General features: G+C 64.9%; 65 protein-coding genes and 4 tRNA genes (2 of these 69 cut by a window edge). 53 read left to right on the top strand and 16 right to left on the bottom strand.

Going from position 1 to position 52,925, the window contains the following annotated elements; all coding sequences use genetic code 11:
* Window positions 1–1,065, top strand: the 3' portion of a protein-coding gene (locus tag XaplCFBP3123_RS04680; RefSeq protein WP_104532947.1) for an NAD(P) transhydrogenase subunit alpha. Its footprint begins 27 nt before the window's first position; 1,065 of the gene's 1,092 nt are visible here — the last part of the coding sequence; its start codon lies off the left edge, out of view; it ends in the stop codon at window positions 1,063–1,065.
* 178 nt (window positions 1,066–1,243) lie between these two features.
* On the opposite strand, the gene XaplCFBP3123_RS04675 is transcribed toward XaplCFBP3123_RS04680, so the two are convergent.
* The 3 genes from XaplCFBP3123_RS04675 to XaplCFBP3123_RS04665 are packed head-to-tail and all read right to left on the bottom strand — an operon-like array spanning window position 1,244 to window position 2,630.
* Entirely contained in the window at window positions 1,244–1,720 is a 477-nt protein-coding gene (locus XaplCFBP3123_RS04675) for a DUF3106 domain-containing protein (RefSeq protein ID WP_104532946.1), read from the bottom strand.
* A gap of 5 nt (window positions 1,721–1,725) precedes the next feature.
* A complete protein-coding gene (locus tag XaplCFBP3123_RS04670; protein WP_104532945.1) occupies window positions 1,726–2,070 on the bottom strand; it encodes a hypothetical protein in 345 nt (114 codons plus the stop codon).
* Window positions 2,067–2,630 carry an RNA polymerase sigma factor gene (locus tag XaplCFBP3123_RS04665; RefSeq protein ID WP_104532944.1) on the bottom strand — a complete coding sequence of 188 codons (564 nt, stop codon included), beginning with the start codon at window positions 2,628–2,630 and terminating at the stop codon, window positions 2,067–2,069. The genes XaplCFBP3123_RS04670 and XaplCFBP3123_RS04665 overlap by 4 nt, the downstream gene beginning before the upstream one ends.
* A 123-nt stretch (window positions 2,631–2,753) precedes the next feature.
* Here XaplCFBP3123_RS04665 and XaplCFBP3123_RS04660 point away from each other — a divergent pair, with 123 nt between their 5' ends.
* Both XaplCFBP3123_RS04660 and XaplCFBP3123_RS04655 read left to right on the top strand, forming a co-directional pair.
* The gene (locus XaplCFBP3123_RS04660) at window positions 2,754–3,059 is read left to right on the top strand and encodes an NAD(P) transhydrogenase subunit alpha (RefSeq protein WP_104532943.1); all 306 of its coding nucleotides are present in this window, start codon (window positions 2,754–2,756) and stop codon (window positions 3,057–3,059) included.
* Complete coding sequence (locus XaplCFBP3123_RS04655; RefSeq protein ID WP_104532942.1) at window positions 3,056–4,513, top strand: NAD(P)(+) transhydrogenase (Re/Si-specific) subunit beta; 1,458 nt, start codon at window positions 3,056–3,058, stop codon at window positions 4,511–4,513. Before XaplCFBP3123_RS04660 ends, XaplCFBP3123_RS04655 begins: the two co-directional genes overlap by 4 nt.
* A 723-nt stretch (window positions 4,514–5,236) precedes the next feature.
* Here XaplCFBP3123_RS04655 and XaplCFBP3123_RS04645 read toward each other — a convergent pair.
* Complete coding sequence (locus XaplCFBP3123_RS04645; protein ID WP_104532941.1) at window positions 5,237–5,656, bottom strand: hypothetical protein; 420 nt, start codon at window positions 5,654–5,656, stop codon at window positions 5,237–5,239.
* Between the two features lie 174 nt (window positions 5,657–5,830).
* Here XaplCFBP3123_RS04645 and sufT point away from each other — a divergent pair, with 174 nt between their 5' ends.
* The 4 genes from sufT (at window position 5,831) to XaplCFBP3123_RS04625 (ending at window position 11,267) form a co-directional block, all read left to right on the top strand.
* On the top strand, window positions 5,831–6,385 hold the full coding sequence (sufT, locus tag XaplCFBP3123_RS04640; protein ID WP_017156958.1) for a putative Fe-S cluster assembly protein SufT: 555 nt from the start codon (window positions 5,831–5,833) through the stop codon (window positions 6,383–6,385).
* A 66-nt stretch (window positions 6,386–6,451) separates the two neighbouring features.
* The gene (locus tag XaplCFBP3123_RS04635; RefSeq protein ID WP_039523741.1) at window positions 6,452–7,537 is read left to right on the top strand and encodes a branched-chain amino acid aminotransferase; all 1,086 of its coding nucleotides are present in this window, start codon (window positions 6,452–6,454) and stop codon (window positions 7,535–7,537) included.
* A gap of 314 nt (window positions 7,538–7,851) precedes the next feature.
* Entirely contained in the window at window positions 7,852–9,597 is a 1,746-nt protein-coding gene (locus XaplCFBP3123_RS04630; RefSeq protein ID WP_104532940.1) for a S8 family peptidase, read from the top strand.
* Between the two features lie 260 nt (window positions 9,598–9,857).
* Window positions 9,858–11,267 carry a S8 family peptidase gene (locus XaplCFBP3123_RS04625; protein ID WP_172453078.1) on the top strand — a complete coding sequence of 470 codons (1,410 nt, stop codon included), beginning with the start codon at window positions 9,858–9,860 and terminating at the stop codon, window positions 11,265–11,267.
* A gap of 330 nt (window positions 11,268–11,597) precedes the next feature.
* On the opposite strand, the gene ybaK is transcribed toward XaplCFBP3123_RS04625, so the two are convergent.
* The 4 genes from ybaK to wrbA form a co-directional block, all read right to left on the bottom strand.
* Window positions 11,598–12,071, bottom strand: coding sequence for a Cys-tRNA(Pro) deacylase (gene ybaK / locus XaplCFBP3123_RS04620; RefSeq protein WP_104532939.1), 474 nt, complete (start codon window positions 12,069–12,071; stop codon window positions 11,598–11,600).
* Between the two features lie 4 nt (window positions 12,072–12,075).
* Entirely contained in the window at window positions 12,076–12,561 is a 486-nt protein-coding gene (locus XaplCFBP3123_RS04615) for an asparaginase domain-containing protein (protein ID WP_102583828.1), read from the bottom strand.
* Between the two features lie 85 nt (window positions 12,562–12,646).
* The gene (locus XaplCFBP3123_RS04610) at window positions 12,647–12,991 is read right to left on the bottom strand and encodes a DUF2069 domain-containing protein (RefSeq protein ID WP_104532938.1); all 345 of its coding nucleotides are present in this window, start codon (window positions 12,989–12,991) and stop codon (window positions 12,647–12,649) included.
* A complete protein-coding gene (gene wrbA, locus XaplCFBP3123_RS04605; protein ID WP_172453077.1) occupies window positions 12,988–13,644 on the bottom strand; it encodes an NAD(P)H:quinone oxidoreductase in 657 nt (218 codons plus the stop codon). Before wrbA ends, XaplCFBP3123_RS04610 begins: the two co-directional genes overlap by 4 nt.
* Before the next feature lie 51 nt (window positions 13,645–13,695).
* Here wrbA and XaplCFBP3123_RS04600 point away from each other — a divergent pair, with 51 nt between their 5' ends.
* The 4 genes from XaplCFBP3123_RS04600 (at window position 13,696) to XaplCFBP3123_RS04585 (ending at window position 17,158) form a co-directional block, all read left to right on the top strand.
* Entirely contained in the window at window positions 13,696–14,973 is a 1,278-nt protein-coding gene (locus XaplCFBP3123_RS04600; protein WP_104532936.1) for a YihY family inner membrane protein, read from the top strand.
* On the top strand, window positions 14,970–15,578 hold the full coding sequence (locus XaplCFBP3123_RS04595) for a TlpA family protein disulfide reductase (protein ID WP_104532935.1): 609 nt from the start codon (window positions 14,970–14,972) through the stop codon (window positions 15,576–15,578). Before XaplCFBP3123_RS04600 ends, XaplCFBP3123_RS04595 begins: the two co-directional genes overlap by 4 nt.
* Window positions 15,578–15,844, top strand: a complete 267-nt coding sequence (locus tag XaplCFBP3123_RS04590) for an acylphosphatase (protein ID WP_104532934.1) — start codon at window positions 15,578–15,580, stop codon at window positions 15,842–15,844. The genes XaplCFBP3123_RS04595 and XaplCFBP3123_RS04590 overlap by 1 nt, the downstream gene beginning before the upstream one ends.
* An 84-nt stretch (window positions 15,845–15,928) precedes the next feature.
* Window positions 15,929–17,158, top strand: a complete 1,230-nt coding sequence (locus XaplCFBP3123_RS04585) for a hypothetical protein (protein WP_104532933.1) — start codon at window positions 15,929–15,931, stop codon at window positions 17,156–17,158.
* Here XaplCFBP3123_RS04585 and ppk2 read toward each other — a convergent pair.
* The 5 genes from ppk2 to hemA form a co-directional block, all read right to left on the bottom strand.
* Window positions 17,140–17,922 carry a polyphosphate kinase 2 gene (gene ppk2, locus XaplCFBP3123_RS04580; RefSeq protein WP_024938581.1) on the bottom strand — a complete coding sequence of 261 codons (783 nt, stop codon included), beginning with the start codon at window positions 17,920–17,922 and terminating at the stop codon, window positions 17,140–17,142. The genes XaplCFBP3123_RS04585 and ppk2 overlap by 19 nt on opposite strands.
* Window positions 17,923–17,954: 32 nt before the next feature.
* On the bottom strand, window positions 17,955–18,473 hold the full coding sequence (gene moaB, locus XaplCFBP3123_RS04575) for a molybdenum cofactor biosynthesis protein B (protein ID WP_104532932.1): 519 nt from the start codon (window positions 18,471–18,473) through the stop codon (window positions 17,955–17,957).
* 511 nt (window positions 18,474–18,984) lie between these two features.
* Window positions 18,985–20,691 (bottom strand): tetratricopeptide repeat protein, encoded by a 1,707-nt coding sequence (locus XaplCFBP3123_RS04570; protein ID WP_104532931.1) that lies wholly within the window; start codon window positions 20,689–20,691, stop codon window positions 18,985–18,987.
* Entirely contained in the window at window positions 20,688–21,773 is a 1,086-nt protein-coding gene (gene prfA, locus XaplCFBP3123_RS04565; protein WP_039530499.1) for a peptide chain release factor 1, read from the bottom strand. Before prfA ends, XaplCFBP3123_RS04570 begins: the two co-directional genes overlap by 4 nt.
* Window positions 21,751–23,049, bottom strand: coding sequence for a glutamyl-tRNA reductase (gene hemA, locus XaplCFBP3123_RS04560; RefSeq protein ID WP_104532930.1), 1,299 nt, complete (start codon window positions 23,047–23,049; stop codon window positions 21,751–21,753). Before hemA ends, prfA begins: the two co-directional genes overlap by 23 nt.
* 65 nt (window positions 23,050–23,114) lie before the next feature.
* Here hemA and XaplCFBP3123_RS04555 point away from each other — a divergent pair, with 65 nt between their 5' ends.
* The 42 genes from XaplCFBP3123_RS04555 to XaplCFBP3123_RS04345 all read left to right on the top strand — a co-directional run bounded on the left by XaplCFBP3123_RS04555 (window position 23,115) and on the right by XaplCFBP3123_RS04345 (window position 49,959).
* On the top strand, window positions 23,115–24,803 hold the full coding sequence (locus tag XaplCFBP3123_RS04555) for a tetratricopeptide repeat protein (protein ID WP_104532929.1): 1,689 nt from the start codon (window positions 23,115–23,117) through the stop codon (window positions 24,801–24,803).
* Entirely contained in the window at window positions 24,800–25,462 is a 663-nt protein-coding gene (gene lolB, locus XaplCFBP3123_RS04550; RefSeq protein WP_104532928.1) for a lipoprotein insertase outer membrane protein LolB, read from the top strand. Before XaplCFBP3123_RS04555 ends, lolB begins: the two co-directional genes overlap by 4 nt.
* Window positions 25,444–26,331, top strand: coding sequence for a 4-(cytidine 5'-diphospho)-2-C-methyl-D-erythritol kinase (gene ispE, locus XaplCFBP3123_RS04545; RefSeq protein ID WP_104532927.1), 888 nt, complete (start codon window positions 25,444–25,446; stop codon window positions 26,329–26,331). Before lolB ends, ispE begins: the two co-directional genes overlap by 19 nt.
* A 3-nt stretch (window positions 26,332–26,334) precedes the next feature.
* A tRNA-Gln gene (locus XaplCFBP3123_RS04540) sits at window positions 26,335–26,411 on the top strand.
* Window positions 26,412–26,570: 159 nt separating this feature from the next.
* Window positions 26,571–27,530, top strand: coding sequence for a ribose-phosphate diphosphokinase (locus tag XaplCFBP3123_RS04530; RefSeq protein WP_002811729.1), 960 nt, complete (start codon window positions 26,571–26,573; stop codon window positions 27,528–27,530).
* A gap of 109 nt (window positions 27,531–27,639) precedes the next feature.
* Window positions 27,640–28,275, top strand: a complete 636-nt coding sequence (locus tag XaplCFBP3123_RS04525) for a 50S ribosomal protein L25/general stress protein Ctc (RefSeq protein ID WP_104532925.1) — start codon at window positions 27,640–27,642, stop codon at window positions 28,273–28,275.
* A 49-nt stretch (window positions 28,276–28,324) separates the two neighbouring features.
* On the top strand, window positions 28,325–28,903 hold the full coding sequence (pth, locus tag XaplCFBP3123_RS04520; RefSeq protein ID WP_104532924.1) for an aminoacyl-tRNA hydrolase: 579 nt from the start codon (window positions 28,325–28,327) through the stop codon (window positions 28,901–28,903).
* 77 nt (window positions 28,904–28,980) lie between these two features.
* Complete coding sequence (ychF, locus tag XaplCFBP3123_RS04515) at window positions 28,981–30,072, top strand: redox-regulated ATPase YchF (protein WP_104532923.1); 1,092 nt, start codon at window positions 28,981–28,983, stop codon at window positions 30,070–30,072.
* A gap of 154 nt (window positions 30,073–30,226) precedes the next feature.
* Window positions 30,227–30,312 (top strand) — tRNA-Tyr (locus XaplCFBP3123_RS04510).
* Between the two features lie 29 nt (window positions 30,313–30,341).
* Window positions 30,342–30,415: transfer RNA gene (locus tag XaplCFBP3123_RS04505), tRNA-Gly, on the top strand.
* Window positions 30,416–30,448: 33 nt separating this feature from the next.
* Window positions 30,449–30,524: transfer RNA gene (locus XaplCFBP3123_RS04500), tRNA-Thr, on the top strand.
* A 46-nt stretch (window positions 30,525–30,570) separates the two neighbouring features.
* The gene (gene tuf, locus XaplCFBP3123_RS04495; protein WP_024938571.1) at window positions 30,571–31,761 is read left to right on the top strand and encodes an elongation factor Tu; all 1,191 of its coding nucleotides are present in this window, start codon (window positions 30,571–30,573) and stop codon (window positions 31,759–31,761) included.
* Window positions 31,762–32,226: 465 nt separating this feature from the next.
* Window positions 32,227–32,538 (top strand): 30S ribosomal protein S10, encoded by a 312-nt coding sequence (gene rpsJ, locus XaplCFBP3123_RS04490; RefSeq protein WP_104532922.1) that lies wholly within the window; start codon window positions 32,227–32,229, stop codon window positions 32,536–32,538.
* A gap of 11 nt (window positions 32,539–32,549) precedes the next feature.
* Window positions 32,550–33,200, top strand: coding sequence for a 50S ribosomal protein L3 (rplC, locus tag XaplCFBP3123_RS04485; RefSeq protein ID WP_006450633.1), 651 nt, complete (start codon window positions 32,550–32,552; stop codon window positions 33,198–33,200).
* Window positions 33,201–33,212: 12 nt separating this feature from the next.
* Complete coding sequence (gene rplD / locus XaplCFBP3123_RS04480; RefSeq protein WP_104533285.1) at window positions 33,213–33,818, top strand: 50S ribosomal protein L4; 606 nt, start codon at window positions 33,213–33,215, stop codon at window positions 33,816–33,818.
* Complete coding sequence (rplW, locus tag XaplCFBP3123_RS04475) at window positions 33,815–34,114, top strand: 50S ribosomal protein L23 (protein WP_002811694.1); 300 nt, start codon at window positions 33,815–33,817, stop codon at window positions 34,112–34,114. The genes rplD and rplW overlap by 4 nt, the downstream gene beginning before the upstream one ends.
* A gap of 10 nt (window positions 34,115–34,124) precedes the next feature.
* Window positions 34,125–34,952: a 50S ribosomal protein L2 gene (gene rplB / locus XaplCFBP3123_RS04470; protein ID WP_003486715.1), complete on the top strand. Its 828-nt coding sequence runs from the start codon at window positions 34,125–34,127 to the stop codon at window positions 34,950–34,952.
* A gap of 6 nt (window positions 34,953–34,958) precedes the next feature.
* Entirely contained in the window at window positions 34,959–35,228 is a 270-nt protein-coding gene (rpsS, locus tag XaplCFBP3123_RS04465; protein WP_005993369.1) for a 30S ribosomal protein S19, read from the top strand.
* 13 nt (window positions 35,229–35,241) lie between these two features.
* Window positions 35,242–35,577: a 50S ribosomal protein L22 gene (gene rplV / locus XaplCFBP3123_RS04460; protein WP_002811686.1), complete on the top strand. Its 336-nt coding sequence runs from the start codon at window positions 35,242–35,244 to the stop codon at window positions 35,575–35,577.
* Window positions 35,578–35,594: 17 nt separating this feature from the next.
* Window positions 35,595–36,329 (top strand): 30S ribosomal protein S3, encoded by a 735-nt coding sequence (gene rpsC, locus XaplCFBP3123_RS04455; RefSeq protein WP_104532921.1) that lies wholly within the window; start codon window positions 35,595–35,597, stop codon window positions 36,327–36,329.
* 5 nt (window positions 36,330–36,334) lie between these two features.
* Window positions 36,335–36,748 carry a 50S ribosomal protein L16 gene (gene rplP, locus XaplCFBP3123_RS04450; RefSeq protein WP_011036127.1) on the top strand — a complete coding sequence of 138 codons (414 nt, stop codon included), beginning with the start codon at window positions 36,335–36,337 and terminating at the stop codon, window positions 36,746–36,748.
* Entirely contained in the window at window positions 36,748–36,933 is a 186-nt protein-coding gene (rpmC, locus tag XaplCFBP3123_RS04445; protein WP_006450638.1) for a 50S ribosomal protein L29, read from the top strand. The genes rplP and rpmC overlap by 1 nt, the downstream gene beginning before the upstream one ends.
* 11 nt (window positions 36,934–36,944) lie before the next feature.
* Complete coding sequence (gene rpsQ, locus XaplCFBP3123_RS04440) at window positions 36,945–37,214, top strand: 30S ribosomal protein S17 (protein ID WP_016900663.1); 270 nt, start codon at window positions 36,945–36,947, stop codon at window positions 37,212–37,214.
* A gap of 14 nt (window positions 37,215–37,228) precedes the next feature.
* On the top strand, window positions 37,229–37,597 hold the full coding sequence (gene rplN / locus XaplCFBP3123_RS04435) for a 50S ribosomal protein L14 (protein ID WP_003486699.1): 369 nt from the start codon (window positions 37,229–37,231) through the stop codon (window positions 37,595–37,597).
* Between the two features lie 15 nt (window positions 37,598–37,612).
* Window positions 37,613–37,930, top strand: coding sequence for a 50S ribosomal protein L24 (gene rplX, locus XaplCFBP3123_RS04430; protein WP_003486696.1), 318 nt, complete (start codon window positions 37,613–37,615; stop codon window positions 37,928–37,930).
* Between the two features lie 11 nt (window positions 37,931–37,941).
* Window positions 37,942–38,484 carry a 50S ribosomal protein L5 gene (gene rplE / locus XaplCFBP3123_RS04425; RefSeq protein ID WP_010371090.1) on the top strand — a complete coding sequence of 181 codons (543 nt, stop codon included), beginning with the start codon at window positions 37,942–37,944 and terminating at the stop codon, window positions 38,482–38,484.
* Between the two features lie 18 nt (window positions 38,485–38,502).
* Window positions 38,503–38,808 (top strand): 30S ribosomal protein S14, encoded by a 306-nt coding sequence (gene rpsN, locus XaplCFBP3123_RS04420; protein WP_104532920.1) that lies wholly within the window; start codon window positions 38,503–38,505, stop codon window positions 38,806–38,808.
* A 206-nt stretch (window positions 38,809–39,014) separates the two neighbouring features.
* Window positions 39,015–39,413, top strand: coding sequence for a 30S ribosomal protein S8 (rpsH, locus tag XaplCFBP3123_RS04415; protein ID WP_010371096.1), 399 nt, complete (start codon window positions 39,015–39,017; stop codon window positions 39,411–39,413).
* A gap of 15 nt (window positions 39,414–39,428) precedes the next feature.
* Entirely contained in the window at window positions 39,429–39,956 is a 528-nt protein-coding gene (gene rplF, locus XaplCFBP3123_RS04410; RefSeq protein WP_104532919.1) for a 50S ribosomal protein L6, read from the top strand.
* Window positions 39,957–40,046: 90 nt separating this feature from the next.
* Window positions 40,047–40,406 carry a 50S ribosomal protein L18 gene (gene rplR, locus XaplCFBP3123_RS04405; RefSeq protein WP_016900655.1) on the top strand — a complete coding sequence of 120 codons (360 nt, stop codon included), beginning with the start codon at window positions 40,047–40,049 and terminating at the stop codon, window positions 40,404–40,406.
* A 159-nt stretch (window positions 40,407–40,565) separates the two neighbouring features.
* Entirely contained in the window at window positions 40,566–41,108 is a 543-nt protein-coding gene (rpsE, locus tag XaplCFBP3123_RS04400; RefSeq protein WP_104532918.1) for a 30S ribosomal protein S5, read from the top strand.
* Entirely contained in the window at window positions 41,101–41,292 is a 192-nt protein-coding gene (gene rpmD / locus XaplCFBP3123_RS04395) for a 50S ribosomal protein L30 (protein ID WP_024938563.1), read from the top strand. Before rpsE ends, rpmD begins: the two co-directional genes overlap by 8 nt.
* A 4-nt stretch (window positions 41,293–41,296) precedes the next feature.
* Complete coding sequence (rplO, locus tag XaplCFBP3123_RS04390) at window positions 41,297–41,740, top strand: 50S ribosomal protein L15 (protein WP_104532917.1); 444 nt, start codon at window positions 41,297–41,299, stop codon at window positions 41,738–41,740.
* A 7-nt stretch (window positions 41,741–41,747) separates the two neighbouring features.
* Window positions 41,748–43,115: a preprotein translocase subunit SecY gene (gene secY / locus XaplCFBP3123_RS04385; protein WP_104532916.1), complete on the top strand. Its 1,368-nt coding sequence runs from the start codon at window positions 41,748–41,750 to the stop codon at window positions 43,113–43,115.
* A 332-nt stretch (window positions 43,116–43,447) separates the two neighbouring features.
* On the top strand, window positions 43,448–43,804 hold the full coding sequence (gene rpsM / locus XaplCFBP3123_RS04380) for a 30S ribosomal protein S13 (protein ID WP_003486672.1): 357 nt from the start codon (window positions 43,448–43,450) through the stop codon (window positions 43,802–43,804).
* Window positions 43,805–43,814: 10 nt separating this feature from the next.
* Entirely contained in the window at window positions 43,815–44,207 is a 393-nt protein-coding gene (gene rpsK, locus XaplCFBP3123_RS04375; RefSeq protein ID WP_003486671.1) for a 30S ribosomal protein S11, read from the top strand.
* A gap of 15 nt (window positions 44,208–44,222) precedes the next feature.
* Window positions 44,223–44,849 carry a 30S ribosomal protein S4 gene (gene rpsD, locus XaplCFBP3123_RS04370; protein ID WP_002811641.1) on the top strand — a complete coding sequence of 209 codons (627 nt, stop codon included), beginning with the start codon at window positions 44,223–44,225 and terminating at the stop codon, window positions 44,847–44,849.
* Between the two features lie 53 nt (window positions 44,850–44,902).
* The gene (locus tag XaplCFBP3123_RS04365; protein WP_002811635.1) at window positions 44,903–45,901 is read left to right on the top strand and encodes a DNA-directed RNA polymerase subunit alpha; all 999 of its coding nucleotides are present in this window, start codon (window positions 44,903–44,905) and stop codon (window positions 45,899–45,901) included.
* Between the two features lie 180 nt (window positions 45,902–46,081).
* The gene (gene rplQ / locus XaplCFBP3123_RS04360; RefSeq protein WP_003486665.1) at window positions 46,082–46,465 is read left to right on the top strand and encodes a 50S ribosomal protein L17; all 384 of its coding nucleotides are present in this window, start codon (window positions 46,082–46,084) and stop codon (window positions 46,463–46,465) included.
* Window positions 46,466–46,787: 322 nt separating this feature from the next.
* Window positions 46,788–47,306, top strand: coding sequence for a disulfide bond formation protein B (locus tag XaplCFBP3123_RS04355; RefSeq protein ID WP_104532915.1), 519 nt, complete (start codon window positions 46,788–46,790; stop codon window positions 47,304–47,306).
* Window positions 47,307–47,354: 48 nt separating this feature from the next.
* A complete protein-coding gene (locus XaplCFBP3123_RS04350; protein ID WP_104532914.1) occupies window positions 47,355–48,746 on the top strand; it encodes a class II 3-deoxy-7-phosphoheptulonate synthase in 1,392 nt (463 codons plus the stop codon).
* Window positions 48,747–48,831: 85 nt separating this feature from the next.
* Window positions 48,832–49,959 carry a mechanosensitive ion channel family protein gene (locus XaplCFBP3123_RS04345; protein WP_104532913.1) on the top strand — a complete coding sequence of 376 codons (1,128 nt, stop codon included), beginning with the start codon at window positions 48,832–48,834 and terminating at the stop codon, window positions 49,957–49,959.
* Here the strand turns inward: XaplCFBP3123_RS04345 and XaplCFBP3123_RS04340 are convergent.
* The 3 genes from XaplCFBP3123_RS04340 to typA form a co-directional block, all read right to left on the bottom strand.
* Window positions 49,949–51,553, bottom strand: a complete 1,605-nt coding sequence (locus XaplCFBP3123_RS04340) for an amidase (protein WP_172453113.1) — start codon at window positions 51,551–51,553, stop codon at window positions 49,949–49,951. The two genes, XaplCFBP3123_RS04345 and XaplCFBP3123_RS04340, sit on opposite strands and share 11 nt — an antisense overlap.
* A 106-nt stretch (window positions 51,554–51,659) precedes the next feature.
* Complete coding sequence (locus XaplCFBP3123_RS04335; RefSeq protein WP_039530481.1) at window positions 51,660–52,130, bottom strand: DUF2127 domain-containing protein; 471 nt, start codon at window positions 52,128–52,130, stop codon at window positions 51,660–51,662.
* Window positions 52,131–52,151: 21 nt separating this feature from the next.
* Window positions 52,152–52,925, bottom strand: the 3' end of a protein-coding gene (gene typA, locus XaplCFBP3123_RS04330) for a translational GTPase TypA (protein ID WP_104532911.1). Its footprint extends 1,056 nt past the window's final position; only the last 774 of its 1,830 coding nucleotides appear in the window; the start codon falls outside the window, past its right edge — the gene reads right to left on this strand; its stop codon occupies window positions 52,152–52,154.

Here is a 52,925-nt window from a genome sequence, read left to right as displayed (position 1 = left end):
GAACACGCGGCAGGCGAGCGCCGTGTCGCCGCCACGCCGGAAACGGTCAGGAAACTGGTCGCGCTCGGCGCCAGCGTGTGGATCGAGCCGGGCGCCGGCTGCGCCAGCAGCATGGCCGACGCGGCGTATCTGCAGGCCGGGGCCCGGCTTGCCACGGCACAGACGCTGGCCCAGGCCGAGGTGCTGCTGAGCGTACAGGCGCCGCCCACCGAGGCGCTGCGGCAATGCAAACCCCACACGGTGCTGATCGGCATGCTGGCGCCGGATGCCGACCCGGCACGTGCGCAGGCGATTGCCACCGGTGCGCTGGTTGCGTTTCCGCTGGAGCGCCTGCCGCGCACCACGCGTGCGCAATCGATGGACGTATTGAGTTCGCAGGCCGGCATGGCCGGCTACAAGGCGATGCTGATCGCCGCACAACTGGCGCCACGTTTCTTTCCAATGCTGACCACCGCCGCCGGCACCATGCGTCCGTGCAAGGTGCTGGTGATCGGTGCGGGCGTGGCCGGGCTGCAGGCCATCGCCACCGCCAAACGGCTGGGCGCACAGGTCGAAGGCTTCGACGTGCGCCCGGAAACGCGCGAGCAGATCGCCTCGCTGGGCGCGCGCTTCCTGGATCTGGGTGTGAGCGCGGCCGGCGAGGGCGGTTATGCGCGCCAGCTCACCGACGACGAACGCGCCGAACAGCAACACCGTCTGGCCGAGCATCTCAAGAGCGTGGACGTGGTGGTCTGCACCGCCGCCGTGCCCGGGCGGCCGGCGCCGAAGATCCTGAGCACGGAGATGCTGCACGGAATGCGCGCCGGCAGCGTGATCGTCGATCTGGCCGCGGAAACCGGCGGCAATTGCGCCGCCACGCGGCCCGGCGACACCTACGAGCGCGACGGCGTGGTGATCGCCGGCCCGCTCAATCTGGCCAGCCAGGGCGCGGTGCACGCCAGCGACATGTTCGCGCGCAACGTCTATGCGTTCGCCGCATTGCTGATCAAGGATGGCGCGCTGTCGTTCGATTGGGACGACGAGCTGCTGGCCAAGACACGCTGGTCGGCGACATCGACTGCATAGCCCCGCCGAGCCTTGAGCGTTGATGTTCTGGGATAGGAGCGCGCTGGCGCGCGATGGAGCGTTACCGATAAAGCGCCATCGCGCGCCAGCGCGCTCCGACAGTGGCCGCGCGCATGTCCGCCTGCAACCGGGATGCACCCGTGCGATGGCTGTCGGGCTCGCCGCGGCGGCGCTGCCGTCAATCGTCGGTTGGCGGATGCTCGCGCAACCAGGTGCTGCGCTCGGCCGGGCGCATCTTCTGCCAGCGTTGCTGCAGCTCGTTGCGTTGTTGCTGGTTGAGCGTGCGCATGCGGTCGAACAAGGCCTTGGCTTCGCGGCGTTGCTCCGGGCTCATGTTGCGGAAGCGGTCCATGCCGGCCTTGGCCTGTTTGCGCTGCTCCGGGGTCATGTCCAGCCAGCGGCGTGCGTGGCGGTACATGCGCGGGCGTTCTTCCGGCACCTCGTTCCAGCGCTCGCGCAGCGCATCGATCAGCACCTGCCGCTGCTGCTGGGTGAGCTTGTCCCACTCGGGCATCGGCGTGTCTGCCTCGCGCGGTCCGGGACCCTCGGGCGGTGGCGGTCCCGGCGGTTCCGGGGAATGGGCCTGGGCCAGCAAGGAGGCGCAGGGCGCCGCGCACAGCAGCAGGGTCAACAACAGGCGGGTGGTGCGGGTCATCGTGCTTATTCCATGGCCAGGGCGGTGTCGGACCCCAGCCAGACGTACAGGTCCGGATTCTGGGTCAGCATGTCGTCGGTATCGGTGGTGGCGCCGGCGACCGCCTGGGTCGGGGCGAAGTTCGGCGCGGCGGTCTCGCCTGGACGCAGTTGCAGGCCGATGCCGACCGCCAGCAGCCCGGAACACGCGGTCGCCAGCAACCAGTAACCGCGTCGGGCACGCATGGGAGCGGTCGCATGACGGGCCTGGCGCAGGCGCGCCAGGGTCTGCGGTGGCAGGCTGGTCAGGGCGGTGGCATGCAGGTGGCGCAGTTGCGCATCCAGCTGGGCCGGGTCGTGGGAGCGGTTCACAGGAAATCCTCGAACTGTTTTTGCAACGCGTCGCGCGCACGCGACAGGTGGGTTTTGACCGAGCCTTCCGAGCAGCCCATCGCCTTGGCGGTGGTGGCCACGTCCAGGTCTTCCAGTACCCGCAGCGTGAATGCTTCGCGCTGGCGCGCCGGCAGGCTGCGCAAAGCCTCGACCAGCCGCTGGTAGGCCTGTTGATGCTGTTGCTCGTCCACCGGCCCGGTGCCGGGGTCGGCCCAGTCGATGGTGCCTTCGTCGTCGGCGCGCTCGGCCGGCGCCCAGAACTTCAGGCGGAAACTGCGCCGGCGCTGCAGGTCGATGATGCGGCTGCGCAGGATGCTCCAGAACAACGGCGTCCATTCGGCGGCCGGGCGCTCGCGGTAGCCAAGCAGCTTCACCATGGCGTCCTGCACCGCGTCCAGCGCATCTTCGCGGTGACGCAGGCCGGCCTCGGCAAAACGGAACGCACGCGGGCCGATGCCGGCCAGGAAGGCGTCCAGCGAAACGGGCGCGGCGGCGGCCGCTGCGGCAGGTTGCGGATCGAAAGGGGTTCCCACCAGCACAGCGTAGCTTCCGCGGAGACGATACGACGTCAACGGGCGAGCGTCGATTCGGTTGACACGCGCCCGGGCGCGCACGGCGTGGGTATGATCGGCGGGCCGCACCGGCCAGTGGAGCGAACGACGATGAGCGACGGATTCGTAGCGCTGTACATCTTCATGCTGGCGGCCATCGCCGGCCACGTGATCATCTCGCGGGTGCCGGTGATCCTGCATACCCCGCTGATGTCCGGCTCCAACTTCATCCATGGCATCGTGCTGATCGGCGCGATGGTGGTGCTGGGGCATGCCGATACCACGCTGGAAAAAGCGCTGGGATGTGTCGCGGTGATGCTGGGTGCGGGCAATGCGGCCGGTGGTTACGTGGTGACTGAGCGGATGCTGGACATGTTCAAGTCCAGCAGGAAGCGGCCGGGTGGGGATGCGCCATGAGCGTCTCCACCGCCGAGCTGCTGGCATGGCTGGTGAAGTCCAGCTACCTGGTCGCGGCAACCTTGTTCCTGCTCGGGCTGCAGCGCATGGCCTCGCCGCTGACCGCGCGCAGCGGCATCCGCTGGGCCGGGCTGGGCATGCTGATCGCCACGGTGGCGACGTTCTTCCTGCCCGAACTGCATAACGTGCCGCTGATCCTGGTCGCGCTGGCGATCGGCACCGGGGTGGCGTGGTGGTCAGCCAGGAAGGTCGCCATCACCGACATGCCGCAGATGGTGGCGCTGTACAACGGCATGGGCGGCGGCTCGGCGGCGGCGATCGGGGCGGTGGAGTTGCTGCGCTTTGCCTTCTTCGCCAACCGCGACACCACCCACTGGAGCGCCCAGGCGATCGCCGAACTGGCGGCGCGGCGGCCGGACACCACCACCGTGGTGCTGGCGGTGGTCGGCTCGGCGATCGGCGCGGTGTCGCTGTCCGGCTCGATCGTGGCCTGGGCCAAGCTGGATGGGCGGCTCGACCGGCGGGTGAGCTTTCCGGGACAGCAGGCCTTCAATCTGCTGGTGGCACTGGCCGCGCTGGTGCTCGGCATCTGGGCGGCCAGCAGTCTGCAGCCGACGGCGATCGTCGCCTTCTTCGTGGTGGCGCTGGCGCTGGGCGTGCTGATGACGCTGCCGATCGGCGGCGCCGACATGCCGGTGGTGATCTCGCTGTACAACGCATTCACCGGTCTGGCGGTGGCTTTCGAAGGCTATGTGCTGGGCAACGAGGCGCTGATCATCGCCGGCATGATGGTCGGCGCGGCCGGCATCCTGCTGACGCGCCTGATGGCCAAGGCGATGAACCGGCCGATCAGCGGGGTGCTGTTTTCCAACTTCGGCGGCGGCGGGCAGGCGCAGGAGATCGGCGGTGCGCAGAAGCCGATCGAGGCCGGCGACGTGGCGGCGATGATGGCGTTCGCCGAGCGGGTGGTGATCGTGCCCGGCTACGGCATGGCGGTAGCACAGGCACAGCACAAGATCTGGGAGCTGGCGCAGCGGCTGATCGCGCGCGGGGTCAAGGTGAAGTTTGCGATCCACCCGGTCGCCGGACGCATGCCCGGGCACATGAACGTGCTGCTGGCCGAAGCCGGCGTGCCCTACGACCTGATCGCCGACATGGACGACATCAACCCCGAGTTTTCCAGCACCGATGTATCGCTGGTGATCGGCGCCAACGACGTGGTCAACCCGGTGGCCAGGACCGACCCGGCCAGCCCGATCTACGGCATGCCGATTCTGGACTTGGTCAATTCGAAGAACACGGTAGTGATCAAGCGCGGCAAGGGCACCGGCTTTGCCGGCATCGAGAATGCGCTGTTTTACGCCGACAACACCCGCATGCTGTACGGCGATGGCGCGGAAGCGGCCGGCGCGCTGGTCAGCGAGCTGAAGGCGCTGGACGGGGGCGGGCACTGAGGCGTCGTGCGACGGATGTGGTGGATGCGTCTGTGAAGTCATGAGTGGAAGCGGCGCCGTCCTCAGCACCTGGGCCCTTGTAGCGGAGTTACAGGACAGCCGCTCCAAGTCGATCTCTCCGCAGTGTCCAGCCAGTCCCGAGCAGGACGCGGAGCTTTAAGAAAAACACCGAGCTTTCGAGTCGCAGCGGTGTTTTTGCAGATAGTCAAAAGCCTGGTGAGTCGAGGGCGCGGTGCCCTCACCGCTTGCGGGACACGCCGTGAACCCGTCCGTGGGGGCTCGGTGGCGGCATCCATGCCGCCACACGGTCCCGCAATCGGTGAGGACACCGCACCAGACAGCCGGTCGGCGCTCCTTGGAAAAGCTGTCTGTCGTGCTGTGTGCATCAGGCGTGGAGCCGATGCTTCATGATCGAACGAGGTGCATCCAGCACTGCTCTTCCATGCACACCGACCAATTCGAAAGGTCCTTGCCCGCTCACCGTCGCGGGACCTTACGCGGCATGGATGCCGCGTAAGAGCTTACAGGGACGTACTTGCAGCGTGTCCCGCGACGGTGAGCGGGCAAGGGCCCTGCAGCCAAGTCGCACAGTTCTCCAGGCATCGCTGCGTTAGAGCAACAAAGCGCATAGCACTCAGTGGGAGTAGCGTTACCTGACGATATGCAGATGAAGCATCCAGCTTCAACGAATGCCGATGAGTAGCCGTTGGAAACGCGCTTGGCTCAGCGCGCCGCCCACCACGCCAGGACCAGTGCGGCGGCATAGCACAGCAGGTCAAAGCCGTTGTTGGCCAGTTGCAACAGGGTCCAGGCCAGCCCGGTGCCCATCTTCTGCGCCGAGGTCCACGGGTCCAGGCCCAGTGCGCCCCCCAGGTGCGCCGAGGCGATGCCCCAGTTGGCGCCGACGATGATCAATGCGGTCGCCACGACCGCGATGCCGGTGCGCAACGGGCCGGCGCCCAGCGTGCCCAGGCGCAACATCCAGACGATTTCCAGCGCCACCAGCACCGCCATCCAGCCGGCTTGATTACCGAGGGCAAGCGCGATGAGCATCCAGGCGATCAGGGCGGTGACGCATCCCAGCAGCAGGAGCGGGGGCCAGAGCCAGTGGGCGGTTCTGGCGGGCGCGGTGGTGGGCGGCATTGGAGCTCCTGACAGTGCGCACATGATAAGGCGCGCGACGTGCTTTGCGCGGTGATGGGCGCGCCGATGGAATGCAGCGTCGTCGCTGGCTCCATCCCGCAACGGCAGCGGCCTTGCCGTGGTCGGCTAGAATGGCGGACTTGCGCGCATCCGCCGCGGCCCCATATCCAGCCCATGTATTCCCGTAGCAGCGAACCCGTCCAGTTCGAACGCGATTGCGATGCCGTCATGGTGCCGCAGGGCGATTCGGTGACCCTGCCCGCAGGCAGTTACGGCTATATCACCCAGGCGCTTGGTGGCAGCTATACCGTCTTTGTCGAAGGCAACCTGTTCCGTATTGCCGGCAAGGATGGCGATGCGATCGGCAAGGAGGCCCCGCCGGGGCTGGAACTGCCCGCCAATGCCAGCGACGAAGAGGTGGAGGCACTGGTGTGGCAGCAGCTGCGCACCTGTTTCGACCCGGAGATCCCGTTCAATATCGTCGATCTGGGTCTGGTCTACGAGGCCGTGGTCAGCCATCGCGAGGAAGACGATCAGCGCCGGGTGGACGTCAAGATGACCCTCACCGCGCCCGGTTGCGGCATGGGCGAGATCCTGGTCGACGACGTGCGCAGCAAGGTGGAGATGATCCCGACCATTGCCGAAGCCGACGTCGAGCTGGTCTTCGACCCGCCGTGGGGCAGGCATATGATGTCCGAAGCGGCCCGTCTCGAGACCGGCATGCTCTGATCGTCAGGCGCCATGTCGAAGAGGTGTGGCGCCGCGTCCTTTCGCCCGCCATACAGGAATCTTCCGGTGTCCGTGTCCTTCGCTTCCACCCGTTCCCCGTCGCCGCGCAGTGCCGACGAGCTGTCCGTGATCCTGGCCGCACCCGGCTTCGGGCTGCATTTCACCGACCACATGGTCGCCATTTCCTGGACCAACGAGCTCGGTTGGCACGACGCGCAGGTACGCGCGTATGGCCCGCTGCAGCTGGATCCGGCCGCCTCGGTGCTGCATTACGGCCAGGAGATCTTCGAAGGCATCAAGGCCTACCGGCACGCCGACGGCTCCATCTGGACCTTCCGTCCGCAGGCCAATGGCGAGCGGCTGCAGCGCTCGGCGCGCCGGCTGGCGTTGCCGGAACTGCCGGTGGACCTGTTCGTCGAATCGCTGCGCCAGCTGGTGGCGGTGGATGCGAGCTGGGTGCCGTCGGCACCGGAAACCAGCCTGTATTTCCGCCCGTTCATGATTGCAGACGAGGCATTCCTGGGCGTGCGTGCGGCGCACAAGGCCTCGTACTACGTCATCGCAAGTCCCGCCGGTCCGTATTTCGCCAAGGGCGTGGCACCGGTGTCGATTTGGTTGTCCACCGAGTACGCACGTGCGGCCAAGGGCGGCACCGGTGCGGCCAAGTGCGGCGGCAACTACGCCGCCTCGCTGCTGCCGCAGCAGAAAGCCTATGCACAGGGCTGCTCGCAGGTGCTGTTCCTGGACCCGGTGGAAGGCAAGTACATCGAAGAACTGGGCGGCATGAACGTGTTCCTGGTCTACAAGGACGGCACGCTGGTGACGCCGGAACTGTCCGGCAGCATCCTGGAAGGCATCACCCGCGACAGCATCCTGCAACTGGCTCGCGATCGCGGCATGCAGGTGATCGAGCGCAAGGTCGCCATCGACGAGTGGAAGCAGGGCGTGGCGTCGGGCGAGATCACCGAGGTGTTCGCCTGCGGCACCGCTGCCGTGGTCACCCCGATCGGCGAGCTGAAGGGCGATGGCTTTGCGGTCGGCGACCTGTCCGCACCGGCCGGCGAGGTGACCATGTCGCTGCGCCAGGAGCTGACCGACATCCAGTACGGGCGCGTCCCGGACCGCCATGGTTGGCTGGTGCGTCTGTCCTGAGTCAATGCATCGCGTCAAAACAGGCCTCTGCGCGGTCGCGCAGGGGCCTTTTTTTGGGCGCAGCTCAGCAGATGTGTGGCAATGCATGTCCGAATGCGTCGTCAACTGACTGAACGGTGCCGTACGGCGTCACAAATCTGATATTTAATTTATGGAAAGTGCGAACTTCTTATTGTTCAGTTTGGTTGTAGTGCGGTAGGTTCACTGAACGGATCGATAACAGGGGATCGATCCGGGACCTCGGTGCTGACCTATGGAAGGCGGCACCGGCTACCACCGCCAAGGCGGTTCTCTTTGATCTAGAAGGGAATTCGATGTCGAACGAGTCTTTCCGCACGTGCCCCCGCGCACTGACCATCCTGAGCGCAGCTGCGCTGACCTCGTTACTGCTGGCAACCCCGGCCTTTGCCGGCGAGGTGTATCTGGATGGCCTGGCCACCGCCCAAACCCACCAGAAATTCATCGTGACCTACAAGGACGGCAGCACCGCGCTGGCCAGTCCAACCGCGTTGAGCACCTCGCTGCGCACCGCCGCGCGCGCCGTTCCGGCCAAGGCCGGCAAGGCGCTGGGCCTGAACTCGGTGCGCCGCCTGGCGCTGGGACCGGAGCTGGTCAAGACCGACCGCGCACTCGACCGCGCCGAAGCCGAAACCCTGATGCGCCAGCTGGCGTCCGACCCCAACGTGCAGAGCGTGGAAGTCGACCAGATCCTGCACGCCACGCTGACCCCGAACGACACCCGCCTGTCCGAGCAGTGGGCCTTCGGCACCACCAACGCCGGCCTCAATATCCGCCCGGCCTGGGACAAGTCCACCGGCGCCAATGTGGTGGTGGCGGTGATCGACACCGGCATCACCACCCATGCCGATCTCAACGCCAACATCCTGCCGGGTTACGACTTCATCAGCGATGCCACCACGGCGCGCGATGGCAACGGGCGCGACAGCAATCCCGCCGACGAAGGCGACTGGTACGCCGCCAATGAGTGCGGCACCGGCATTCCCGCCGCCAATTCCAGCTGGCATGGCACCCATGTAGCCGGCACGGTAGCCGCGGTGACCAACAACACCACCGGCGTGGCGGGCACGGCCTACAACGCCAAGGTCGTGCCGGTGCGCGTACTCGGCAAGTGCGGCGGCTCGCTGTCGGATATCGCCGACGCCATCATCTGGGCCTCCGGCGGCAGCGTCAGCGGCATTCCGGCCAATGCCAATCCGGCCGAAGTGATCAACATGTCGCTTGGCGGCGGCGGCACCTGCTCGACCACCATGCAGAACGCGATCAGCGGTGCGGTCTCGCGCGGCACCACGGTGGTGGTGGCGGCAGGCAACGATTCTGCCAACGTGTCCGGCTCGCTGCCGGCCAACTGCGCCAACGTGATCGCGGTGGCAGCCACCACCTCGGCCGGCGCCAAGGCCAGCTATTCCAACTTCGGCACCGGGATCGACGTGTCGGCGCCGGGCTCGGCGATCCTGTCCACGCTCAACAGCGGTACCACCACTCCGGGCAGTGCCAGCTACGCGTCCTACAACGGCACCTCGATGGCGGCGCCGCATGTGGCCGGCGTGGTCGCGCTGGTGCAGTCGGCCGCGCCGAGCGCACTCACGCCGGCAGCCGTGGAAACCCTGTTGAAGAACACCGCGCGTGCCCTGCCAGGCGCCTGCTCGGGCGGTTGCGGCGCCGGTATCGTCAATGCCGATGCAGCGGTGACCGCAGCCATCAGTGGCAGTAATGGCGGCGGCGGTGGCGGCACCGGCAACACCCTGACCAACGGCACGCCGGTCACCGATCTGGGTGCGGCCACGGGTGCGGAACTGAACTACACCATTGCGGTGCCGGCCGGTAGTGGCACGCTGACCGTGGCGATCAGCGGCGGCAGCGGCGATGCAGACCTCTACGTGCGTGCCGGCAGTGCGCCGACCGACACCACCTACACCTGCCGCCCGTACCGCAGCGGCAATGCCGAGACCTGCAGTATCAGCGCGCCATCGGGCACGTACTACGTGCGCGTCAAGGCGTACAGCACGTTCTCCGGCGTGACCTTGCGCGCCAGCTACTGAGGCAGGTCGGCACTGCCCGGCCATGGCCGGGCAGTGCCGATCCGCTGCAGCAGATCTACTTCACCCCATCAGCGATGTATCGCCCATGTCTGCCCCGTCGGCAGGCGCCGGTGATGTGTTGCCGCTCGACCGGAATGGACATCGGTCAGTCGTCTCGCCGGGCGTCCGCGCCCGTGCACTGCCGACCCGATCCGCAGCACGCGGAGACGGTTCGGCCATCTCGCCGCACCTGCGGCACCCTCTCAAATAAGGAACGATCGATGTCCAATGTGTCGCAACGTCGTGCGCCCACGCGCGCGCTGGTGGTCCTGGGTGTGTCTGCGCTGACCTCGCTGCTGGCGGTGCCGGCGTTTGCCGGTCAGGTCAATCTTTCCGGGTTGGATTCGCAGCCCACCCTGGACCGCTTCATCGTCAAGTACAGGGACGGCTCCAGCGCCGCGGTGAGCCCGACCTCGATGCGCGCATCGCTCAATTCGGTCGCCACCGCCGTGCCGGCACGCGCCGGCCGTGCGCTGGGCCTGAATCACGTGCGTCGCACCGCGCTGGGGTCGGAGGTGCTCAAGACCGACCGTGGCCTGGACCGCGCCGAGGCCGAGACGCTGATGCGCCGGATCGCTGCCGATCCGAGCGTTGAGTATGTGGAAGTCGACCAGATCATGTACCCGACGCTGACCCCCAACGACACCCGTCTGTCCGAGCAGTGGGGCTTCGGCACCACCGCCTCGAGCATCAACGTGCGTCCGGCCTGGGATACCGCCACCGGCACCGGCGTGGTCGTGGCGGTGATCGACACCGGCATCACCAGCCACCCGGACCTCAATGCCAACGTGCTGCCGGGTTACGACTTCATCAGCGACGCGGCACGCGCGCGCGACAACAATGGTCGCGACAACAATCCGGCCGACCAGGGCGACTGGAGCGCTGCCAATCAGTGCTATTCCGGTTCGCCTGCCAGCAATTCCAGCTGGCACGGCACCCACGTGGCCGGCACCATCGCCGCAGTCACCAACAACAGCACCGGCGTGGCCGGTACCGCGTTCAATGCGCGCATCGTACCGGTGCGTGCGCTGGGCCTGTGCGGCGGCACCACGTCCGACATCGCCGATGCGATTGTCTGGGCGTCCGGTGGCACCGTCTCGGGCGTGCCAGCCAATGCCAATCCGGCCGAAGTGATCAACATGTCGCTGGGCGGTAGCGGCGCCTGTTCGAGCACCTACCAGAACGCCATCAACGGCGCGGTGTCGCGCGGCACCACGGTGGTGGTGGCGGCCGGCAACAGCAATGCCAACGTGGCCAACTTCACCCCGGCCAGCTGCGCCAACGTGATCTCGGTGGCGTCGATCACCTCGGCCGGTGCGCGTTCGAGCTTCTCCAACTTCGGCAGCACCATCGACATCTCCGGCCCCGGCTCGGCGATCCTGTCCACGCTCAACAGCGGCACCACCACCCCGGGCAGCGCCAGCTACGCTTCCTATAACGGGACGTCGATGGCGGCCCCGCACGTGGCCGGCGTGGTGGCGTTGGTGCAGTCGGCGGCAAGCCGTCCGTTGACCCCGGCGGCGGTGGAAACGCTGTTGAAGAACACCGCACGTCCGCTGCCGGGCGCCTGCTCGGGCGGCTGCGGCGCCGGCATCGTCAACGCGGCCGGTGCCGTCAGCCAGACTCCGTAAGGCAGGCGCGGTGCCAGCGGCCGAGCCGTCGGCACCGCCTCGGTCTGCGTGATGCGGTGTGGTTGCAGCACGCTTGGTACTCCCATTGCCCCGCCAAAACGCGGGGCAATGGCGTTTTGGGCAGGTGCGGGAGGGCAGGTTGGCTCAATCCCGGTCGCCGCAGGCATCTGCCTTTCGGCGCGATCTTGCGTCGGCCACGTGGCGCTGGCGAACCAATCACATCGCAGCGGACGTGCGTGATCGCTGCCGCAAGCAAGAGGTACTTTCTGGATTTCCAAGTGCTGGTTGGCGCCAGCGGACACACACACGCGGCGCGGTGTGCCGCTGCGTCTAGTCGCAGACACTGCAGGGCCGCGCCTGCAATGCGGCGACGATGCCGTCGCCCGGCAATTCCAGCAGCAAACCGCGTTGCCCCGCGTTGATCCACAGCGAGGGGGCATCCAGTGCGCTGGCTTCGATCAGTACCGGCGCCTGGCGTTGTTGCCCGAGCGGGCTGATGCCGCCGACCTTGTAGCCGGTGCGGCGCTCGGCATCGGCCACCTCCATCATGCGCGCCGACTTGCCATTGCAGGCACTGGCCAGTTTCTTCAACGACACCCGGCGATCGCTCGGAATCACCACGCACACCGCCTGGTCGTCGACCCAGGCCATCAGTGTCTTCAGCACCGTGTGCGGCGCCAGCCCCAAGGCGTTTGCCGCCTGCACGCCTTTGGCGTCAGCATCGGCCCGGTAAGCGTAGGGGTGCAACACATAGGCCACGCCGGCGGCATCCAATGCCCTGGTTGCGCGGGTGGCCTTGCTCATGGCGTCAGAGCGACTCGAAGCGGTTGGCGGCGACGTTCTTGCGCACCTTTTCCGGATTCCAGATGCGTCCGTTCATGGCGATATACACGCCGGCCGGCAGCGACTGCACCGCACCGACCGCGCAGCCGATATTGAACTCGGCATCCGAGCCGCGGAAACGCGCCGGATTGAGCGCCCCGGTCATCACGATGGTCTTGTCGGCGATCGACTGCAGCACCTTGCCGGTTTCCACCATCGAATCGGTGCCGTGGGTGATCAGCACGTGACGCGTCGGCTGGGCGGCGATGGTGGCGCGCACCAGTTCGCGGTCGGCAGCGGTGATGTGCAGCGAATCCTTGCGGATGATCGGAATCACCGAGAAGCGGAAGGTCACGCCCAGCTCTTTGAGGATCTGGCCGATCTGCGGGTCGCCGATCTGGTAATCCGATTTGTCGTCGAAGTAGATCTTGTCGATCGTGCCACCGGTGGTGACGATCAGGAGGTCTTCCATTGCTGCGAGTCCTTCAAACGGGCGCGGTGCAGGCCGCGCGAGGGCCGTCATGATACGACCCCGGCGCATGCGTTGCCCAAGCGGGTCAACGTGGAGGGCGCGGGTGGCCGAAGCGCGCCGCCATGCCGGGGCCACCCACCAGTGCCACCACCAGCAGGGCCAGTACCACTTCCAGCCAGGCCAGCCCACGCGCCTGCGGCTGACTCCAGGCGGCCATCACGCCGTGACTGAACCAGCCCAACGCGAACACGCCGGCCCAGAAGCGCGCACGCGCGCTGCGCAGCGCCAGCGCAGCCATCAGCGCGGGCGGCAGCGCAAACACCAGCAGCGCCGCGGTGCGGTGGCGGTCGTCGTGAAACCAGGTCACGAACAACACCGTCAGCGCGATCAGCGCGGCAGTCAGCAGCCAATGCGTGGCGCGCAGGCTCACGGGCTGGCCAGGCGCCGGGCGATATCGGCCACCCGGCGGCCCAGCGCACGCGCCAGCAGGGCTTCGTCCTCGCTCGGTTGCGGGTCGCCGCCGGCGCCGGAGACGTGACTGGCCCCATAGGGCGTGCCGCCGCTTGTGGTATGGCTGAGCGCCGGCTCGGTGAACGGGATGCCGACGATCAGGCAGCCGTGGTGCAGCAGCGGCAGGTGCATCGACAGCAGGGTGGATTCCTGGCCGCCGTGCATCGAGGCAGTGGAAGTGAACGCCCCTGCCGGCTTGCCGGCCAGGGTACCGCTGGCCCACTCGGCGCCGAGGCTGTCGAGGAAATGCTTCACCGGCGCGGCCATGTTGCCGAAGCGGGTCGGGCTGCCCAGCAGCAGCCCGCTGCACTCGGCCAGATCGGCCTTGTCCACATACGGCGCGCCTTCGTCCGGCACCGGCGGGGCGCTGGTCTGGGTCACTGCCGCCACCGGCGGTACCGTACGCAGCCGCGCGCCCATGCCGGGTACTTCGCCGATGCCACGCGCGATCTGCCGCGCCAGCCGCGCCACCGAACCGCCACGGCTGTAATACAGCACCAGAATCTCCGCCATCGCGCATCCACCGCCTGTGTGAGTTGCCGCAGTATCGACCAAGCCGGCGTGTTGCTGCACGCCGCAGTTGCGGCAAGGCCGCGATGACGGCGCATCGGGTACCCTTGCGCGATGGCGCGTGTGAACAAACTCCATCAATGGAAAGAACGGCTGCGCGACCGCGCGCGGACGGTGAGCTTCGGGCGCTTCCTGTGGCGCCGCTTTCTCGATGACCGCCTGTTCCAGGCCGCCGCGTCGCTCGCCTACACCACGGTATTCGCGCTGGTGCCGCTGGCGATCGTGGTGTTCGGGGTGCTGTCGGCGTTTCCGGCCTTCAACGAATGGAAGGACGCCCTGACCGACTTCATCTTCAACAACTTCGTGCCCGGCGCGGCGCGTTCGGTGCAGAACTACCTCAATCGTTCGCTGGAAGATCTGGGCAAGTTCACCGTGGCCGGCATGGTCGCGCTGGTGGCCTCGCTGTTGATCACCCTGCACAGCATCGAGCAGACCTTCAACAGCATCTGGCGGGTGGCCGCCGCACGGCCGAAGGTGACCCGCTTCCTGATCTACTGGACGGTGCTGACCCTGGGCACGATGCTGGCGGCGGCTTCGATGGCGATGGCCGCCTACGTGTTCGCATTGCCGCTGTTCCGCACCACCGAAGGCCAGTGGCTGGCCGAATTCGCCTGGCGGCTGGCGCCGATGGCGGTGGAGTTCGTCTGCATCGTGCTGATCTACCGCGTGGTGCCGCAGCATGCGGTGCGCCTGCGGCACGCGCTGCCGGGCGCATTGCTGGCGGTGATCCTGATGGAGATCGTCAAATGGGGCTTCGGCTTCTATCTGGGCAATTTCCAGACCTACCAGCGCATTTACGGCGCGCTGTCGGCGCTGCCGATCCTGCTGTTGTGGATCTACCTGAGCTGGGTCTCGGTGCTGCTGGGCGCCTCGCTGGCCTCCTCGATGGCGGCATTCCGCTACCAGCCCGAAGCGATGCGGCTGCCGCCGGGCTTTGAAATCTATGGCTTGCTGCGCCTGCTCGGCCGGTTCCGCCAGGCACGCATCCACGGCAACGGGCTCGACGAAGACCGCATCCTGGCGCTGGAGCCGATGCTCACCGACACGCTGATGCAGGAGTTGCTGTGCGAACTCAAACGCATCCGCCTGCTGCGCCGCGACGAGCGCGGCCAATGGCTGCTGGCGCGCGATCTGGACGTAGTGCCGCTGGCCGAGCTCTACGAAAACTGCCAGTTGCGCGTGCCGATCGAAGACCGCCCCCTGCCGTGCCGCGACGATGCCTACGGCCAGGCCGCGGTCGCCGCGCTGGAACAACTGCGCCAACCCTTGCGCAGCGTGCTGGCGCAACCGGTCGGCGATCTCTACACCCATCTCCCCGGAGACCCCTCATGACCGTGCGCCTTGTGCGCGGCGCCTGTGCGCTGCTGTTGCCGCTGTTGTTGCTGACCGCCTGCAAGCCCACCGGCGAGGGCACGCCCGCCGCAGGCGGTGCAGCGCCGGCGACCACCGCACAGACGCCGGAAAAGCCGGTCGCCCCCGCCGACCCGGCCAGCGCGACCGATACCTCGGTGGTGCAGCAGACCGCCGAAATGCCCAAGCTGTCGCTGCCGACCGTGACCGGCGAGGCCTACGACCTGTCCACGCATCGCGGCAAGTGGGTGGTGGTCAATTTCTGGGCCACCTGGTGCGCGCCGTGCCTGAAGGAAATGCCCGAGCTGTCGGCGCTGCACACCATGCGCGACACCATCGAAGTGGTGGGCCTGGCCTATGAAGACATCAGTAGCGCCGACATGCAGGCGTTTCTGAAGGACCACCCGGTGTCGTACCCGATCGCCATCCTCGACCCCTACCAGCCGCCACAGGACTTCGCCACGCCACGCGGGTTGCCGATGACGTATCTGATCGGGCCGGACGGCAAGGTCGCCAAGCAGTTCCTCGGCCCGGTGACCGCACGCGACATCGAAACGGCGGTCGGCATCACCGGCAAGGCCGGCTGATGCAGGCAGCGCGCTTCCTCGTCACCGGCGTGGTGCAGGGCGTGTGGTTCCGCGCTTCCACCCGCGAGCGCGCGGTTGCGCTGGGCCTGTGTGGGCATGCGCGCAACCAGCCCGACGGCAGTGTGGAAGTGGTTGCTGCCGGGACAGACGCCGCACTCGAGGCGCTGGAAACCTGGTTATGGCAAGGCCCGTCGGCGGCCAGGGTCGCGGCGGTGACCCGCACGCCCTGCGCGCCGCCGCCGACTGAAGAGTTTGTAACTGGCTGAGTCGCTGCCGCCGGAGCCGGCCAACAGACTTGCGATACGTCGCCGATAACCTTGTCAGCGCGATCAGGCGTGCAGGGGGAATGTATGGCCGCTCCATCTCAAGATCACACCGACGGGCACGAACTGCCTGCACACCACCGCAATCGTCGCCTGGCGCAGCTTGCGCCATGGCTGTACCTGGGCGTCGTGTCGGGCAGCGGCTGGTTGTTGTTCCTACAACCGCAGACCCGTGTGCTGCAGCCCGGGCAGGCGAGCACCAGCTGGCTGCTGGCCTGGATCTTCGGCGGCATCGTGATCGGTGCGGTGCTATGGAGCCTGAAGCTTGCACGTCACGGCCTGGGCGCGTCCGCGGCAAGCTACCCGCTGTCGGCGCGTCTGCCCGATTCCTGGGCAGATGCCTATGCTGCCCTGTTGCGCCCGGTCACCGCCGCGCCGCTGGCGGCGCCCAAACCCGATCCTGCCGGCACCCAGCGCGGTGCAGCCTGGTACCGTTTCGGCGGCGGCATGCTCAGCGTGGAAAATTTCGATCCCAACGACGCCACCCGTGCGCCCTGGGACAACCTGGATGCCCAGGCCTGCATCGCGCGTCTGGACGATGTCCGTCCGGCCTGGCAGAACGCCACCGCCAACCGCGCGCTGCAACAGGAGCGTCGCTACTGGCTGGATGTGGTGCTGTCGCTGCTCGACCATGGCGTGATGCGGCCGCTGCAGGACGGCTACCTGCCCGATACCGCCACGCTGCGCACCGAACGTTTCCTGCTCGGCGCCGATGCCGGTCCGATCGTCCTGGCCGAGGTGCCGGCACTGTTCGCACGCCGCCTGGCGCTGGCGATCGAGGCCATGCCGGCCCCGCAACGCGAAGCCGCCGGCGTCCAATGGCGTCTGCTGCAGCAATTGCACGGCCTGGTTGCCGAAAGCCGCATGCTGGACGAGCGCTCGCAGGTCATCCAGGTGCTGGCGTGGAATCCGGACGTGGACCTGGATCAGGTCGAAGTGGCCTACATCCTGGCCGCCGAGTACCGTCAGGGCATGCGCGACTGGTTGCGCCGCGCCGCGCTGGTGCGTCTGCCGGACAGTGCGCTGCGCCTGGACGAAGTGCTGCTGTCGTCCTGCAGCCCGCTCGGCCCGCAGGCCGACGACGTGGATTACATCGAAGCGATGCGCCCGCTGCACCGCGGTTTCATCCAGCTGTTCAGTCAGCGCCTGAGCCAGCTGGTGCTGCAGGCCGAGCAGGCCGAACGCCAGGCCGGCCTGTATCCCTTGCCACGCGCCACCGCCGCCAGCGACGAGATCTCTCAGGACTGGCCGGCGTAATCGTCGATCGGTTCCAGCACGCCGTAACGTTCCTTGTGCGGCTTGCCGTCCAGCGGTGGCAGCTGCAACGTGTCATCGGGCACCGCGGTGTCCGGGAGCCGATCCAGCAGGTTGCGGATCAGGCTCAACCGGCCCCGCTTCTGGTCGTTGAAATCCACCAGCGTCCACGGCGCGTCGGGCGTATGCGTCACCTCGAGCATGCGCTCGCGTGCGGCGGTGTAGTCCTCGTACTTGCTGCGTGACTGCAGGTCCACCGGCGACAGCTTCCAGCCCTTGAGCGGATCTTCCTGGCGTTCGGCAAAGCGCTGTTCCTGCTCGGCCTGATCCACGCACAGCCAGTACTTGAACAGCAGGATGCCGTCGTCGACCAGCAGTTGTTCGAAGCGCGGCGCCTGCTCCAGAAACGCGTCGTACTGCGCGTCGGTGCAATAGCCCATCACCCGTTCCACGCCAGCGCGGTTGTACCAGCTGCGGTCCATCAGCACCAACTCGCCGGCCGCCGGCAGATGCGCCACATAGCGCTGGAAATACCATTGCGTGCTTTCGCGATCGTTGGGTGTCGGCAACGCCACCACCCGGCACTGGCGCGGGTTGAGATGGCTGGCGATGGCCTGGATCACGCCGCCCTTGCCGGCGGTGTCGCGGCCCTCCACCAGCACCAGCGCACGCTGGTTGGTATGGCGCAGCCAGCGCGCCATGTTGACCAGTTCCAGCTGCAGCGGTGCCAGCAACTTCTTGTAGGCCTTGCGTTTCAGGTGCGACATGCGCGTTCCAACAAGTGTGGAGAGCGCGCAGGCTATTCGCCCAGACGTGGACGCAGTGTCGCCAGATTGCAGGGCTGTGTACGCGCATCCAGCTGCGCACGCACGATCTTTTCCCAGGCCGTGCGGCAGGCCGAGGTGGAGCCGGGCAGGCAGAACACGAAGCTGTGATTGGCCAGCCCCGCGAACGCGCGCGACTGCAGCGACGAGGTGCCGATTTCCTCGACGCTGACTGCGCGGAACAATTCGCCGAAACCGGGCATGGTCTTGTCCAGCAGCGGCGTGATCGCCTCCGGCGTGCTGTCACGGCCGGTAAAACCGGTGCCGCCAGTGATCAGGATGCCGTCGACCTGCGCATCGGCGATCCACGCAGAGACGATCGCGCGCATGCGGTAGCGATCGTCCGGACACAAGGCGCGCTCGTGCAGCACGTGACCGTCGTGAGTCAGGGCATCGACCAGATAGTCGCCGGAGCGATCATCGGCCAGCGTGCGGCTGTCGGATACCGTCAGCACGCACAGGTGCAAGGGAATGAAGTCGGGATTGGAAGGCATGCCCCAAGCCTAGCGAGCCGTGACGCGCGGGTACAGCGCCACGGCGTGAAGCCGCACGACGTTAGTTGCAGGCGCGGGGCGCCAACGCGGGTGATACATGGCTGACAGTTCGCGCGAAGCCGATACGTCCGAGAGGGGCGAGGGTGGATCCAGCGCCATCTTTCAGTTGCCGGCTTCGGTGAGGGCGACAGCGCGGCCGGGGATCGGCTCCTCGGCTCGGCAGACATCCTGTCTGACTCGCCGTCGCGGCACATCCTTAGTGCCGCTCTCCGCCAATCCCCGGCCACGCTGCCGCTCGGCGCGTTGTTTCCATGACCTGAAAAGGTTTCGAAGAAACTCAATGCGGCTTTTAAGCGCCTCTCCCGTCGGGGCGAGGGGCACCGCTTGCGCGCCATGGGCGCGCGTGCCCTGGAGCGCAAGCGCCGCAAGCGCGGGCCGGGGCGCGGAGCGGGGGTTGGGGGTGAGGGTACGGCGGAAGACAGCCATCTACCTTGGAAAGGCAAGCAGCCCGCTAGTTACCCAGCCAACCATGTTGCCGCGCGAGTGCCTGCATCAGCTCCCCGAACCCATCGGCAAACCCCTCCATATCAAACACCCTGGACGCCCGTCGCAGCACATCCACCCGCGCACGCAAGGCATTCAATGCAGCCGGATCACCCGCCACCGCCACCGCCTTGGCCACAAATGCAGCGTCATCGGCCACATTCATCTCATCCAGCCCCAGATGATGATTCAAGCTGCCGGCCACGCGCGCGGCAAACGTCTCCCCCGGCGTCGTCAGTACCGGGCAACCCGCCCATAACGCATCCGATGCGGTGGTATGCGCGTTGTACGGATGCGTATCCAGGAACAGGTCGGCATGCCGGTAGCGCGCCAGATACTGCGCGTGCGGCAGCTTCGGCATGAAGACCAGGCGCTGCGCATCCACGCCTTGTGCCTGCGCCACCGCTCGCAGGCGCGCGTCGGCCTCGCCCGGTCCGGACAACAGCCACAGCATGCTGCCCGGCACCGCACGCAACACCGCCAACATGCGCGTCATGCTGCGTGGATTGAGCTTGTAGCTATTGTTGAAGCAGCACAGCACCACGCCATGCTCGGGCAAGCCGCACTGCGCCCGCGACGGCGGTTCGGCGACCACGCGCGAGGTATCCGACGGCTGGAACGCACCGTTCAAGCGTACTACGCGCTCGCTGTAAAACGGCTCCAGCGACGGCGGCAGCGCAAACGCATCACCCAGCACATAGTCCATCCACGGCGCGCCCGAGGTGCCCGGATACGCCAGCCAGTTGAGCTGCACCGGCGCCGGCCGTAACGCGAAGACCTCCGGGCGCCCGCCGCCGCCCCAGCCGCGCAGGTCGAACAGCAGATCGATGCCGTGGTCGCGGATGTGCCGCGCGGCGGCCAGGTGCCCGAGCGCGGTGACATCGTGCAGCGTGGTGGCGTGCGCAAGGCGCGCGCGGATCGCGCTGCGGTCGTCATGGCTGGTGGCGAACAGATGCAGTTGCAGCGCTGGCTGCCGGCGCTTTAGCGCTTCGAACAACGCGACCGTCAGCAAGCCGGTGGGATGCGCACCAAACCCATTGGAAACGAAGCCGAGCCGCAACGCGCCCTGGCTGCGCACGGCAGTCGGCGGTAGCGGGCGCACTATCGCAGCGACTGCCTGCGCGCGCGTCCGTGCACATGCCAGCTGTTCGGCAGCGCTGGCGTCCTCGCTCAGGAAGGCGAACGGTTCCACCGCAGCAGCGCCCTGCGCCACCGCGCTGCGCACCTGCGCAGCTAGTGCATCCAGCGCACGCCAATCGCACAGGCGGCGGCGCCAGTTGAGCAGTTGCGCAGTGATGTACGGCTCGTCGGGCAGCAACTGATGCGCACGCGTATACGCGGCCGCGGCAGCTTCGGCCTGGCCGGCATCTTCCAATGCATGCCCAAGCCATAACGCGATGCCCGGATGCTGCGGCACCAGGTCCGATGCCTGCTGCAGCAACGCTGCCGCTTCGGCATGCCGTTGCTGCGTCCAGCGTACCCGGCCAAGCCGCGCCACCGCTTCCGGATGGCGCGGTTGCAGTGCGAGCGCGCGTTGCACCGCGGCCTCGCCGGCAGCGACCGCGCCCATGCCGAGTTCGGCGTCGGCCAGCATCAGCCAGGCGATGAAATCACCCGGCTGGCGTCGCACCGCCTCGCGCAGCTGCAACAGCTCGCGCGGGACCTGCCCACTCACGGGCTGTCGCTCAACCGTGCCAGTTCGTCGGCCTGATGCTCGTGCAGCAGGCGTGCGATCAGCGCATCCAGATCGCCTTCGATGATGTTGGGCAGGTCGTACAACGTCAGGCCTTCCACGCGGTGGTCGGTGATGCGGCCCTGCGGGAAACTGTAGGTGCGGATGCGCTGGCTGCGGTCGCCGCTGCCGACCTGCAATTTGCGCGTCTGCGCTTCGGCGGCGGCCGCCTTGCTGCGTTCGGCTTCCACCAATTGCGCCTTCAGTCGCTTCATCGCCTTGTCGCGGTTGGCGTGCTGGCTGCGCTCGGTCTGGCATTCCACCACCACGCCGCTGGGCACATGGGTGATGCGGATCGCCGATTCGGTCTTGTTGACGTGCTGGCCGCCGGCACCGGACGAGCGGAAGGTGTCCACTTTCAGGTCGGCCGGGTTGATCACGATCTCTTCCACATCGTCGGCTTCGGGAATGATCGCCACCGTGGCCGCCGAAGTGTGGATGCGGCCCTGCGATTCGGTCGCCGGCACGCGCTGCACACGGTGGGTGCCGGATTCGAACTTCAAGCGCGAATACGCACCGCGTCCGACCACCCGTGCCACCACTTCCTTGTAGCCGCCGTGCTCGCCGGGGCTGTCGGATTCGATTTCCACCTTCCAGCCCTGGCGCTCGGCATAGCGCGCATACATGCGGAACAGGTCGCCGGCAAAGATCGCCGCCTCGTCGCCGCCGGTGCCGGCGCGCACTTCCAGGAACAGGTTGCCGTCGTCGCGCGGGTCGCGCGGCACCAGCAGCAATGCCAGTTGCGCATCCAGTTCTTCCAGGCGCGCCTGTGCGGCGGCGATCTCCTCTTCGGCCAGCTCGCGCATTTCCGGATCGTTGCGCATGGCTTCGGCCGCGCTCAGGTCGGCCTTGGCGCGCGCTTCGTCTTCCAGGGCCACGGCAACCGGCTCCAGCTGCGACAGTTCGCGCGACAGCGTGCGGAACTTGTCGTTGTTGTTGACCACATCGGGGTCGGAGAGCAGGTGCTGCAGTTCTTCGCGGCGCTCGGCCAGCGCTTCGAGCTTACGGCGCAGGGTCGGCGTCATCGGTCCTCGCGATCGGGGTAGTGACAGGGGGATGTTGGTAACCCGGTTTTTCCGGGAACAGCCGGTCGGCCGCGCTGGTCAATTCCAGGTCGTTGTTGAGCGCGGCATCGCGCAGCGCGGCGGTGGGCGGATGCAGCAAGCGGTTGGTCAGCGCGTGCGCCAGCTGTTCCAGCACTTCGTCGGCCGGTTTGCCGTTGTGCAATTGCTGGCGCGCCTTGGCCAGCAGTTCGTCGCGGGTGCTGTCGCCGAACGCGCGCAGGCGCTTCAGCGGCGCCTGGCGCGCATTGGCCTGCACCGTTTCGACATAGCGTGCCACCTGCAGGTCGATGATGGCTTCGGCCTGGTCGGCGGCTTCACGGCGGCCGCGGCGGTTGTCTTCCACCGCGCGTTCCAGATCGTCCACCGTGTACAGGTAGGCATCGCCCAGCTCGGCTACCGAGGCTTCGATATCGCGCGGCACCGCCAGGTCGAACAGCAGCATCGGCTTGCGTTTGCGCGCGCGCAGCGCCTGTTCCACCTGCATGCGCGTGACGATCGGCTCGCGCGCGGCGGTGGCCGAGAACACCACGTCGGCTTCGGCCAGATGGCGGTCCAGATCGGTCAGCGGCAGTGCGTAACCGCCGTGCTGGCTGGCCAGCGTCTGGGCATGGGCGAGCGTGCGATTGGCGATCAACAGGCGGCGTACGCGGCCTTCGCTCAGATGCTTGGCGGCCAGCTCGATGGTTTCGCCCGCGCCGATCAGCAGCACGGTGGATTCGTTGAGCCGCGCGAAGGATTCCTGTGCCAGCCGCACCGCGGTGGAGGCCACCGACACCGGATTGGCACCAACGCGGGTATCGGTACGTGCCCGCTTGGCCACCGAGAAGGTCTGCTGGAACAAGCGGTCCAGCCCGCTGCCCAGCGCGCCGTGCGCACGCGCCACTGCCCAGGCATCCTTCACCTGGCCCAGGATCTGCGGCTCGCCCAGCACCATCGAGTCCAGCCCGGTGGCGACGCGGAACAGGTGGCGTACCGCCTGCTCCTCCTGATGCTGATACAGATAGCCGCTCAAGCCCGGCGCGTGGGTTTCCAGCCAGCTCACCAGGCTGTGCGGGTCGTCGGCCATCGCATACAGCTCGGTGCGGTTGCAGGTGGACAGCAACGCGGCCTCGCGCACCTGCGGCAATGCGCGCAGGGATTCGAGCGCGCGCGGCAGCGCGTCACCTGCGAACGCCGCGCGTTCGCGCAGGTCCACAGGTGCGGTCTGGTGATTCAGTCCGAGCACCCACAACGTCATTGTTCAGTTGCTTGCGATAAGCTGGCGGCCATTCAGGGCCCCATTTTACGGCCCGGTTGCCCCCGATGCCTGTACCGATTCGCATCCTGTGTGTTCTTTTGCTGGTCGCAGTCTCAGCCAGTGCCGCTGCAGCACCCAAGAAAGCGCCGCCCGCGCCGCCGCCCGGCAGCGCCGGCACCGCCTCGCTGGAGCCGGTGCTCTCCGGCGAATTCGCCTTGCAGGCCGGGCAGTTGGACGATGCCGCCCGTGCCTATCTGGACGCCGCCAAGGCCGAAGCCGGCGACGCCGGGCTGGCCGAACGCGCCGCCCGCATCGCCATGCTGGCCAACGACGACCCGCGTGCGATCGAGGCCCTGGCGCTATGGCGCGCCCGCGCACCGGCGTCGATGTCCATGCGCAGTACCGAAGCCTCGCTGGCCTTGCGCCGCAACGACTTGCGTACCGCTCGCCGTGATCTGCTCGGCCTGCTCAAGGAGCCCGACCCGCGCGGCTGGCGCTTCGCCCTGATCGCCCTGGCCAATGGCGGGCGCGAGCCGGAAGCCTCGGCCGACGTGCTCGAAGACCTGGTCAAGGCCGGCGCCATCCCCAACCAGATCGAAGCCTGGCAGGAATTCGGCCGGCTCGCCCTGCGCATGGAGCGCCCGGCGCTGGCCAAGCGCATCGTCGACGAAGTGGTGCGCCGTTTCCCCGAAGAGCCGCGCGTGGCTTTGTTGCACGCCACCCAGCTGCAGCAGGAAGGCAAGAACGACGAAGCGCTGGCGCTGCTGAAGAATGTCGAGCCGCAGGCGGTCAAGGATTCCGAACTGCGTGGCGCGCTGGCCTTTGCCTACGACGCCATGGGGCAGACCGAAGCCGCCGCGCGGGTGTTGTCGACCGGGCCGCAGGACACCCAGACCTACGGGCTGCGCGCCTCCATGCTGGCCAAGGAAAAGGATCGCACCGCGCTGGAGGCGCTGTACGGCGAGCTCAAGAGCAACGCCACCAAGCCCGACCCGGACCGTCGCCTGCTGCTCGGCAAGATCGCCGAGTTCCTCAAGCGCTACGACGAGGCGGTGGAGTGGTATCGCGGCGTGCCCGGCGGCCCGCAGCTGAGCGAAGCGCGCCTGCGCGCTGCCAGCGCCCTGTACGAGTTGGGCCGCAAGCCCGAGGCGCTCGCCGAGGTCCGCGCATTGCAGAGCGATGCCACTGCCGACGACGACGCGCGTCGCGATGCCTACGTGCTCGAAGCCGAGCTGCACCAGCGCGCCGGCGACGCAGCGGGCGAACTGGATGCCTTCGAGCGCGGCCTGGCCGCCTATCCGGACGACGGCGCGCTGCTGTACGCCCGCGGTCTGGCCTGGGAACGCAGCGACGATGTTGCGCGTGCCGAGGCCGATCTGCGCAAGATCCTGGTTGCCGAACCGGAAAACGTGGCGGCGCTGAATGCGCTGGGCTACACCCTGGCCGACCGCACCACCCGCTACAAGGAAGCACTGGCACTGATCGATCGCGCCCGCACCGCCGACCCGGACAATCCGGCCATCGTCGACAGCTACGGCTGGGTGCTGTATCGCATGGGCCGCACCAAGGAAGCGTTGGTGCAGCTGCGCCGCGCCTGGGCCCTGGTCAAGGACCCGGAAATCGCCGCGCACGTGGGCGAGGTGCTGTGGGTCAGCGGCAAGCAGGACGAAGCGCGGCGCTACTTCGATGAAGCGCGGCGTCTGGATCCGGACAACCGCGCGCTGCAGCGCGCCGTGGAAAAATTCGCGCTATGAGTAGGGCGAGTAGGGCGATTCGAACACTGGCCCTGAGCGGGCTGGTGCTCGTCGGGCTGTCGGCCTGCGTCAGCGTGCCGCACGGGCAGGGCAGTGGCGCGGCAGTGGTCGATCAGGTGTCCGATGGTGCGCGTCAGGCCGAAGCCGCACGCCAGGCCTGGCTGCAGGCGCATCCGACCTGGTCGTTCCAGGGCCGGGTGGCGATCAGCAAGGGCAGCAACGCCGGTAGCGGTCGCATCGACTGGCAGCAGGACGGTGCCCAGTACCGCGTGCAGCTCAGCGCGCCGGTGACCCGGCAAAGTTGGGTGCTCACCGGCGACACCACCAGCGGCGCCGGACGCCTGGAAGGACTGGAAGGCGGCCCGCGCAGCGGTCCCGATGCCGAGCAGGTACTGCTGGAAGCGACCGGCTGGACCATCCCGGTCAACCAGATGCCGGACTGGGTCCGTGCGCTGCGCATCGTCGACGCGGGTGCCGAACGCGCGGATCTGGATGCGGCCGGGCGGCCGCGGACCGTGCAGCAGCATGGCTGGACAATCGACTTTCTCGCCTGGGCGCCGGCCAGCGCCGGCCAGCCCGAGTTGCCGCAGCGCATCGAAGCCCGCAACGGCGAGGCCAAGGTGCGTCTGCTGGTCGATCAATGGACGGTGTCGCCCTGATGTCTGCAGCGGAAGCGGGCTGGTCGGCGTGGCCTGCGCCGGCCAAGCTCAACCTGTTCCTGCGGATCGTCGGGCGCCGCCCCGATGGTTACCACCTGCTGCAGACCGTGTTCCGGCTGCTGGACTGGGGGGACGCCATTCATCTTCGCCTGCGCGATGACGGCCTGATCCGGCGCGTCGGCGACAGCCTGCCCGGCGTGGCGGAAGACGACGACCTGGTGATCCGGGCCGCACGCCTGCTGCAATCCAGCGCGGCCACGCAGGCCGGCGCCGACATCCGGGTCGACAAACGCATCCCCGCCGGCGGCGGTTTCGGCGGTGGCTCCTCGGATGCCGCCACCGTGCTGGTCGCGCTGAACGCCTTGTGGGGCCTGGGCTTGCCGATCGAGACGCTGGCCGGGCTGGGGCTGCGGCTGGGTGCCGACGTGCCGGTATTCGTGCGCGGGCACAACGCCTGGGCGGAGGGCATCGGCGAGCAACTGACCCCGATCAATCTAACGGCAGCGTCCTATGTGCTGGTCGATCCGGGCATTCACGTGCCCACCCCGGTCCTATTTCAATCACGGGAATTGACGCGGGATGCTGCGCCCGTGAAAATAGCGGACTTCGCTTCGGGTTCTCTGCTCGACAATGCGTTCGAGCCGGTCCTGCGGCGCCGTGAACCTGCCATCGAGGCCGTGTTCCAGGCGCTGTCCAGGATCGGGACGCCGCGTTTGACCGGGTCAGGGAGTGGGTGTTTCGTCGAGTTCGCCACGCGCGCTGCTGCAGAGCAGGCCATGGCGCAGTTGCCGGACAGCCTGAGGGCGTGGGTCGTGGAAGGTGTAACGCACTCGCCACTGCTCGATGCTCTGGACGCGAGACAGGTTTGATGCAGGGGCGTCGCCAAGAGGCCCAAGGCACCAGGTTTTGATCCTGGCATTCGTAGGTTCGAATCCTACCGCCCCTGCCAGTTGTTGATGCAGGTCCCTCTGCAACAGTCGTATATGCAGGTCCCCTGCAACAGCCCGCACATCCATGTGCGGGGATTGAACAAGAAGCCCGGCATTTGGTCGGCTTTGTCCAGCTCCACCATCGCCCGCACGCTCTTTGCCGCCGCCCGAGAGATCTCATGCAAGACCAACGTAATCTGCTGGTGTTCTCCGGCAATGCCAACAAGCCGCTTGCCCTGAGCATCTGCAAGGAGCTTGGTGTTCGCATGGGCAAGGCGCTGGTCACGCGCTTCTCCGATGGCGAGGTGCAGGTCGAAATCGAAGAAAGCGTGCGCCGGCAGGAAGTGTTCGTGATCCAGCCGACCTGCGCGCCGAGCGCGGAGAACCTGATGGAGCTGCTGGTGCTGATCGACGCGCTCAAGCGCGCCAGCGCCGCGTCGGTGACCGCGGTCATCCCGTATTTCGGCTACTCGCGCCAGGACCGCCGCATGCGGTCCTCGCGCGTGCCGATCACCGCCAAGGTCGCCGCCAAGATGATCTGCGCGATGGAGGCCGACCGCGTGCTGACGGTCGATCTGCACGCCGACCAGATCCAGGGCTTCTTCGACGTGCCGGTCGACAACGTCTATGCCTCGCCGCTGCTGCTGGCCGACATCTGGCGCGCCTACGGCACCGACAACCTGATCGTGGTGTCGCCGGACGTGGGCGGTGTGGTGCGTGCGCGCGCCGTCGCCAAGCGTCTTGACGATGCGGATCTGGCCATCATCGACAAGCGCCGCCCGCGCGCCAACGTCGCCACGGTGATGAACATCATCGGCGACGTGCAGGGCAAGACCTGCGTGCTGGTCGACGATCTGGTCGATACCGCCGGTACCCTGTGCGCAGCCGCCGCAGCGCTGAAGCAGCGCGGCGCGCTCAAGGTGGTGGCCTATATCACCCACCCGGTGCTGTCCGGCCCGGCGGTGGACAACATCAACAATTCGCAGCTCGACGAGCTGGTGGTCACCGACACGATTCCGTTGAACGAAGCTGCGCGCACCTGCGCCAAGATTCGTCAGCTGAGCGTGGCCGAGCTGCTGGCCGAGACCATCCGCCGCATCGCCTTCGGCGAATCGGTGAGTTCGCTCTACGTCGACTGATTCCGCATTCGGCGCCCGGATATTCCGGGTACCGCAATCCGTCTCTCCTGGTCGCGGGTGAGACGCTTCATCGCCGCGAGGCGATATTCCAACCAGGTAGTGAAATCCAATGGCAAAGACACATGAAATCAAGGTCGAGCGCCGCGCGAACGAGGGGAAGGGTGCGAGCCGCCGCCTACGTCACGCTGGCGTCATCCCGGCCATCGTTTACGGTGGCGAACTCGAGCCGGTCAGCATCCAGCTCAACCACGAGCAGATCTGGCTTGCCCAGCAGAACGAGTGGTTCTACTCGTCGATCCTCGACCTGAACCTCAATGGCGATGTGCAGCAGGTGCTGCTGCGTGACATGCAGCGCCATCCGTTCAAGCAACTGATCATCCACATCGACTTCCAGCGCGTCAGCGCCAACGAGAAGCTCAGCGCCGCTGTCCCGCTGCACTTCGTCAACGAAGCAGCCTCGCCGGCCGGTAAGTCCAGCGAAGTGGTCGTCACCCACGAACTGAACGAAGTTCAGGTCGTCTGCCTGCCGAAGGATCTGCCGGAGTTCATCGAAGTGGACCTGGGTGATCTGGAAGTGGGCAATGTGATCCACTTGTCCGAGATCAAGCTGCCGGCCGGTGTGGAAATTCCGGAGCTGAAGTTGGGCAAGGAGCACGACGTGGCGGTGGTTGCTGCCAAGCACGTGCGGATCGAAGAAGAAGACGCTGCCGGTGAAGAAGGCAGCGAAGGCGCCGAGACCAAGTAAGCCGTCGGCCGATCCCTCGCACTGCGCGGGATCGGCCGCGGTCGCTGGCATGTCTGCACTCCGCCTGATTGTCGGACTCGGGAATCCGGGTCCGGAACACGCGCAAACCCGGCACAACGCCGGGTTTCGTTTCGTCGATGCCCTCGTCGAACGCCAGGGTGCGCGCTGGGGGCTGGATGCCAAGTTGTTCGGCGAGACCGCCAAGGTCGAGATCGCCGGGCAGCCGGTCTGGCTGCTCAAGCCGGCCACCTTCATGAATCTCAGTGGCAAATCGATCACCGCCGCATTGCGGTTCTGGAAGATCGAGCCGGCGCAGTTGCTCGTTGCGCACGACGAACTGGATCTGGCGCCAGGCATCGCACGGCTCAAGTTCGATGGCGGCCACGGCGGCCAGAACGGCCTGCGCGATACCATTCGCCTGCTGGGGCATGGCAAATTTCATCGCTTGCGGGTCGGCATCGGTCATCCCGGCCACAAGGACCGCGTGGTGCCATGGGTGCTGGGACGGGCAGGGCGCGACGACGACGCGGCAATCGGTACTGCGGTGGACGCAGCCATCGATGTACTGCCGCTGGCAATGAAAGGTAATTTCAACGAGGCGATGAAGCGCCTGCATACGGAAAAATAGAGAATGGGGAATCGGGAATGGGATGAGCGTTGCTCTTGCCATTCTCGATTCCCGATTCTCCATTCACTGGAAAACCCATGGGTATCAAATGCGGCATCGTCGGCCTGCCCAACGTCGGCAAGTCGACCCTGTTCAATGCGCTGACCAAGGCGGGCATCGCTGCGGCCAATTTCCCGTTCTGCACCATCGAGCCGAATGTCGGCATCGTGCCGGTGCCGGATCCGCGCCTCAATCAGCTGGCTGAGATCGTCAAGCCGCAGAAGCTGATTCCGACTGCGGTCGAGTTCGTCGATATCGCCGGCCTGGTGGCGGGTGCGGCAAGCGGCGAAGGGCTGGGCAACAAGTTCCTGGCGCATATCCGCGAAGTCGATGCGATCACCCACGTGGTGCGTTGCTTCGAGAACGACGACGTCATCCATGTGAACAACAAGGTCGACCCGATCAGCGATATCGAAACCATCGATACCGAGCTGGCATTGGCCGATCTGGACAGCGTGGAAAAGGCGCTCAACCGTGCCGAGCGCAGTGCCAAGGGTGGCGACAAGGATGCAGCGGCGCGCAAGCCGGTGCTGGCCAAATTGCAGGCCGTGCTGGCTGACGGCAAGGCGGGGCGTGCAGCCGGTCTGGACGACGATGAAAAGGCGCTGGTGCGCGATCTGTTCCTGTTGACGCTCAAGCCGGTGATGTACATCGCCAACGTGCTTGAGGATGGTTTCGAGAACAATCCGCACCTGGACGCGGTACGTCGGCATGCGTTGGCCGAAGGCGCGGAAGTGGTGCCGGTCTCGGCAGCGATCGAAGAAGAGCTGTCGCAGCTGGATGACGAGGACCGCGACACCTTCCTGGCCGATCTGGGCCTTGACGAGCCGGGCCTGAATCGCGTCATCCGCGCCGCCTACAAGCTGCTTGGCCTGCAGACCTACTTCACCGCCGGCGTCAAGGAAGTGCGTGCGTGGACGGTCAGGGCTGGCTCGACCGCACCGCAGGCGGCAGCGGTGATCCATACCGATTTCGAGAAGGGCTTCATTCGCGCCGAGACGATCGGCTTCGACGACTTCATCAAGCACCGCGGCGAAGCCGGTGCGCGCGATGCCGGGCGCCTGCGCCTGGAAGGCAAGGAATACCGCGTGCAGGAAGGCGACGTGTTGCACTTCCGCTTCAACGTCTGATCGCCTGCGTGCGACCCCGATGGTCGCGCGTCTTTCGCGAAGACGATTGGTTCAAAATTTTTGTTGACACTGCATGCGTCCCACAACAAAATAACGGGCTGCTTCACCCCGAACCGAATTCGCTTCATCGCGCACCGGTCCGGTAGTAAAAGCTGGAGGGATACCCAAGCGGCCAACGGGGGCAGACTGTAAATCTGCTGGCTTACGCCTTCGGTGGTTCGAATCCACCTCCCTCCACCAGTTTCACGTTGTGGCATGCAGTTCCCGGCGCGGGAGTAGTTCAACGGTAGAACCTCAGCCTTCCAAGCTGATGGTGCGGGTTCGATTCCCGTCTCCCGCTCCATTGAACGCAAATGCATGGCATAATGCAAAACTCGCTCACGTAGCTCAGTCGGTAGAGCACCTCCTTGGTAAGGAGGAGGTCGAAGGTTCGATTCCTTTCGTGAGCACCACTACTCAATCGTCTTCAACTCCAAACGATTACCGAGACACGCACCCATGGCAAAAGCTAAATTTGAGCGCACCAAGCCGCACGTGAACGTCGGCACCATCGGTCACGTCGACCATGGCAAGACCACGTTGACAGCCGCGCTGACCAAAATCGGTGCTGAGCGTTTCGGTGGCGAGTTCAAGGCGTATGACGCGATCGACGCGGCGCCGGAAGAGAAGGCGCGCGGCATCACGATTTCGACCGCGCACGTCGAATACGAATCCCCGAACCGTCACTACGCGCACGTCGATTGCCCCGGCCACGCCGACTACGTCAAGAACATGATCACCGGTGCGGCGCAGATGGATGGCGCGATCCTGGTGTGTTCGGCTGCCGACGGCCCGATGCCGCAGACCCGCGAGCACATCCTGCTCTCGCGTCAGGTCGGTGTGCCGCACATCGTCGTGTTCCTGAACAAGGCCGACATGGTCGACGACGCCGAGCTGCTCGAGCTGGTCGAGATGGAAGTGCGCGAGCTGCTCAGCAAGTACGACTTCCCGGGCGATGACACCCCGATCATCCACGGCTCGGCGCGTCTGGCGCTGGACGGCGATCAGAGTGACATCGGCGTGCCGGCGATCCTGAAGCTGGTCGACGCGCTCGACACCTTCATCCCGGAGCCGACCCGCGACGTCGACCGTCCGTTCCTGATGCCGGTCGAAGACGTGTTCTCGATCTCCGGCCGCGGCACCGTGGTGACCGGTCGTATCGAGCGCGGCATCATCAAGGTCGGCGACGAAATCGAAATCGTCGGTATCCGCGATACGCAGAAGACCACCGTCACCGGCGTGGAAATGTTCCGCAAGCTGCTGGACCAGGGTCAGGCAGGCGACAACGCCGGTCTGCTGCTGCGCGGCACCAAGCGTGACGACGTCGAGCGCGGCCAGGTGCTGTGCAAGCCGGGCTCGATCAAGCCGCATACCGAGTTCGAAGCCGAAGTCTACGTGCTGTCCAAGGACGAGGGTGGCCGTCATACCCCGTTCTTCAAGGGCTACCGTCCGCAGTTCTACTTCCGCACCACCGACATCACCGGCGCTTGCCAGCTGCCGGAAGGCGTGGAGATGGTGATGCCGGGCGACAACGTGAAGATGGTCGTGACCCTGATCAATCCGGTCGCGATGGACGAAGGCCTGCGCTTCGCCATCCGTGAAGGCGGTCGTACCGTCGGCGCCGGTGTGGTTGCCAAGATCATCAAGTAAGTCCTGCAGCCCGGCGGCTTTCAGTCGCTGGATCTGCTAGAGGAAGGGTCGGCGCGAGCCGGCCCTTTTTTATGCGCCAGATCGGACGGATGTACGGGCAATAGCGTATTGACGGACCAGAATGCTTGCGCAGATAAAAAGCCGTCGCTATAATGCGCGGCTCGGTGTCCCTGGGTAGGGCGCTGAGTTACAGCGAAAAGAACGGCAGGATGCCGCTCGTGTTCGCCAGACCGGGAAGGTCGCGTTGCATGGAGCACTCAACAACTCACGCGTTGTTGACCGTGCTCTTGTTGCGCATTATACTTTTCCGTCTGGGCAGGCCGGTTTACCGGTCTGCCTCAGTTTTTGGGCGGAGGAAATGCCCTCGTCGGCAGGATGCATGGCGAATTCATCTACGTCAGGAATATCGGGGCAGGTATCCCAGAGGCCTTGCCCGTCGCTCTTTTAATGAAGGAAGCTTCCGTTATGTCGGAACAAAAGATCCGGATTCGGTTGAAGGCGTTCGATCCTCGTGTGATCGACCGTTCGGCCAGCGAGATCGTCGAAACGGCTAGGCGGACCGGCGCGCAAGTGCGTGGCCCGATCCCGTTGCCGACCAAGATCGAACGCTACACCATCCTCGTATCCCCGCATGCCGACAAGGATGCGCGTGACCAGTACGAAACCCGCACGCACAAGCGTGTGCTCGATATCGTCGACCCGAACGACAAGACCGTGGACGCGCTGATGAAGCTCGAACTCGCGGCTGGCGTCGACGTTCAGATCAAGTTGACCTGAGGACTACGACCATGACGAAGAAATATTCGTTGGGCTTCGTAGGCCGCAAGGCTGGTATGAGCCGCGTCTTCACCGAAGACGGTCGCTCGGTACCGGTCACGCTGATCGAAGCAACTCCAAACCGCATCGCGCAGATCAAGACCGTCGAAGCTGACGGCTACAGCGCTGTGCAGATTACCGTTGGTGCCCGCCGTGCCGCGCTGGTCAACAAGCCGGCTGCCGGCCACTTCGCTAAAGCGAAGGTGGAAGCGGGTCGCGGCCTGTGGGAATTCCGCGTTGAAGATGCGCAGCTCGGCGATTTCGCCGTCGGCGGCGAAATCAAGGCGGACATCTTCGAGGTTGGCCAAAAGGTCGATGTCCAGGGCGTCACCAAGGGTAAGGGTTTCCAGGGCACCATCAAGCGCTACAACTTCCGTATGGGCGATGCAACTCACGGTAACTCGCTGTCGCATCGCGCGCCGGGTTCGTTGGGTCAGCGCCAGACCCCGGGTCGCGTTTTCCCGGGTAAGAAGATGTCGGGCCACATGGGCGCCGTGCAGCAAAGCACGCAGAACCTGGAAGTGGTCAAGGTCGACGTCGAGCGTGGTCTGATTGCTATCCGCGGCGCCGTGCCTGGCGCAGCTGGTGGCGACGTGATCGTCCGTCCGGCGAGCAAGGCATAAGGAGAGATGACGATGGAACTCGTTATCACGGGTAGCAACAACAAGGTCTCGGTCTCCGATGCCGTGTTCGGTCGCGAATTCAGCGAAGATCTGGTTCACCAGGTTGTCGTCGCTTATCGCAATGCCGGTCGCGCTGGTACCAAGGCACAGAAGACGCGTTCGGAAGTTGCGGGCACGACCAAGAAGTCGAAGAAGCAGAAGGGCGGCGGTGCGCGTCATGGCGCGCTGACGGCTCCGATCTTCGTCGGCGGCGGCGCGACCTTCGCGGCCAAGCCGCGCAGCTTCGAACAGAAAGTCAACCGCAAGATGTACCGTGCGGCCATCTGCGCGATCTTCTCTGAGCTTAACCGCCAGGGTCGCCTGATGATCGTCGATGCGTTCGACGTCGAAACCACCAAGACGCAGGGTCTGATCGAGAAGTTGAAGGGACTGGATGTGGGCAAGCGCCCGCTGATCGTCACCGAGGAAGCGTCCGAGCACCTGTATCTGTCCGCTCGCAATCTGCCGTATGTGCAGGTGCGCGACGTGCAGGGTCTGGATCCGGTCGCTCTGGTCGGGGCCGATACGGTCGTGATCACCGCCGATGCGGTCAAGAAGATCGAGGAGTGGCTGGCATGAGCAGCAACGAAAAAATCTTCAGCGTGCTGCGTGCTCCGCGAGTCTCCGAAAAGACCGCGCGCCTGCAGGAAATCTCCAACCAGTATGTCTTCGAAGTTTCGAACGAAGCCACCAAGGCCGATGTAAAAGCCGCGGTTGAGCAGCTGTTCGACGTCAAGGTCAAAGCGGTCAACGTGGTCAACGTCAAGGGCAAGAGCAAGTCCTTCCGTAACCGTGCTGGCAGCCGTGGCAATTGGCGCAAGGCGTACGTCCGCTTGGTTGATGGTCAGTCCATCGACGTAACGGCCAAGGCCTGAGGTCCATCCCATGCCATTGATGAAGTTCAAACCCACCTCTCCCGGCCGTCGTTCCGCCGTGCGCGTGGTTACTCCCGATCTGCACAAGGGCGCACCGCACGCGGCGCTGCTCGACTCGCAGAGCAAGTCCGGTGGTCGTAACCACCATGGCCGCATCACCGTGCGTCACGTCGGTGGTGGGCATAAGCAGCACTACCGCATCATCGACTTCAAGCGCAACAAGGAAGGCATTCCGGCGCGTGTGGAGCGGATCGAATACGATCCGAACCGTACCGCTCATATCGCCCTGCTGTGCTACGTCGACGGCGAGCGTCGCTACATCATCGCCCCCAAGGGCTTGAAGGCTGGCGATCAGGTCATTGCCGGTGCCAACGCACCGATCAAGACCGGCAACACGCTGCCGCTGCGCAACATTCCGGTCGGTACGACGGTCCACGGTATCGAGCTGAAGCCGGGTAAGGGCGCTCAGATCGCACGTGCTGCCGGTGCAGCCGTCCAGCTGGTCGCTCGCGAAGGCATCTATGCCACGCTGCGTCTGCGCTCGGGCGAAATGCGCAAGGTGCCGGTCGAGTGCCGCGCTACCATCGGCGAAGTCGGCAACGACGAGCACAACCTCGAGAAGCTGGGCAAGGCTGGCGCCAAGCGCTGGCGCGGTGTTCGTCCGACCGTTCGCGGTGCGGCCATGAACCCGGTCGATCACCCGCACGGTGGTGGTGAGGCCAAGGCTGGCCAGGGTAATCCGCATCCGGTCACCCCGTGGGGTGTTCCGACCAAGGGTTACAAGACGCGCAAGAACAAGCGCACCCAGCAATTCATCGTCCGCGATCGTAGGGGCTAATCGACCATGGCACGTTCACTCAAGAAGGGCCCGTTCGTCGATCACCACCTTGCAAAGAAGGTGGAGTCCGCTGCGGGTAGCAAGAAGCCGATCAAGACCTGGTCGCGCCGTTCGATGATCCTGCCGGAAATGGTAGGCATCACCATCGCCGTGCATAACGGCAAGAACCACATTCCGGTGCTCGTCAACGAGAATATGGTCGGCCACAAGCTCGGCGAATTTGCCGTCACCCGGACCTTCAAGGGTCACGGTGGCGACAAGAAGTCGAGCAGGTAAGGGAGAGATGACGATGGAAGCGAAAGCAATCCTGCGCACCGCGCGCATCTCCCCGCAGAAGGCCCGCCTGGTCGCTGACCAGGTGCGTGGACTGTCCGCCGAACGTGCGGTCAATCTGCTGAAGTTCTCGGACAAAAAGGCTGCGCACCTGATCAAAAAGGTTGTGGAGTCGGCTATTGCCAATGCCGAGAACAATCAGGGCGCGGATGTCGACGAGCTGAAGGTCAAGACCATCATGGTTGATGAAGGTCCCTCCCTGAAGCGTTTCATGGCGCGGGCGAAAGGCCGCGGTACCCGCATCCTCAAGCGCACCAGTCACATCACTGTGATTGTCGGCGCCGCCAAGTAAGCGGAAAGGAAAAGACCATGGGTCATAAAGTTCATCCGACTGGAATTCGCCTTGGCATCGCCAAGGACTGGAATTCCAAGTGGTACGCAAGCAAGGCCGACTTCGCCGCTTATCTGGCAGCCGACCTGAAAGTGCGTGAAATGCTGCGCAAGAAGCTCGCGCAGGCAGGTATCAGCAAGATCTTGATCGAGCGCCCTGCCAAAACCGCCCGCGTGACCATTCACACCGCCCGTCCGGGCGTGGTGATCGGCAAGCGTGGCGAGGACATCGAAAAGCTGCGTAAGGAAGTGAGTGCGATGATGGGTGTTCCTGCCCATATCAACGTCACCGAAGTGCGCAAGCCGGAGCTGGACGCGCAGCTGGTTGCCGAATCGATCGCGCAGCAGCTTGAGCGTCGCATCATGTTCCGTCGTGCAATGAAGCGCTCGGTCGGCAACGCGATGCGCTTGGGTGCCCTGGGCATCAAGATCAATGTGGCTGGCCGCCTCAACGGTGCGGAAATCGCCCGTTCGGAGTGGTACCGCGAAGGCCGCGTGCCGCTGCACACGCTACGTGCCGACATCGATTACGGTTTTGCCGAGGCGTCCACGACGTACGGCATCATCGGCATCAAGGTCTGGATCTATAAGGGTGAGGTCTTCGACTTCTCCCAGGTTGGCCAGGAGAAGCAGGACGACAGCCCGCGCAACGATCGTAATGATCGCGGCGACCGTGGTGACCGTCCTTCGCGCCCGGCTCGTGAAGCGAGGTAACGGCAATGTTGCAACCCAAGCGAACCAAATACCGCAAGATGCACAAGGGCCGTAACGACGGCCTGGCATGGAGCGGAAACGCCGTCAGCTTCGGCGAGTACGGCCTCAAGGCAACGGCGCACGGTCAGCTGACCGCGCGTCAGATTGAAGCAGCACGTCGTACGATCAGCCGCCACGTCAAAAAGGGCGGCAAGATGTGGATTCGTGTGTTCCCCGACAAGCCGATCACCAAGAAGCCGATCGAAGTCCGCATGGGCTCCGGTAAGGGCAACGTGGAGTACTGGGTCGCGCAGATTCAGCCGGGCCGCATGATCTATGAAATCGAGGGTATTCCCGAAGATATCGCACGTGAGGCGTTCCGCCTTGCTGCCGCGAAATTGTCGGTGACCACCACTTTCGTGACCCGGACGGTGCGCTGATGGATATCAAACAACTCCGCGAGAAGTCGGCTGACGAACTGAAGGCCCACCTGACCGATCTGCGTAAGGAGCAGTTCTCGCTCCGTATGCAGCAGGTCACCGGCCAGCTGCCGAAGACCCACGATACCCGCCGGGTGCGCCGCGAGATTGCTCGCGTCAAGTACCTGCTCGGCAGCACCAAGTAAGGACGGCCGCGATGAGCGACAACAACGAAAAGCAAGCGCTGCGCACGGTCGAAGGCCGTGTCGTCAGCAACAAGATGGACAAGACGGTCACCGTGTTGGTGGAGCGCCAGGTCAAGCACCCGTTGTACGGTAAGTACATCAAGCGCTCGTCCAAGCTTCACGCACACGATGCCGACAATGCCTGCAACGAAGGCGACGTCGTGCGTGTGACCGAGATTGCTCCAATGTCCAAGACCAAGAACTGGCGGGTGGTCGAAATCGTCACCCGTTCGGCCGAATAAGGGAGATCTGAATCATGATCCAGATGCAGAGCTACCTCGATGTCGCCGACAATTCGGGTGCCAAGGAAGTGATGTGCATCAAGGTGCTGGGCGGCTCCAAGCGCCGCTACGCACACATTGGCGACATCATCAAGGTGACCGTCAAGGACGCCATTCCGCGTGGCAAGGTCAAGAAGGGCGAAGTCTACGACGCCGTCGTGGTGCGTACCCGCAAGGGTGTGCGCCGTCCCGACGGTTCGCTGATCCGCTTCGATGGCAACGCCGCTGTGCTGTTGAACAATAAGCAGGAGCCGATCGGGACCCGCATCTTCGGGCCGGTGACGCGCGAGCTGCGTTCCGAGAAGTTCATGAAGATCGTCTCGCTCGCTCCCGAAGTGCTGTGAGCGGAGGACATATACATGGCTAACCGTATCAAGAAGGGCGACCAGGTCGTCATCAACACCGGCAAGGACAAGGGTAAGCAGGGTGAAGTTGTGCGTGTGGACGGCGATCGCGTGATCGTCTCCAATGCCAACGTCATCAAGCGCCACACCAAGCCGAACCCGCAGGCGGGTGTCGCCGGCGGCGTGGTCGAGCGTGAAGCGTCGATCCATATCTCCAACGTCAATATCGTCAATCCGGCAACCGGCAAGGGCGAGCGCGTTGGCTTCAAGGTGCTGGAGGATGGACGCAAATTGCGTGTGTTCCGCTCCAGCGGTGAGGCGCTCGACGCCTGAGGAATGCGATCATGAACACTCGTCTCGAAAAGTTTTACAAGGAAAACGTGGTGCCGGCCCTGATGAAGGAATTCGGCTACACCAATCCGATGGAAGTGCCGAAGCTGGTCAAGGTCACGCTCAACATGGGCGTGGGCGAGGCGGCTACCAACAAGAAGATTCTTGAGAATGCGGTCGCCGACATGTCCAAGATCTCCGGTCAGAAGCCGGTGGTCACCAAGTCGCGCGTTTCGGTCGCATCGTTCAAGATTCGTGACGGTTGGCCGATCGGCTGCAAGACCACGTTGCGTCGCGCCAAGATGTACGAGTTTCTGGATCGTCTGATCAACATCTCGTTGCCGCGCGTGCGCGACTTCCGTGGTGTTTCCGGTCGCTCCTTTGATGGTCGTGGCAACTTCAACATGGGTGTGAAGGAACAGATCATCTTCCCGGAAATCGACTTCGACGCCGTCGACGCGATTCGCGGTATGGATATCGCCATCACCACCACCGCCAAGACGGATGCGGAAGCGAAGGCGCTGCTGGCAGCGTTCAAGTTCCCGTTCCGTAACTGACCGTCGAGGACATCCGAAATGGCAAAGACCTCCATGATCCACCGCGACATCAAGCGTGCAAAGCTGGCGAAGAAATTCGCCGGCAAGCGTGATGCGCTGAAGAAGATCCTCTCCAGTCAGGATGCGTCCTACGAAGAGAAGATCGATGCGTCGACCAGGTTGCAGAAGCTGCCGCGCGATTCGTCGCCGAGCCGCCACCGCAACCGTTGCGAGTTGTCCGGCCGTCCGCGCGGTGTCTACCGCAAGTTCGGTCTGGGTCGCAACATGCTGCGCAAGGCCACGATGAACGGCGACGTTCCGGGCCTGCGCAAGGCAAGCTGGTAACAGCACTGCGGGGCCGTTCGCGGCCGGCTTGAACAGGATGGTTCTGTTCAACAAGGGAGTCCGACGCAAGTCGGGCTCTTTTGTCGTATACTTCCGCTTCTGTCTTGCCCGCATGGGCCTGGCATGGCGTAAAGGGTCCTGGCCCATCCCCAGGAAAACACAAGATTTTCGCGAAAGCGGATATCGGTGCACTCAAAGGTACTCATATGAGCATGACTGATCCCATCGCCGACCTGCTGGTACGCATCAAGAATGCGGCCGCGGTTGGTAAGCAGACGGTGAAATTGCCGTCGTCCAAGATCAAGGTCGCGATCGCCCAGGTCCTGAAGGACGAGGGTTACATCACCGACCTGCGCGTGACAGCGACCGAGAACAACAAGTCGGAGCTGGAAATCGTGCTGAAGTATTTCGAAGGCCGTCCGGTCATCGAGACCCTGAAGCGTTTCTCGCGCTCGGGTCTGCGCCAGTACCGCGGCAAGACCGAGCTGCCCAAGGTCCTGGGCGGCCTGGGTATCGCCATCATCTCCACGTCGAAGGGCATCATGACCGATGCGCAGGCTCGCGAAGCCGGCGTTGGTGGTGAAGTCCTGTGCTTCGTGGCCTAAGGGAAGGAATCGATCATGTCCCGTGTAGCCAAGAAGCCTGTTTCCCTTCCGAAGGGTGTTGAACTCAACGTCCAGCCCGAGCTGGTCAGCGTCAAGGGCCCGAAGGGCACCCTGACCCTGCCGAAGCCGGTTGGCGTCGAAATCGCCATCGATGGCGACGTTGCCACGCTGTCGGCCAACGACCCGTCGCAGATCGCCATCACCGGCACCGTTCGCGCCATCCTGGCCAATATGGTCAAGGGCGTGTCCGAAGGCTTCGAGCGCAAGCTTGAGCTGGTCGGCGTCGGTTACCGTGCCGCCATGCAGGGCAAGGATCTGAGCCTGGCGCTCGGTTTCTCGCATCCGCTGGTGTTCGTGGCGCCGGAAGGCATCACGCTGTCGACCCCGACCCAGACCGAAATCCTGGTCCAGGGCGCCGACAAGCAGCGCGTCGGCGAAGTGGCCGCCAAGATTCGCGGTTTCCGTCCGCCGGAGCCCTACAAGGGCAAGGGTGTGAAGTACGCCGGTGAAGTCATCATTCGCAAGGAAGCCAAGAAGGCGTAATGCAGGTCCCTCTGCTAGGAGCCCGGCCATCCATGGCCGGACGTTTCAATGCAAAAGCCTGCTTCCTTCAGCTTCCGTAGGATAAATATCATGAGCATCAACAAGAACATCGCCCGTCTGCGTCGCGCCAAGTCCACCCGTTCGCACATCCGTGAACTGGGCGTCGCTCGCCTGTCGGTGCTGCGCACCGGCCAGCATCTGTATGCGCAGGTCTTCACCGCCGATGGCTCCAAGGTGATCGCTGCGGCGAACACCCTGCAGGCCGACGTCAAGGAAGGCCTGAAGAACGGCAAGAACAGCGACGCGGCCGTCAAGGTCGGCAAGCTGATCGCCGAGCGCGCCAAGGCTGCGGGCATCGAGAAGGTCGCATTCGACCGCTCCGGCTATCGCTACCATGGCCGTATCAAGGCGCTGGCCGACGCAGCTCGCGAAGGCGGCCTGCAGTTCTAAGCACTGCTGCGGATGTGGCCATCGGCCACATCCGCGTTACCGCCGGCAGGGGAGATGCCGGACCGTCCCGTTCTTTTGCAACGGTGCCGGGAACACAGCGTGACTCCACAACCATAAGCGGCTTCGAGCCGTACATACTCAATCAATCAAGGACTCAAGATGGCAGAAGAACGTGCACCGCGGGGTCGTGATCGCGACCGCAACCGCGAAGAGAAAGTCGACGATGGCATGATCGAAAAGCTGGTCGCGGTCAATCGCGTCAGCAAGACGGTCAAGGGTGGTCGCCAGTTCACCTTCACCGCGCTGACCGTGGTCGGCGATGGTCTGGGCAAGGTCGGTTTCGGTTATGGCAAGGCGCGCGAAGTGCCGGTCGCCATCCAGAAGTCGATGGAGCAGGCGCGCAAGAATCTGGCTAGCGTCGATCTGAACAACGGCACCTTGTGGCATGCCGTCAAGTCGGGTCATGGCGCAGCACGCGTCTACATGCAGCCGGCTTCGGAAGGTACGGGCGTCATCGCCGGCGGCGCCATGCGCGCTGTGCTCGAAGCGGTTGGCGTCAAGAACGTTCTGGCCAAGGCGGTCGGTTCGCGTAACCCCATCAACCTGGTCCGCGCAACCCTGAAGGGTCTGTCGGAAGTGCAGTCGCCAGCGCGTGTTGCGGCCAAGCGCGGCAAGAAGGTGGAGGAGCTCAACCATGGCTAAGGACACCAACAAGACCGTGAAGGTGCGCCTGGTGCGTGGCCTGCGTGGAACCCAGTCGCGTCACCGCCTGTCGGTGCGTGCGTTGGGCCTGAATAAGCTCAACGATGTGCGTGAACTCAAGGACAGCCCGCAGGTTCGCGGTCTGATCAATACCGTTCACTACCTCGTCAAGGTTGAGGACTAATCCCATGACTTTGCATCTCAATGACCTCAAGCCCGCCGACGGCGCCCGTACCGAGCGCACCCGCGTCGGTCGTGGCATCGGTTCCGGTCTTGGCAAGACCTGCGGCCGCGGCCACAAGGGTTCGTTCGCACGTAAGGGCGGTGGCAAGATCAAGGCCGGCTTCGAAGGCGGCCAGACCCCGATGCAGCGCCGTCTGCCGAAGATCGGCTTCCGTTCCAAGATGGCGCGTGACAGTGCCGAAGTGCTGTCCTACCAGCTGGACAAGCTGGACGCCGGTGAGATCGACTTTGCAGCGCTGCGTGCGGCCAATCTGGTCCCGAGCCGCGCCAAGAAGGCGAAGATCGTGCTGAAGGGCGAGCTGAGCAAGAAGTTCGTGCTGAAGGGTGTCGCTGCAAGTGCTGGCGCCAAGGCAGCAATCGAAGCTGCCGGCGGCAGCGTAGAGGAGTAATCGGCAGATGGCGCAGGCTGGCATTGGTAACCTCGGTGGCGGGCTCGGCAAGTTCACGGAACTTCGCCAGCGGCTACTGTTCGTCCTCGGGGCATTGATCGTCTATCGCATCGGCTGCTATGTGCCGGTGCCGGGCGTGAATCCCGATGCCATGCTTTCGTTGATGCAGGCGCAGGGCGGCGGCATCGTGGACATGTTCAACATGTTCTCGGGCGGCGCCCTGCACCGTTTCAGTATTTTTGCGTTGAATGTGATGCCGTATATCTCGGCATCGATCGTTATCCAGTTGGCCACGCACATCTTTCCCGCCCTCAAAGCGATGCAGAAGGAAGGCGAATCCGGCCGACGCAAGATCACCCAGTATTCGCGTATCGGTGCGGTGTTGCTGGCGGTGGTGCAGGGCGGCAGTATCGCGCTGGCACTGCAGAACCAGACTGCGCCTGGTGGCGCTCCGGTGGTGTACGCGCCGGGCATGGGCTTTGTGCTCACCGCAGTGATTGCGCTGACCGCCGGCACCATCTTCTTGATGTGGGTGGGCGAGCAGGTCACAGAGCGTGGCATCGGTAACGGTGTGTCGCTGATCATCTTCGCTGGCATCGTCGCGGGTCTTCCGTCGGCCGCGATCCAGACCGTCGAGGCCTTCCGCGAAGGCAATCTGAGCTTCATTTCGCTACTGCTGATCGTCATCACCATTCTGGCGTTCACGCTGTTTGTGGTGTTCGTCGAGCGCGGGCAGCGACGTATCACGGTCAATTACGCGCGCCGCCAGGGCGGTCGTAACGCGTACATGAACCAGACCTCGTTCCTGCCGCTGAAGCTCAACATGGCAGGCGTGATTCCGCCGATCTTCGCCTCCAGCATCCTGGCCTTCCCGGCTACCTTGTCGATGTGGTCCGGTCAGGCGGCATCGGGCAGCGGCGTGGGTTCATGGCTGCAGAAGATCGCCAATGCGCTCGGCCCGGGTGAGCCGGTGCACATGCTGGTGTTCGCTGCACTGATTATCGGCTTTGCGTTCTTCTATACCGCGCTGGTGTTCAACTCGCAGGAAACCGCCGACAACCTCAAGAAGTCCGGTGCACTGATTCCGGGTATCCGTCCGGGCAAGGCGACGGCCGATTATGTGGACGGCGTGCTGACACGCCTGACCGCAGCAGGTTCGTTGTATCTGGTGATCGTCTGCCTGCTGCCGGAAATCATGCGCGCCCAGCTTGGTACCTCGTTCCACTTCGGTGGTACGTCGTTGCTGATCGCCGTGGTGGTGGTGATGGACTTCATCGCACAGATCCAGGCACATCTGATGTCGCATCAGTATGAGAGCCTGCTGAAGAAGGCCAACCTCAAGGGTGGCTCGCGCGGCGGTCTCGCGCGCAGTTAAGTGATACACTAGATCTTCATTACGTGAAGACGGCCTGGTTCCCGGGCCACGATCTTCCGATCAGAAGGGCGGCTCGCGCGACGTCTCGCGCGCGGGTGTGACGAGGTGGTCCTGTGCGGGAGTAGTACAGGCGATTCGGAGAGGGTTTCTGGATCAACATCGTCCGGCGCCGGAGCGAGGGCACACTCCCCACGCCGGGTCCATGGAACTTTTGGTTCCACGGGCTTCAAAGCAATCCGAGGCCTTGCTACAATTCCGAGTTCACTTTTGATCCATCCTGCCGGATGGCGCCTGGGCGCTGTCGGGCCATCACTCAGTTGGAGAATCGCGTCATGGCGCGTATTGCAGGCGTCAACCTGCCAGCCCAGAAGCACGTCTGGGTCGGGTTGCAAAGCATCTACGGCATCGGCCGTACCCGTTCGAAGAAGCTCTGCGAATCCGCAGGCGTTACCTCGACCACGAAGATTCGTGATCTGTCCGAACCCGAAATCGAGCGCCTGCGCGCCGAGGTCGGCAAGTATGTCGTCGAAGGCGACCTGCGCCGCGAAATCGGTATCGCGATCAAGCGACTGATGGACCTGGGCTGCTATCGCGGTCTGCGTCATCGCCGTGGTCTCCCGCTGCGTGGTCAGCGCACCCGTACCAACGCCCGCACCCGCAAGGGTCCGCGCAAGGCGATCAGGAAGTAAGGGATAGATCATGGCAAAGCCAGCAGAAAAGAAAACGAAGAAGAAGATCAAGCGCGTCATCACTGACGGCGTCGCTCACGTCCACGCTTCGTTCAACAACACCATCGTCACCATCACCGATCGCCAGGGCAATGCACTGTCGTGGGCTACGTCCGGCGGCGCCGGCTTCCGTGGTTCGCGTAAGTCGACCCCGTTCGCTGCTCAGGTTGCCGCCGAAAAGGCTGGCCGCGCTGCGCTCGACTACGGCGTGAAGTCGCTGGAAGTACGTATCAAGGGTCCGGGTCCGGGCCGTGAGTCGGCCGTGCGTTCGTTGAACAACGTGGGCTACAAGATCACCAACATCATCGACGTGACGCCAATCCCGCACAACGGGTGCCGTCCGCCGAAGAAGCGTCGCGTCTAAAGGGAGCGATAAGAAATGGCTCGTTATATCGGTCCTACCTGTAAGCTCGCCCGCCGCGAAGGCGCCGATCTTTCCCTCAAGAGCCCGGCGCGCGCGCTGGACTCCAAGTGCAAGCTTGAGCAGAAGCCCGGCCAACACGGCGCGGCTCGCAAAGGCAAGCTCTCCGACTATGCTACCCAGCTGCGTGAAAAGCAGAAGGTCAAGCGCATCTACGGTTTGCTGGAACGCCAGTTCCGCAACTACTACAAGAAGGCCTCGACCAAGAAGGGCAACACCGGCGAGAACCTGCTGCAGCTGCTGGAAACCCGTCTGGACAACGTCTGCTACCGCATGGGCTTTGCCGTCACCCGTCCGGCCGCGCGCCAGCTGGTGTCGCACCGTGGCGTGCTGGTCAATGGCAAGTCTGTGAATCTGGCTTCGTACCAGATCAAGGCTGGCGATGCGATCACGCTGTCGGAAAAGGCACAGAAGCAGCTCCGCGTGCAGGAAGCCCTGACCGTGGCTGAGCAGCACGACATGACGCCGTCGTGGGTCGAAGTCGATTCGAAGAAGTTCAGCGGCGTGTTCAAGGCCGTTCCGGATCGCGCTGACCTGCCTTCGGATATCAACGAAGCGCTGATCGTCGAGTTGTATTCGAAGTAATTCACATTGGAGAACCTCCGGCACCGCCGGAGGTTCGCAGGAGACCCCGCAACATGACGGTTACCGCCAACCAGGTTCTGCGCCCCCGTGGTCCGCAGATCGAACGTCTTACCGACAATCGCGCAAAGGTCGTGATCGAGCCCTTGGAGCGCGGTTACGGGCACACGCTGGGCAATGCCCTGCGTCGTGTGCTGTTGTCGTCGATCCCGGGTTTTGCGATCACCGAGGTCGAGATCGACGGCGTGCTGCACGAGTACACCACGGTCGAAGGGCTGCAGGAAGACGTGCTGGACGTCCTGCTCAACCTGAAAGACGTGGCGATTCGTATGCATAGTGGCGACAGCGCGACGCTGTCGTTGTCCAAGCAGGGTCCGGGTACGGTCACTGCGGCCGACATCAGGACCGATCACAACGTCGAGATCATCAACGGCGACCATGTGATCTGCCACCTGACCAAGGACACGGCGCTGAACATGCGCCTGAAGATCGAGCGTGGGTTCGGCTATCAGCCGGCTGCCGCACGTCGTCGTCCGGACGAAGAGACCCGCACCATCGGTCGTCTGATGCTGGATGCGTCGTTCTCGCCGGTGCGTCGCGTTGCCTATGCCGTGGAAGCTGCGCGCGTTGAACAGCGCACCGACCTCGACAAGCTGGTGATCGATATCGAGACCAACGGCACGATCGATGCCGAGGAAGCCGTGCGCACCGCCGCCGACATCCTCAGCGATCAGCTGTCGGTGTTCGGCGATTTCACCCACCGCGATCGCGGTGCGGCCAAGCCGGCTGCCAGCGGCGTGGATCCGGTGCTGCTGCGCCCGATCGACGACCTCGAGCTGACCGTGCGTTCGGCCAACTGCCTGAAGGCCGAAAGCATCTACTACATCGGCGATCTGATCCAGAAGACCGAAGTGGAACTGCTCAAGACCCCGAATCTGGGCAAGAAGTCGTTGACCGAAATCAAGGAAGTGCTGGCACAGCGTGGCCTTGCACTGGGCATGAAGCTGGAGAACTGGCCGCCGGCCGGTGTCGCCCAGCACGGCATGCTTGGTTGATGCATCACCGTATGGGCGTCTTCGGGCGCCCATGCGGTTTTTTTACATCGACGGGCCAAAGCCTGCGATGACATCCGGTCAAAGGACGGCCGGCTCGGACCACCCGCAGTCCATTCAACAGCGCCAGGATGGCGACAACGTCTCGCAAGCAGTCTCAACATTCCTTAGGAAATCACACTCATGCGTCACCAGAAATCCGGTCGTAAATTCAACCGCACCAGCGCGCACCGCGAAGCCATGTTCCGCAACATGGCCGCTTCGCTGTTCAAGCACGAGCTGATCAAGACCACCTTGCCGAAGGCCAAGGAACTGCGTCGCGTCGCCGAGCCGCTGATCACCATCGGCAAGGTCGATGGCGTTGCCAATCGTCGTCTTGCGTTTGCTCGCCTGCGCGACAAGGAAGCAGTAGGCAAGCTCTTCGTCGAGCTGGGCCCGCGTTACGCGACCCGTCCTGGCGGCTACCTGCGCATCCTGAAGGCCGGCTTCCGTGCCGGTGACAATGCGCCGATGGCGTATGTCGAGCTGGTCGACCGTCCGGTCGTCGCCGAGGAAGTGGCCGAGTAATCGGTTCGCCCTTCGCAAAGACTCTCGAAAAAGCCCGGCTAGCGCCGGGCTTTTTTTTGCGGGTCACCAACCGTGTGGGTCGATCTAGGTGTCGCTCTTGCAGCAGTGCAGGCGACGTGCAGGGCCTGAGGATGGTAGAGACGGTCGCTGCAAAGGTGATCGCGTCGGGGCGGCGTCGCCGGTGTACAGGGTGACGCGTGACTGGCGACACGCATGGTTGTACGTGACTTGGGGCCATGCGAGCTGCCGGATGCAGGCATCCGTGGTCACCGCGGCAGCGATGCCTGATAATCGGTCATTCGATCCTAGGCAAGCGGTAGCGATGAATCCATTTCGTTGGGGTTTCCGGGCGCAGTTTCTGCTGGGCTTTCTTGCATGCGCAGGACTGCTTGCCTATGCGATCTATGTGCAGCTGCATCTCGGGTTGGAACCATGCCCGCTATGCATCTTCCAGCGGATCGCCTTTGCGGCGTTGGCAGTGTTGTTTCTGCTGGGCGCGCTGCATGGGCCGCGCGCTGCGGGCACGCGCAAAGTGTATGGCGTGCTGAGCTTCATCGCTGCCGGCGTGGGCATGGGCATCGCGGCGCGGCATGTCTGGGTGCAGATCCGGCCCAAGGACATGATGTCTTCGTGCGGGCCGCCGTTGAGCTTCCTGAGCGAGACGATGGGGCCGTTCGAAGTGTTCCGCACCGTGCTGACCGGCACCGGCGACTGCGGCAATATCGATTGGCGCTTCCTGGGCCTGAGCATGCCGATGTGGAGCATGTTGTGGTTCGTGGGCCTGGCACTGTGGGCGCTGTATGCCGGGTTCAGGCAGCGTGGTCCGCGCAAATTGTTCTGAGCGTTTCGTTCCGGCGGTGGCCGGCGCCCGAGATTTCTGGAGTTCACGATGTCCGCTTCCCCTCATCCGTCCGTCAACCAGGCAGACCCGTGGTCGCCGCAGAGCTGGCGGCAGCGTCCGGCGCTGCAGATGCCCGTCTACCCTGACGCAGTTGCCTTGGAGCACACGCTGGGCGAATTGCGGCAGTTGCCGCCGCTTGTGACCTCCTGGGAAATCTTCGCGCTCAAACGCCAGCTGGCAGAGGCGCAGGAGGGCAAGCGCTTCCTGCTGCAGGGCGGAGATTGCGCCGAGAATTTCAGCGATTGCGAATCGGGCACGATCTCCAATCGCTTGAAGGTGCTACTGCAAATGAGCCTGGTGCTGGTGCACGGCCTGCACCTGCCGGTCGTGCGGGTGGGGCGCTTTGCCGGGCAGTACGCCAAGCCGCGTTCGGCCGACACCGAAACCCGCGATGGGGTGACCTTGCCGAGCTACCGTGGCGATGTGATCAACGCGCCGGCCTTCACCGAAGCGGCACGCGTGCCGGATCCGCAGCGCATGATCACCGCGCATTCGCGTTCGGCAATGACGATGAATTTCGTGCGCGCTCTGATCGACGGCGGCTTTGCCGACCTGCACCATCCCGAATACTGGAATCTGGACTGGGTGGGGTATTCGCCGCTGGCGGCGGATTACCAGAAGATGGTGGCGTCGATCGGCGATGCGGTGCGCTTCATGGAAACCTTGTCCGGCGCGGAGGTCTACAACCTCAATCGCATCGACTTCTACACCTCGCACGAGGCGCTGTTGCTGCCGTACGAGGAAGGTCTGACCCGCCAGGTGCCGCGCCAGTGGGGCTGGTTCAACCTGAGCACGCATTACCCGTGGATCGGCATGCGCACCGCCGCGCTGGACGGCGCGCATGTGGAATACCTGCGTGGCGTGCGCAATCCGATCGCGATCAAGGTGGGGCCGTCGGTGCAGCCGGATCAGCTGTTGCGTCTGATCGACGTGCTCAATCCCGAAGACGAACCCGGCCGCTTGAGCTTCATCCATCGCATGGGCGCGGCGCAGATCGCCGAGAAATTGCCTCCGCTGCTGGAGGCGGTCAAGCGCGATGGGCGTCGGGTGTTGTGGGTGTGCGATGCGATGCACGGCAATACCGAAAGCACCGGCAATGGCTATAAGACACGACGTTTCGACAATATCCGCAGCGAGGTCGAGCTGTCGTTCGATCTGCACGCGGCAGCCGGGACGCGGTTGGGCGGGGTGCATCTGGAACTCACCGGCGAAGACGTCACTGAATGCACCGGTGGCGCGCGCGAGCTGACCGAGCGCGATCTGGAACGCGCCTACCGTTCCAGCGTGGATCCACGCCTGAACTACGAGCAGTCGCTGGAAATCGCAATGGCGATCGTGCGCAAGCAACAGCAGGTGGCGTCGCAGCCGCTGGGCGCGTGATGTCACCGTACGCATGACGTGATGCTCATGCCGCGTGCGGCATGATGCTGCAGCCATCCCTCTTTCCCCCCACAGGAGGAACGGTTTGACTGCCGATTGGAACGTCATCCGCGAATATGCAATCCCGCTCGGTGCCGCGCTGCTGGCGGGCATCGTCACCTGGTCGTTGATGCTGTGGCTGTTTCGCCGCATGCAGGGCCGCGACTATCGCCGCGCACGCATCATCCGCGTGGTCACGCTGCCGGCTGCCTTCATCCTGCCGCTGCTGTTCTTGCGTATCGCCACGGAAGCAACGCCGCTGGAGGGCAAGGGACTCGCGGCACTGCAAAGTCTGCTACACGTGGGAATCGTCGGCTGCATTACCTGGCTGCTTGTACGCGCGGTAGCAGCTGGCGAGGCGGCAATTCTGCGCAGCAACCCGATCGAGGTGTCCGACAACCTCACCGCACGGCGCATCCAGACCCAGACACGCGTGCTGAGCCGGGTGGTGATGGGCGCGGTGATCCTGCTCGGCATCTCGGTGGTGCTGCTGACCTTTCCGCAGGTACGCCAGATCGGCAAGACGCTGCTGGCATCGGCCGGCATCATCGGCCTGGTAGCCGGTATCGCGGCCAAGCCGGTGTTCGGCAACCTGATCGCAGGTTTGCAGATTGCCTTGACCCAGCCGATCCGGCTGGACGATGTGGTGATCGTGGAGGGCGAGTGGGGCCGCATCGAGGAGATCGGCAGCTCGTATGTGGTGGTGCGGATCTGGGACGAGCGGCGCATGGTGGTGCCGTTGACCTGGTGGATCGAGCACCCGTTCCAGAACTGGACACGCAGCAGCGCCGATCTGCTCGGTACCGCATTCCTGTGGCTGGATTACCGCACGCCGATCGCGGCGGTGCGCGCCGAACTGGAGCGCATCTGCAAGAGCGAGCCGCTCTGGGATGGGCGCGTGTGCGTGACCCAGGTGACCGAAACCAGCGAGAGCACGATCCAGGTGCGCCTGCTGGTGAGTGCGCGCAATTCCGGCGATGCGTTCGATCTGCGCTGCATCAGCCGCGAGCGCATGATCGACTTCCTGACCCGCGAGCACCCTTACGCATTGCCCAGGATCCGCGCCGAAATCGCCGCGCAGGAAAAGCCGCCCCTGCGCGCTGCCGCGCCGGTCGCCCAGGAGAGCGTGCGCTCGCCCGGTGCCGAAGACGGCGAGCCTGCGACTACGGTGTAGCTGCAGGCGCGGCCGCCGGTGCGCTGGGCGCAGTCGGCGCATAGCGGGGCGCAATACGCGCCTTGCTGCGTTGTTCGTAGGCGTAGGCCAGTTCGATCAGGCGCGGCTCGCTCCAGGCGCTGCCCATGAACAACAAGCCCAGCGGCAGGCCCTGGGTCTGTCCCATCGGCACGCTCAGACTGGGATAACCGGCCACCGCGGCCGCACCGTAGCCGGCTCCGGGAAAGGTATCGCCCTTGACCAGGTCGGTGACCCAGGCAGCACCGGTGGTCGGCACGATCAGCGCGTCCAGGCGATTGGCCTGCAGCGCGGCGTCGATGCCGTCCGGCCCGGCCAACCGCTTGGCAGTGGCGCGGGCCGTGAGATACGCAGCATCGTCCATTCCGGCCGCGGCCTGCGCCTGCTCGAACAGCTCCTGTCCGAAGTAGGGCATCTCGCGCTGCGCGTGGTTGCGATTGAAGGCAATCAATTGCTCCAGGCTCGACACCGGGGCGGCGTGGCTGCGCAGATAAGCGTTCAGGCCGGCCTTGAACTCGACCAACAAGACCGTTTGCTCAGCGGCGTCCCACTGGCCGTCGGTCGCCAGGCGGGTTTCGACCACAATGGCGCCGGCGGCGCGCAGCGTCTGCACGGCGCGCTCCAGCGTGGCAGCAATGGCCGGATCTTCGCGCAAGGGGTTGCGCAGCAGGCCCAGGCGGGCGCCGCGCAGGCCATCGGGCCTGAGATGCGCCAGATAGTCCTGTGTGGACGTCGGTGCGGTGCGCGCGGCCGGATCCTGCGGGTCAGGCGCGGCGATCGCCTGCAGCACCGCGGCCGCATCGGCGACGCTGCGCGTCATCGGGCCGGCGGTGTCCTGGGAGGCCGAGATCGGAATGATGCCGTCGCGGCTGACCAGGCCCACGGTCGGCTTGAGCCCGACCAGGCCGTTCACCGAGGCCGGGCAGGTGATGCTGCCGTCGGTTTCGGTGCCGATGCCGACCGTGGCCAGGCTGGCGGCGATCGCCGCGCCGGTGCCGGCACTGGAGCCGCAGGGATTGCGATCCAGCGCGTACGGATTGCGGGTCAGCCCGCCGCGTGCGCTCCAGCCGGAGCTGGACTTGGTAGAGCGGAAGTTGGCCCACTCGCTCAGGTTGGTCTTGCCGAGGATCACCGCGCCAGCGGCGCGCAGGCGCTGCACCAGAAACGCATCGCGGCCGGGCCTGAAATCGGCCAGTGCCAGCGAGCCGGCGCTGTTGACCATCGGCAGCGCATCGATGTTGTCCTTGAGCAGTACCGGAATGCCATGCAGGGGCCCGCGCACATGGCCAGCGTGGCGTTCGGCGTCCAATGCACGTGCGTCGGCTTCGGCCTGCGGGTTGAGTTCGATCACCGCATTGAGGGTGGGGCCGGCGCGATCGATGGTGGCGACACGCTGCAGGTACGCGCGGGTCAGGTCCAGGCTGCTGGTCTTCCCTGACGCCATGCGTGCCTGCAGGCCGACGATGTCGGCATCGATCAGGTCGGCTTGCCTGGCAGTGGCTGCGTTGGCACCGGCCGAGGTCAGGCTTTCGGTATGCGCACAGCCGCACAGCGCAAGCAGCAGCGCGAAGGACAAGGTGGTGGATCGCATTGTCGGTGTTCCCCGGGGACTGTTCGCAGGCTAACGGCGCTGCGTCGGGGTGACAATGTGTATGACATGCCCGCACACGGGCAGGAGCGCGTCAGCGGCGCCGGCGCTTGATCAGATCGCGTGCCAGCACGCCGACCACAAGCAGATTGATCGCCAGCACGCCCCAGGCGGTCCAGCCGGGATGGCGGACGATGGCGTAAATATCGAAAGGCAGGTAGATGGCCGCCGACAGGCAACCCAGCAGCGATGCCCAGGCCTTGGCACGCCACAGACCCCAGGCTTCAACGACGTGCAGCAGGCCGTAGGCCAGCATTGCGGCAGCGGCCAGATGGACGGCGTCGGGACTGATGGTCTTGAGCAACGACGGCAGTGCGCCGTGGTCGGGATCCAGATTGAAGCGGCGGATCAGCGTGCTGACCGCGTTCTGCAGCGGGAGCGGGCCCAGAATTTCCAGGCCCGTCGCCGCCAACAGCGCAAGCGTTCCCTTGACCGCCTCCAGCAAGGCGATCACGTGCAGCCCCGGATGCGCGCGCGGATCCGGGCTGTAGGGCGTGTTGCTCACGACTGTGGCTTGGTCAGCAACTTAGCCGGAACGGCCGGAGCGCTTGCGGTCGCTTTCGGTCAAGCCCTTCTTGCGCAGACGGATTTCCTTCGGGGTGACTTCGACCAGCTCGTCGTCCTCGATGAAGTCCAGCGCCTGCTCCAGCGTGTACTTGATCGCCGGGGTCAGCTTGATCGCATCGTCCTTGCCCGATGCGCGCATGTTGGTCAGCGGCTTGGTCTTGATCGCGTTGACGGTCAGATCGTTGTCCTTGGAGTGGATACCGACCAGCTGACCTTCGTACACGTTGTCGCCTTCGGCAGCGAACAGACGGCCACGCTCTTCCAACGGCCCCAGCGCATAGGCCGGCGTGGCGCCGGCAGCATTGGCAATCATCACGCCGTTCTGGCGCTTGGCGATCGCGCCCTGTTCCTTCGGGCCGTAGTGGTCGAACACGTGGAACAGCAGGCCCGACCCCTGAGTCAGGGTGCGGAACTCGTTCTGGAAGCCGATCAGACCACGCGCCGGGATCATGTAATCCAGACGCACGCGGCCCTTGCCGTCCGACTCCATGTTCTTCAGCTGGCCCTTGCGGCTGCCCAGCTTTTCCATCACGCCGCCCTGGTGCTGCTCTTCGATATCCACCACGAGCTGTTCGATCGGCTCCATCTGCTTGCCGTCGATCTCCTTGATGATCACTTCCGGACGCGAGACGGCCAGTTCGTAGCCTTCACGACGCATGTTCTCGATCAGCACCGACAGATGCAGCTCGCCACGGCCGGACACCAGGAACTTGTCGGCATCGGAGCCTTCCTC

The organism is Xanthomonas arboricola pv. populi, from assembly GCF_002939945.1.
GTDB lineage: Bacteria > Pseudomonadota > Gammaproteobacteria > Xanthomonadales > Xanthomonadaceae > Xanthomonas > Xanthomonas arboricola_A.
Note: the sequence above shows the minus strand (reverse complement) of the source record. Positions and strands in the feature narration are given on the sequence as shown.

Coding starts and splice junctions, on each gene's coding strand:
- XaplCFBP3123_RS04675 (WP_104532946.1), bottom strand. CDS start 1,720: ATGACCCGCACCACCCGCCTGTTGTTGACCCTGCTGCTGTGCGCGGCG.
- XaplCFBP3123_RS04660 (WP_104532943.1), top strand. CDS start 2,754: ATGAGCGACGGATTCGTAGCGCTGTACATCTTCATGCTGGCGGCCATC.
- XaplCFBP3123_RS04655 (WP_104532942.1), top strand. CDS start 3,056: ATGAGCGTCTCCACCGCCGAGCTGCTGGCATGGCTGGTGAAGTCCAGC.
- XaplCFBP3123_RS04645 (WP_104532941.1), bottom strand. CDS start 5,656: ATGCCGCCCACCACCGCGCCCGCCAGAACCGCCCACTGGCTCTGGCCC.
- sufT (WP_017156958.1), top strand. CDS start 5,831: ATGTATTCCCGTAGCAGCGAACCCGTCCAGTTCGAACGCGATTGCGAT.
- XaplCFBP3123_RS04630 (WP_104532940.1), top strand. CDS start 7,852: ATGTCGAACGAGTCTTTCCGCACGTGCCCCCGCGCACTGACCATCCTG.
- XaplCFBP3123_RS04625 (WP_172453078.1), top strand. CDS start 9,858: ATGTCCAATGTGTCGCAACGTCGTGCGCCCACGCGCGCGCTGGTGGTC.
- ybaK (WP_104532939.1), bottom strand. CDS start 12,071: ATGAGCAAGGCCACCCGCGCAACCAGGGCATTGGATGCCGCCGGCGTG.
- XaplCFBP3123_RS04615 (WP_102583828.1), bottom strand. CDS start 12,561: ATGGAAGACCTCCTGATCGTCACCACCGGTGGCACGATCGACAAGATC.
- XaplCFBP3123_RS04600 (WP_104532936.1), top strand. CDS start 13,696: ATGGCGCGTGTGAACAAACTCCATCAATGGAAAGAACGGCTGCGCGAC.
- XaplCFBP3123_RS04595 (WP_104532935.1), top strand. CDS start 14,970: ATGACCGTGCGCCTTGTGCGCGGCGCCTGTGCGCTGCTGTTGCCGCTG.
- XaplCFBP3123_RS04590 (WP_104532934.1), top strand. CDS start 15,578: ATGCAGGCAGCGCGCTTCCTCGTCACCGGCGTGGTGCAGGGCGTGTGG.
- XaplCFBP3123_RS04585 (WP_104532933.1), top strand. CDS start 15,929: ATGGCCGCTCCATCTCAAGATCACACCGACGGGCACGAACTGCCTGCA.
- ppk2 (WP_024938581.1), bottom strand. CDS start 17,922: ATGTCGCACCTGAAACGCAAGGCCTACAAGAAGTTGCTGGCACCGCTG.
- moaB (WP_104532932.1), bottom strand. CDS start 18,473: ATGCCTTCCAATCCCGACTTCATTCCCTTGCACCTGTGCGTGCTGACG.
- prfA (WP_039530499.1), bottom strand. CDS start 21,773: ATGACGCCGACCCTGCGCCGTAAGCTCGAAGCGCTGGCCGAGCGCCGC.
- hemA (WP_104532930.1), bottom strand. CDS start 23,049: ATGACGTTGTGGGTGCTCGGACTGAATCACCAGACCGCACCTGTGGAC.
- XaplCFBP3123_RS04555 (WP_104532929.1), top strand. CDS start 23,115: ATGCCTGTACCGATTCGCATCCTGTGTGTTCTTTTGCTGGTCGCAGTC.
- lolB (WP_104532928.1), top strand. CDS start 24,800: ATGAGTAGGGCGAGTAGGGCGATTCGAACACTGGCCCTGAGCGGGCTG.
- ispE (WP_104532927.1), top strand. CDS start 25,444: ATGGACGGTGTCGCCCTGATGTCTGCAGCGGAAGCGGGCTGGTCGGCG.
- XaplCFBP3123_RS04530 (WP_002811729.1), top strand. CDS start 26,571: ATGCAAGACCAACGTAATCTGCTGGTGTTCTCCGGCAATGCCAACAAG.
- XaplCFBP3123_RS04525 (WP_104532925.1), top strand. CDS start 27,640: ATGGCAAAGACACATGAAATCAAGGTCGAGCGCCGCGCGAACGAGGGG.
- pth (WP_104532924.1), top strand. CDS start 28,325: ATGTCTGCACTCCGCCTGATTGTCGGACTCGGGAATCCGGGTCCGGAA.
- ychF (WP_104532923.1), top strand. CDS start 28,981: ATGGGTATCAAATGCGGCATCGTCGGCCTGCCCAACGTCGGCAAGTCG.
- tuf (WP_024938571.1), top strand. CDS start 30,571: ATGGCAAAAGCTAAATTTGAGCGCACCAAGCCGCACGTGAACGTCGGC.
- rpsJ (WP_104532922.1), top strand. CDS start 32,227: ATGTCGGAACAAAAGATCCGGATTCGGTTGAAGGCGTTCGATCCTCGT.
- rplC (WP_006450633.1), top strand. CDS start 32,550: ATGACGAAGAAATATTCGTTGGGCTTCGTAGGCCGCAAGGCTGGTATG.
- rplD (WP_104533285.1), top strand. CDS start 33,213: ATGGAACTCGTTATCACGGGTAGCAACAACAAGGTCTCGGTCTCCGAT.
- rplW (WP_002811694.1), top strand. CDS start 33,815: ATGAGCAGCAACGAAAAAATCTTCAGCGTGCTGCGTGCTCCGCGAGTC.
- rplB (WP_003486715.1), top strand. CDS start 34,125: ATGCCATTGATGAAGTTCAAACCCACCTCTCCCGGCCGTCGTTCCGCC.
- rpsS (WP_005993369.1), top strand. CDS start 34,959: ATGGCACGTTCACTCAAGAAGGGCCCGTTCGTCGATCACCACCTTGCA.
- rplV (WP_002811686.1), top strand. CDS start 35,242: ATGGAAGCGAAAGCAATCCTGCGCACCGCGCGCATCTCCCCGCAGAAG.
- rpsC (WP_104532921.1), top strand. CDS start 35,595: ATGGGTCATAAAGTTCATCCGACTGGAATTCGCCTTGGCATCGCCAAG.
- rplP (WP_011036127.1), top strand. CDS start 36,335: ATGTTGCAACCCAAGCGAACCAAATACCGCAAGATGCACAAGGGCCGT.
- rpmC (WP_006450638.1), top strand. CDS start 36,748: ATGGATATCAAACAACTCCGCGAGAAGTCGGCTGACGAACTGAAGGCC.
- rpsQ (WP_016900663.1), top strand. CDS start 36,945: ATGAGCGACAACAACGAAAAGCAAGCGCTGCGCACGGTCGAAGGCCGT.
- rplN (WP_003486699.1), top strand. CDS start 37,229: ATGATCCAGATGCAGAGCTACCTCGATGTCGCCGACAATTCGGGTGCC.
- rplX (WP_003486696.1), top strand. CDS start 37,613: ATGGCTAACCGTATCAAGAAGGGCGACCAGGTCGTCATCAACACCGGC.
- rplE (WP_010371090.1), top strand. CDS start 37,942: ATGAACACTCGTCTCGAAAAGTTTTACAAGGAAAACGTGGTGCCGGCC.
- rpsN (WP_104532920.1), top strand. CDS start 38,503: ATGGCAAAGACCTCCATGATCCACCGCGACATCAAGCGTGCAAAGCTG.
- rpsH (WP_010371096.1), top strand. CDS start 39,015: ATGAGCATGACTGATCCCATCGCCGACCTGCTGGTACGCATCAAGAAT.
- rplF (WP_104532919.1), top strand. CDS start 39,429: ATGTCCCGTGTAGCCAAGAAGCCTGTTTCCCTTCCGAAGGGTGTTGAA.
- rplR (WP_016900655.1), top strand. CDS start 40,047: ATGAGCATCAACAAGAACATCGCCCGTCTGCGTCGCGCCAAGTCCACC.
- rpsE (WP_104532918.1), top strand. CDS start 40,566: ATGGCAGAAGAACGTGCACCGCGGGGTCGTGATCGCGACCGCAACCGC.
- rpmD (WP_024938563.1), top strand. CDS start 41,101: ATGGCTAAGGACACCAACAAGACCGTGAAGGTGCGCCTGGTGCGTGGC.
- rplO (WP_104532917.1), top strand. CDS start 41,297: ATGACTTTGCATCTCAATGACCTCAAGCCCGCCGACGGCGCCCGTACC.
- secY (WP_104532916.1), top strand. CDS start 41,748: ATGGCGCAGGCTGGCATTGGTAACCTCGGTGGCGGGCTCGGCAAGTTC.
- rpsM (WP_003486672.1), top strand. CDS start 43,448: ATGGCGCGTATTGCAGGCGTCAACCTGCCAGCCCAGAAGCACGTCTGG.
- rpsK (WP_003486671.1), top strand. CDS start 43,815: ATGGCAAAGCCAGCAGAAAAGAAAACGAAGAAGAAGATCAAGCGCGTC.
- rpsD (WP_002811641.1), top strand. CDS start 44,223: ATGGCTCGTTATATCGGTCCTACCTGTAAGCTCGCCCGCCGCGAAGGC.
- XaplCFBP3123_RS04365 (WP_002811635.1), top strand. CDS start 44,903: ATGACGGTTACCGCCAACCAGGTTCTGCGCCCCCGTGGTCCGCAGATC.
- rplQ (WP_003486665.1), top strand. CDS start 46,082: ATGCGTCACCAGAAATCCGGTCGTAAATTCAACCGCACCAGCGCGCAC.
- XaplCFBP3123_RS04355 (WP_104532915.1), top strand. CDS start 46,788: ATGAATCCATTTCGTTGGGGTTTCCGGGCGCAGTTTCTGCTGGGCTTT.
- XaplCFBP3123_RS04350 (WP_104532914.1), top strand. CDS start 47,355: ATGTCCGCTTCCCCTCATCCGTCCGTCAACCAGGCAGACCCGTGGTCG.